Here is a 57,378-nt window from a genome sequence, read left to right on the forward strand (position 1 = left end):
CGTTCCTGGCTTTTGAAGGCCAGGACGTCGAGGTGGGCGTTGACGTTGCGAACGCTCAGGGTGTGGCGGCTGTGGTCGAAAAAAGCGCTCGGTAATACGCTGGAAGTCATCCCTTTCACTCCTGGACGCGAAAGCCCGGAGAGTAAAGATTTGTTATCTGTGATTAATGTCGGAAAATTCGACTTTACGAGACAGGCGCTTCCTGAATGTGTTTTCGCGTCTCCGAACCATCAATATTCCGTTAGTCCATCTGCACGTCGGCCGCCAAAACCATTCCCATAAGTGTCCAAAACGGCGCGCCGATGAAATCGCTGACGCTGTTGAGCAAAATGTACGATCTGGGCATTACCACGTCCCGTGGAAGGCCGCGCGTAAGCAACGACAACGCCTACTCGGAGTCGCTGTTTAGAACGCTGAAATACTGCCCGCGCGGCGTGGGTGAGGGATTTTATGCGCTGGTACAACAACGAACATCGGCACAGGCGAATTCGCTTCGTCACACCCTCTGAGCGGCACCGCAAACTGGGTCATCAGATCCTGGCGCGGCGGAACGAACTGTACGAGCAAGCGCGAAAGACGAGCCCGGAACGCTGGTCAGGACAAACGCGAAACCGGAAGCCAGTAGGAACGGTGCTGCTAAATCCGGGTCGAGAGCAGCACCTGGAGAAAAGAGCGGCGTGGTTAGACGGTTGACGCGACAACTACCTTGAAAAACGCCGAAGGCGGAGCGAGCCTTATGATACTTTGCTCCTGAAAGAAATCGGAAGTACAGCATCAACCGTTAGCTATCACCGGTAGGGACTGAAAGCGTTATGCCAGGAGCTTGGAGTGTCCCTAGAAAGCGTGGGCCGAATCAAGCTTCCTGTTTTTTTAAATGGGCTTTTTGTCCACCTAATAGTAACGTTGTGCTTACACCAAGCAAACCAGCAAAACAGGAAGCTGCAACGATAATCAAAGTCAACGAGAAGCCATAGGCATCCAATAGTCCGCCGAAAACAGTATAGGAGATACCGATAATGACTGAATTAATTAGATTCGCAACAGAGAGGCAAGATGCTCGGATGCGTGACTCAACGTTTTCATGAATGTAGGTTTCATATGAGGTCTCATATATAGCAGGGAGTGACATGATTAGAAGGAAGCTTGCAATTGAGGTTATTATTCCTATATTTAATGCCAGGATAGCAATAAGAAAGGTTGTAATAAGGGTAGTGATAAAGGCAATTGCACCGAGAGAAAACCTAGCGCAAATAAAACCTGCGGCCATGAACATCACCGCTGATATGGCTTCTACTGCGGCATAGATTCCAGCAATTATAGGTACCTCCAAGCCCTGCATGAAAAAAAATGGCTGCCCATAGATAAACAAAGGGATCGTTGAAAGCTCGAATAAAGCATATCCAATAAATAAAGGAATAAGGAAGGCGCCTTTTTTAGAACGAAAAAATCTAATTAGCGAATTTAAAAGGCTTTCTGTTTTTTCATTCGTTATGCCCCTTTTTTTATTTGAGTTTAGTGGCTTTGGCGGGAGCTTTTTCTCGGAAATTAATGTGACAACAAGCGCACCAATAATCTTTGATATTGCGAAAAAAATATAAACACTGTCCCAGGACCATGTATCTTGTAATGCGCCACCAAGCAGCATAGATAAGCCTAATGAAATAGCACCAATAGCGCGGGCGCGTGATACTATTTTAGGGTACTCATCAGCTCGATGTTCAGCCAGTAAATTATCATACAATAATGCTCTGTCTGAACCGGAATTCATGGCAATGCTGGCGCCGAACAGGCAGAATATAATTGCAAAAGGAATAAAGGAAGAAAATAATAAAAATCCAATACCGCTTATAGATAACCCCGAAAAGCCGATTATAAGAGACGTTTTACGACCATATCGATCTGCAAGTAAACCAGATGGGATTTCTAAAGCTACGCAAGAAAAAAATAGAAAAGATTGAAGGATGCCTATCTCTCCTTGTGTGATACCCAGTTGCAGTAAGTAAAGTACAAATAGGCTTCTCTGAACGTCCATGCTCATAAATATTGATAGGGAGTAATATAAGTTGTCGTTCTTTTTATTTATGAAATTCAATGCGCTCATTTTTTTCTGAATTCCTGTTTTTTTGTAAGTTCAAAAGACTTGAAGTTAAAATTTAAGATGCATGCATCTACCTTCGAAGGACCAATTTTTGCCAGATACTGAAAAGCTTCCCAAGCTATGAGGTCAGCAATAATAGAATTTGTTATTCCGTTGGACGGAAAGCGGGCAGGAATAATTATTTTTTTGCAAACGCTGTGTACCTTTCTAAGCCAGCGTAGATAGATCTGAAGTGAAGATCTATCTTTGAGAAGCGGACCAATTATACCGCTGTTAATACCAACGGCACCGAACAGTGCTGACGTGCCTGCTTTTACTGCTGCGTTAGCAACGTAACTCTGAATCGCTCCTTTAGGTTCATCAGCACAACAGATTATTAAATCTGCTCCCTTGGCTAATTTCGCTAGCTGCCTGCTGGAGGTGATCTCGGATATGATGGGTCTGGCCTCTACCTTTTGGTTCTCCATTAATCGCTGGGCAAGTATGTCGGACTTGTATTGGCCGATATCTTGAGCGCTAAAAACAAATTGGCGATTAAGGTTGTTCATGCTGACTTTGTCGAAATCAATTAAAACAAAGGACCCCACACCTGAGCCTGCAAGGCTTTGTGCAACTAAAGATCCGGTGCCTCCACATCCAACAACTACTATTGATGAGCTTTTTAGCTGTTGACTCACTTCTTGGTGTGGTGCAATAGCTTCATTCCACGACCACTGTATCGTCTGTAAAGGAGTCATCCCGCAAGGAGGAGCAGTATGAATTAGATTTGCATCTTTCAGCCTTCGAAGAAGACTACCTTCTGGCTCATTGTCGAATTCCAGTACTACTCCTGTTGTACTAAGTAGATGAAGTAGCTCGGTTGTTCTGGAATTAAGTTTCTTGATGATTTTTGTGCCGTTTTCTGCAAACAATTTAAGTTGATTTCCGTCATCAAGTATGACAACGTCGCCACGTAATACCCATTGGTTTTCTTTTTTAAGCAAGGGAGAAATCCTCTGAGATGTTTTTATCACTTATGTTTTTAACAAACATAGCCATCGGCCTATAAACCGTTTCAGCCAACAGCATGGGCAAAATGGCACTGCTAGATTTAGAGTATAGCTTTAGAAAAATTGACTTAATGAAGTTGATGGATTCAGCAGAAGTGTCCAAGCCAGATATTTTTCTTTGAAAGAGAGTTAGGCGCAAACTTTTTTCACTTGCGGCATTTACAATCAGTGTCTTCAATGTCGCTTTTTCTTCATTTGTGAGTTCTTGCCAGAGTTGAGTGCACTCCATGATGAGGTGAAGTGATTTTTCTTTATTTTTTTGTAGTGGCTCAACAAAATTTTGAAGCAAGGTCTCTGCGTGACTCATTATTTCAAACGGGCTATTTAAACGCTGATAATTTGCAAGAATGGGGAAAGAGTAATGCGAAGAAAATGCGGACCATGATAATAGTATTTTTGTATCTGGGTTTGGGATTATGTCTATTGCTTTAGTTAGTCCGATGCCGCGATATTGTGGATGCACAATGACCCGAAAAGATTGCAATATATGTTTATTGATTTCTGAAAACTCAGGGAATATCTCAAATGCTTTTGGCCATGGACGAATACATAAATTAACACCAATCACCTCGCCTTTAGAGTAAGCAGTGACAACATGATCAACTAGAGGTGCTAACATATCAATATCATTCGGATTGTCGTTTTCATAATGATAGCGGGAAAGCTCTTTATAGTCGTCTATAGTGCCTTTCTTAATTTGTATTTCTAGGCTTTCTAATATGCTGGTGCTTTTTGCTTTTTTATTAAGAACGCGGTGTTTTCCATTGGCGTGAAGCTCGATGTGAATATCCGGCTTTAAAAAATCGACAATGTCATTATGGCAACTAGCAATAAAAGCACCTTGTTTATTAAAGCGAAGGATTTTTCCTAAATTTATAGCGACAATCTGGGCGGTACGCCTGTCCAATCTTGTAGTGAACTCGTCAAGGATAAGTGGCCCTATTCCTTGGAGTAAAGCTAAAGCAATAAGGAAACGTTCTTTTTGCCCATCAGATAGCTGAGAAAAAGGACCAATCAGAATGCGTGGTTCTCCCAACCCAAATTTTGAAAGATATCGGATGACTTTTCCTGCATCTTCACAGGAAATAATTTCTGCAATAGATTTGTTTTCATCAATTTTATTTGGTGTGTTTCTTGTGGCTAGAAAGTGCCGGGCAATATTTCTTAATAACAAGCTTTTTCCTACGCCACTTGCCCCTGTTATTAGAATGATCCCCTCTGCAGGAATGTCTAAGCTGGATAGCTGCTCCATCCACCCTTCTTCAGATAAGCCGAAAGTTTTAATTATATCTCGGCAAACTTTGCTTGAGCTATTTAGCGGAGGAATATGTAGGTCTACTTTTGTGTGTATTATATTCATAACATCGCTCACGTTAGCTTGGGAGGCTCAGTAGGCATATCAATTTTAAAGTTAATATTGCTCAAGCAGATGCTTGGAATGGCACCAATTATCACGCTTGGACATAAATCGTCTAATAATTCATCAAGTAAATGTCTATGCGCACTATCGAATATGGATGATTTTAATATGGATATATATAGCCTTTGGGCTTTGGATTCACTTCTCCAGGCGGGGCATAATGCTAATGACGCGTACCTACCCCAAGCATCATCGGTTGGGCCTGAAACAATCATTAGTCGCATGGCAGCTTTAACTTTCGGATTTGAATAACTGTCAGAAATAGGAGTGCAAGGTATACCATTTCTATGAAGTGTCGTTGCAATAGACCAAGCTACCGTGGCATTAGGAAAATAATCGGGAAATGCTAGAATAAGACCACTTCTTGATGCTATAGGTGACCAATCTAGAGTTGTTAAATCTATTAGCGGTGCGGGATCATCAGATGGTGTTGATGCCATTGCCCAACCTACGTGCTCTCCGCAGTTGGTGTTTTTTAAAATTTCTTTAATTTCTACGCGAAGTGATTTTTTGCCATCTCCAACAAGCTCGCCTGAAAATACAAGAATGCATCTAAGAGATGTTTTCTTAATGATGCGCTGTCCATTTATCGATGGGGTCGAGTTGAATGGGGTCGCTGTGTCTGCAGTTTGGTTGATGATTCCTTTTTCGTAAAGAGTGATGTTTTCTTCGGGGTTACGAACAACTTCTATTATGATAGAGGGGACTCTATTATATGGGCAAAAAGCTTCCCAGCGATTAGGGGAAATTTCGCAGATTTGTCGTGCCCCCGGCCATTTATCACTACGGAACGGTATCCAAGCAGGGGATGATAGCAACCCTTCAAAAGCTGGAGCCTTTTCCTGAAATCTGATAATGGTACTGCCATCTTGTGTTAAACCCAATTTTGCTTTACTCATGATTAGATCGCGAACGATAACATCATGACTAGCCAGATAATTAAGCCCGTTTAAATAATCTGCACCTGAAATACTATCCAGTTTTCGGCTATTATTGGCTTTGGGGGAAAGAATGTATGTATGCCCCTCATCCTCAATAGTTATATCGCAGCCGCCTTCTATACTCACATTTGGGAGTGGCGTAGACAATGGTGCTCGTGGAGGTAACGCTCCCAAACTCGCTAATTGTAGCGCTCCATAGTTACGAGGAGATCTTAATGATCCAGGGGGAGCGTCCACAGCAATTCTAATTAAATTATTTTTCTCCTCCATAGAGCCCCCTTCGTTTCTTGCGGCAGTTCGCCAAGAGTAATTGATTGTAATTTTTGCGTTGAGTTGGTTTGTGTTGGTGTTTTGTAGTCGTGGGAAGTCAATGTCAGGCTGATACGTCGTTAATTTAGATTTCGCTAATGCGTTGCTCTTTAATTGCTAGAATTCAGTAAGTAATAACTGCTCAGATAATCTTCAGATTTTTGTATTGATTTTTTAAGAAACGCTATATAGTTTTTCTCGTGCTCAATAAAATCCCCAGCCTGATGAGATAAAGGCGCGGGTAGTGCTTGTTCTGCTTTAAATAATTCTTCTCTGGCATCCCTTCCTAAATCTTCGATTTTATTTAATATGGGTAAAACGAAACCCCGCATTTGTTGTTCGAAAAGTGGAAATCTGTAAGTGTCTACGTGTAAATTTTGAACAGCAATAGTGAACCCACAGTTGATTACGTTATGCCACCACCCAGGGGGGATATAAAATGCATCGCCTGCCGATATTGCACCTTCAAAAATATCTGCACCTTGCTCAAGTACCTGATTAGCAATTTCAGAATTGAATAAATCTTGTCCGTTCGAAACTGCAAATGTATGGAGTGGAGACACCATGCGTGCTTTTTTTTCACCCGCAATCATAGTTAATACAGAGTTAACGAAAAAAGAATCTGTATGAAGCGGGCTTGAGACATGTTGATATCCTATGAGTAAGTTTGTTGGTGGTATTGAGATGGAAGACGGTAGTTTGTAAAGCCAATTGTCAGGAAAACAAGGCAGTGTCATGTCTATATCATCAAGAAGCTCAGGGAACTCTTTGTGATAGATCCACCCGCCCAAATATGGTCGCTCGGAGTCAATGTCGAAATGGTCGTCCTGTTCTGCTAAAAATATATATTCACTTAGAGGCATTTTGACTTGGTTTTTATATCGCTCATGCTGTTTTGTCTTGTAGTAACAGACAGGGACTTCAACATGCCCATAGGTGCTTTTAAAAAAAGCTGCAGACCAACGCCTAATGGCAGGCCAGTCCTTGCCCATTCCTTTTAGAATGACTGGCTTTTCATTCATGAGATAGTTTTTTTGGAATGCTACTGAATCTCTAGCATCAATGCTCTCAAGAAGAATTATATTTTTATTTGACAAGAGCGTAATCCTTGCATGATGGGTTGCTGTCGGCTCTTTAAAAGGTCACTCATAATGAATGACCTTTTTTCATAGTGCGAACTATTAACAACGGCTAAAAACAGCCTGAAGCATCAACTCATCATCTGCCGTGTCCATGAAGATGGAGACATCTTCATTTTCATTGGTTGTGGAAAAAGTACTGTCTGGTTCTAAGGTGTGTTCAAGCATTTCTTCATTTTTCATTTTATATTCTCACTGGTTTATCGATAGGGTAGTACCGGTTTTAGGTTGAGCGGTCGCTGATTATTACTGCTCGTTCTAGGACAACACCGGAGAACCGAATTTGTCGGTGAGGATCCGCGTAATCTATGAACTGGTCAGCGACTGCTAGAGTAAAGATCACGTTGCCGGTATTACGCAAATGTACACTTTTCCATTTTTTGTATCCGTGCGTCCGTAATGGGAGAAATGGCTTCTGCGATAAAAAACATGCAAGCCTGATCTTCAAGCGCAGCGCAGTATTAGGAAATTACTTACGAAGGACTTCGTGTTTCGCTTACAGAAGTAACTTTCAACATTTTAGGACGCTCCAAACAAAAAAAGCCCCATGACCAAACAGGCCACAGGGCTAAAAATTGGCTGGATGCGACCAACCAAAGGAGCTCTTTACATCACTTCGCCGTTGCTACAACGGTGTCCGGCTTCCAGCCACCCCCCAGCGCCTTGTAGATCGCCACGATTCCGCGATACAGGTCCACTTCGGCCTGGGCCTGGGAGTCTTCGGCGGCGAGGCGTTCGCGTTGGGCGTCCAGCAGCACGAGGAAGTCCACGGTGCCTTCGCGGTAGCGGATGGCGGCGAGGTCGGCGGCGGCGCGGCTGGATTCGCTTTGACGGATCAGCGAGATCAGGCGTTGTTGGCGCTTGCCGTAGTCACTGAAGGCGTTCTCGGATTCTTCCAGGGCGAGCAACACTTGCTGTTCGTAGGTTGCCAGGGCGCCATCGGCTTCGGCGTCGGCGCCACGCAGTCGAGCGCGCACGCTGCCCAGGTCGAACGCGGCCCAGGTGATGCTCGGGCCAAGGGCCCAGGCATTCGCTGCCGAGGAGCCGATCTGCGAACCGCGCCCGGCGGTAAAGCCGAGGAAGCCGCTGAGGCTGACCCGTGGGAACAGGTCGGCCTTGGCCACGCCGATGCGCGCGGTGGCGGCGGCCAGTTTGCGTTCGGCGCTGAGGATGTCTGGGCGACGTTGCAGCAGTTCGCCTGGGTCGCCGATGGGCAGTGCCTTGGCAATCGCCGGCAAGTCTTTGAGGCTCAGGTCCACGCTGAGTTTGTCCGGACGCTGGCCGAGGAGGGTGGCGATGCGGTTACGCTCGCGCACTTGTTCGGCCTGCAGTTGCGGCACGCTGGCTTCAACGGCGGCGAGGCGTGCGTCGGCACGTTCCACGTCGAGTTGGTCACCCACACCGGCATCACGCAGGCTGACGGTGATGGTGCGCGATTCCTGCTGGTTCTTCAGGTTGTCCAGGGCGATCTTTTCACGCAGCTGGGCGCCGCGCAGTTGACCGTAGGCGTCCACCAGTTCGGCAATCATGCTGACTTGCAGCTGGTACAGATCGGCTTCGGCGGCCTGCTGGTCGGCGTCGGTCGCTTCCAGGTTGCGCTGGATGCGGCCGAACAGGTCCAGTTCCCAGGCCATGTCCAGGCCGAGGTCGTAACGCTCGGTCTCGACGCGGCGAGTGGTCTGGCCGGGGATCTGGCCCTTGCCCTGGTCACTGCTGACGCGGCTGGTGATGGTCGGCATGGCGTCATTGCTGGCGTCATCGCGGATCGCCCGAGCCGCACGCAGGCGGGCAAAGGCGACGCGCAGATCACGGTTGCCTTGCAGCGACTGCGTGACCAACTGGTTAAGCGTCGGGTCCTCGAACTGCTGCCACCAGATGCCTTCGAACTTGGCATGGTCATACTGCTTGGCGTCCGCGGCGGCGGTGATGTTCGCCGCCTCCGGGGTCTGGGTTTTATAGTCCGGGCCGACGGCACAGGCGCTCAGCGCCAGTACCAGCAAGCTCGGCAGGAATACTTTCACACTCATTGCTGTGTCTCCAGCTTCAAGGCCTTGGCCGCTTTGCGCGCTTCGCTGCGTTCCACATAGCGACGGATCAGTACGTAGAACACTGGCGTCAGCAACAGACCGAAGAAGGTCACCCCGATCATCCCCGAGAACACCGCCACGCCCATGGCATGACGCATCTCGGCACCGGCACCGCTGGACAACACCAGCGGCACCACACCCATGATGAAGGCGAACGAGGTCATCAGGATCGGCCGCAGACGCAGGCGGCAGGCTTCCAGTACGGCAGCGAGCGGGTCGAGTCCTTCCTGTTGTTTATCCTTGGCGAACTCGACGATCAGAATCGCGTTCTTGCACGCCAGGCCCACCAGTACGATCAGGCCGATCTGGGTGAAGATGTTGTTGTCGCCGCCCGAGATGATCACCCCGGTAATGGCCGACAGCAGTGTCATCGGTACGATCAGGATCACCGCCAGTGGCAGGCTCCAGCTCTCGTATTGAGCAGCCAGTACCAGGAACGCCAGCAGCACGCACAGCGGGAACACGAACAGTGCGGTGTTGCCCGAGAGGATCTGCTGATAGGTCAGGTCGGTCCACTCGTAGGTCATGCCGTTGGGCAGTTCATCCTTCAACAGTTTTTCAATCGCGGCCTGGGCCTGGCCGGAGCTGTAGCCCGGTGCGGCGTTGCCGTTGATTTCAGCGGTGATAAAACCGTTGTAGTGCATCACGCGGTCCGGGCCCGAGGTGTCGCTGACCTTGATAAAGGTCGCCAGCGGGATCATCTCGCCCTTGTTGTTACGCACTTTCAGCTGGCCGATCTGGTCGGAGTCCTGGCGGAACTGTTGTTCAGCCTGCACGTTGACCTGATAGGTGCGCCCGAAGCGGTTGAAGTCGTTGGCATACAACGAACCCAGGTAGACCTGCAGGGTGTCGAAGATGTCGCTGATCGCCACGCCGTGGGTCTTGGCCTTTTCGCGGTCGATGGCGGCATCGACTTGCGGCACATTGACGGTGTAGCTGGTGAACAGACCAAACAGCTCCGGTACGCCGTGGCTCTTGGTGATCACGTTCTGCACTTCTTTGTACAACTCGTCATAGCCCAGGTTGCCCCGGTCTTCGATCTGCAGGCGGAACCCGCCGATCGTGCCCAGGCCCTGTACCGGCGGCGGTGGGAAGATCGCCATGTAGGCTTCTTCGATGTTGGCGTACTGGCCATTCAGCGCGCCGGCAATCGCTCCGGCGGACATGCTCGGGTCTTTGCGTTCATCGAACGGCTTCAAGGTCACGAACACGATGCCGCTGTTCGGGCTGTTGGTGAAGCCGTTGATGGACAGGCCAGGGAAAGCAATCGCAGCTTCCACGCCAGGCTGCTTCAGGGCGATCTCCGACATGCGCTTCATCACGTTTTCGGTACGGTCCAGGCTCGCGGCGTCGGGCAGTTGGGCGAAGGCCACCAGGTATTGCTTGTCCTGGGCCGGCACGAAACCGGTCGGCGTGTGGGCAAACCCGAAGAAGGTCAGCACCATCAGGCCGGCGTACACGAACAGCGCGATACCACTGCCGCGAATCACCCGGCGTACGGTACCCACATAGCCATGGCTGGCCTTTTCGAAAAAGCGGTTGAATGGACGGAACAGCCAGCCGCCGAACAGCTTGTCGAGGAACTTCGAGAAGCGATCCTTCGGTGCGTCGTGACCGCGCAGCAACACGGCGGCCAGGGCTGGGGACAGGGTCAGCGAGTTGAACGCCGAGATCACCGTCGAGATTGCAATGGTCAAGGCGAACTGTTTGTAGAACTGCCCGGTCAAGCCACTGATGAACGCGGCGGGAATGAACACCGCGCACAGCACCAACGCTGTAGCGATGATCGGGCCGGTCACTTCACTCATGGCTTTTTCAGTCGCAGGGAACGGCTCCAGGCCCAGCTCGATATTACGTTCGACGTTCTCTACCACCACGATGGCGTCATCCACCACGATGCCGATGGCCAAGACCAAGCCGAACAACGACAGCGCGTTGAGCGAGAACCCGAACAGGTGCATCACCGCAAAGGTACCGATCAACGATACCGGCACCGCCACCAACGGAATGATCGAGGCGCGCCAGGTCTGCAGGAACAGGATCACCACCAGCACCACGAGGATCAGCGCTTCGAACAGGGTATGCACGACCGCTTCGATGGAACCACGTACAAAGATCGTCGGGTCATAGGCGATGCGGTAGTCCATGCCCGCCGGGAAGCTCTTTTTCAGCTCGGCCATCTTGGCGCGCACATCGTTGGAGATGTCGATGGCATTGGAGCCGGGGCGCTGGAAGATCGGAATCGCCACGGCAGGCTGGTTATCGATCAGCGAGCGCAGCGCGTATTGGCTGGACCCCAGTTCAACCCGGGCGATGTCCTTGAGGCGCGTGATTTCACCGTTGGCGCCGGCGCGAATCACAATGTTCTCGAACTCTTCCTCGGTCACCAGACGGCCTTGGGTATTGACCGACAACTGGAAGCTGGTGTCGCTCGGCGCAGGCTGCGCGCCCAGGGCACCGGCCGCCACTTGGCGGTTCTGCTCACGGATCGCGGTCACCACGTCGGTGGCGGTCAGGTTGCGTGAGGCGGTCTTGTTCGGGTCGAGCCAGACGCGCAGGGAGTAATCGCCCATGCCGAACAGTTGCACGTCGCCCACGCCGCCCAAGCGGGCCAGCTCATCCTTGATGTTGAGGATGGCGTAGTTGGACAGGTACAGCATGTCGTAGCGCTGATCCGGGGAGGTCAAGTGCACCACCATGGTCAGGTCGGGAGAGGCCTTGTCCACGGTGATACCGATGCGTGTCACTTCCTCGGGCAGTTTTGGCTGAGTCCGCGTCACACGGTTTTGCACCTGCACCTGCGCGTTGTCCAGGTCGGTGCCCAGGGCGAAGGTGATGGTCAGGGTCAGTTTGCCGTCAGCGGTGGATTGCGAGGACATGTACAGCATGTTCTCGACGCCAGTGATGGCCTGCTCCAGCGGCGCGGCCACGGTTTCGCCGATGACCTTGGGGTTGGCGCCGGGGAAGTTGGCCCGTACCACCACAGTCGGCGGCACCACTTCCGGGTATTCGCTGATCGGCAGTTGGAACAGCGAAATCGCGCCGGCGATCAGGATCAACAGCGACAGCACTGCTGCGAAGATCGGCCGCGAAATGAAGAACTTGGAAAAATTCATCTTGAGTCGTATCCCTTAACCGCGTGGAGTCGCGACGCTGGCCAGTTTGGGCGCGGCTTTATCCGGCGCCACTTGTTCCAGGTTGCTGGCTTCAAGCGCTTGTCGTTGTTGGGCCAAGGCGGCGAGGGTTTCCTGGCTGGCCATCGGAATGGTTTCCGGCGCGACTGGCGAGCCTGGACGCACGCGCTGCAAGCCCTTGACGATAATCGTGTCGTCCTTATTCAGGCCGCTGCGCACAATGCGCAAGCCTTCGATCTTCGGCCCCAGTTCCACGGCGCGATAGGCCGGTTTGTCGCCGTCCATCACCAGCACGAACTTCTTGCCCAGGTCGGTGCCCACGGCTTCATCGTTGATCAGCACGGCGGAGTAGGTGCCGCTGCCCACCAGCTTCAGGCGTGCGTACAGGCCCGGGGTGTATTCGCCCTTGCTGTTGTCGAACACGGCGCGACCACGGATGGTGCCGGTGGCCGGGTTGACCTGGTTGTCGACGAAGTTCATCTGGCCCAGGTGCGGGTTGCCGGTTTCATTCGACAGGCCCAGGTACACCGGGGTGGTTGCGCCACGGCGGCCCTGGCGCGCCAGCTCGGTGTACTTGAGGTACACGCGCTCATCGGCGTCGAAGTAGGCGTAGACCTTGTCGGTGGACACCACGCTGGTCAGCGCGGTGGCATCGGCGGTCACCAGGTTGCCGGCGGTGATCTCGGCACGGCTGACGCGGCCGCTGATCGGCGAGGTCACGCGGGTAAAACTCAGGTTCAGCTTGGCCAGATCCAACTGCGCCTGGATGCCGGCGACAGCGGCGCGGGCTTCCTGGGCGGCAGTGGTGCGCGAGTCGGCCAGTTCGGCGGAGATTGCATTGCTCTGGCGCAGGCGCTCGCCGCGTTGGGCTTCATTGTCGCTGCGAGTGGCAGCGGCGCGGGTCTGTTGCAACTGGGCTTCAAGGCGGCGCACTTCAGCCTGGAACGGACGCGGGTCGATCTGGAACAGCAGGTCGCCTTTCTTGACCAAAGCGCCTTCGGTGAAAGCGACTTGGTCAATCTGGCCAGAAACCCGAGGACGGATCTGCACCGTTTCCGGCGCTTCCAGACGGCCGGTGAACTCATCCCACTCGTTGACCGGCTGTTCCAGCACCTTGGCCACGCTGACTTTTGCCGCAGGCATGGCGGCCGCTTGGTCCGGGGTCTTGCCGCACGCGCTCATCACTGCCACGGCCAGAATCGCCAGGGGCAAGCGCAAATGTTTGAGTGACTGTTCCATGAGGTGCATCCGCCAATGTATTTGAGATGGGCGGATCATGCGCGGCGAGGGGGTATGTCACGAATCGAATGAAGCGAAGGTAACTATCATTGCGAATGATATAAGCGCGATATCAGCCCTCTAGCATAGGGGTTTCGTTAGGGGGCTATCAATGGCGATGATGACAAAGGACTGTTGCGGGTGTGCAAGCAATGTCGACTTCGGCATCCGTATGGTTACTATTGCGCATGCAGATCGTTCGACCAGGAAGTCATTCATGACCATGCTCCAAACGTCGCCCCGTAAAGATGTCAGGGTCCAGAGCAACACCTTTTCCCTTGCGCTCAGCCAGACCCTGTCGGTGTTGTCCGAGCGAATCAGCCAGGCTCAAGCCAGCATTGCCGCTATCGACCGCCTGAGTTTACGCAGCGCCGAAAGGGAGCGCACCGAAGCCCTGGCTCCGAGCCAGGCGCGCGTGCACAAGTGTCAACAGCAGTTCGATCGGCAGAAAGGTGAAGGGCGCGGCTTCGGTTGGCTGCTCAGTCCGCTGGCTACGCATCAGGCGTCCGTTGAACTCAAGGCCGCGCGGCTCCAGCATGAGCAAGCGATCCTGGCTTTCGATGAGCCGGCCATCACGGCACAACGCGACCGCGACATCGACGAGCACAACCGGTACGTCGCTGGCCAGCACGAGGAACGGCTCAAACTCAAGGAACTATTGGCGAAGCTTCTCAGATCCCAGCGCCAGTTGAAGGACTTCGAGTTGGCCGCGACAGAGGCGTTGGCAGCTGCGAAAGGCAACGGATGGCTGGCGCCTGATTTCGCCGTAACCTTGGCTCGGGTGATGGACCTGGTGCGCGAGATGAAAATGCCACAAGCCCACGACTGCCTGGGGCAGTTGGTCTTTCAGAAAACGCCGGACGTGGCAGCCTATGCCAAGTGGCGCAAGCGCGCCGAAGGCATTCGCGAACGCGCCAATCGGGATCACTTCGGCGTCGCGGTGACGGGCGGCTTTCCCAATATTGTCGCGGCCAGCGCCAGGCTGGCTGCGGCAAACATGCAACGCGACCCCGCCCGTCAGCTGTTGCAATGTGGCCACACTGCCGATCAGTGGCAACTGCTGAGCCAATTGGCGACTTCACCCACCCACCTGTCCATCGATGTGCTCTGGGCGATCTACTGGGCGATGTTTCAGTGCCAACAGGAAATGGCCAGGTTTCTCAACAGCGCAGCGGCCATTGAGGACCTGTTGAACGGCCGGTTCAGTGCCTACGTCGAACACTGGTTTGGGAACTGGGCGTCCAAACAGGTTCCAAAATTCGGCTACCCCATGTCCCAGTCTTTCCTTGGCACGCTGCAACTGGCGGGCAAGCCGGAAGAAAGCCGTTTAGGGGCCGACCTTGGCGTCATTATCTCGTTGAATATCGGTGGCCTGATCTGTCGCAAAGCCGTGCTTTTGCAGGCCAAGCGGGCCAAGGACTGGGTCGCCGATGTGGGCAGCAAAAAAGGCCAGCTACCCAAGCTGTCCAAGTTGCCGCGGGGCGGTTACTACCTGTTCTACCATGAGTCTGCGAACCTGCAATTGGCCACTGCGGTTCCAACGGTCAGCTCTGCTCAAGCGTTGGAGCAGCTGTTGCTCACGGCGGGCAAAAAACCGGATGGCACCTACCTGCCCGTCGACGTGCGCGAGACGGGTTGGGATTGGGCGAGCTTTATCAGTTTTGGCCTGTGTGACGCCAATTCGCAGATCGGTGAGCCGTTCGACACCATTGATGACGCGCTGCGGATCCTGGGCAGTGGCGAGACCGGCGCGCTGCCCCTTCGGCTGTTCGTGGTCGCTATCGAGGATGAACCCTATGTGCTTGAGATGGCGCAGCGTGTGCGCGAGCGCTATGTAGACCTGCAAGAGCCGCTGACCAAGCAAGAAAAGAAACAGCTGGACGGGGATGAACGTGACCATAGCTACAGAATATGAAGCGTCAAGGACCTGCATGCCGAGTGCCTGAGGGCACCAGGGCTGCGAGCTGAGCACGCTCGCAGCCCTGGTTTTTTACGCGGTACCGAACCCGACCAGCACCGTCAGCCCCCCCTGGTTATCCCCCAGCCCAATCCCATACCGCCCCTCCAGGTCATCGTTGATGCACAGCTGCAATTCCCCGGTCTGCCCCGGCGGAATCTCGGCCAGATCCCCCACCAGAAATGGCGCGCCACTGTTGCCCACACGCCCAATCAGCGCCCCTTCATTGGCACCGGACAGGGTGTAGCCCGCCTTGGCGATCAACCCCGGACTGCCATTGCCATCGACCATGCCGCCGACCGGGCTGGCCAGCCATTGGCCGCTGACATAGCGCACCAGGCGCGGGCTTGGGCCGTTGATCTGCACGCCAGTGCCTTGCCATGGTTGGTTCGCTTGCACCTGCACGGTGACGGCCTTGAGGTCGTTGCACAGCGTGTCGCCGGCCTGGATCGACAGCGCGGCGATGGTCAGGCTCGGGTTGGAGGTGCCGGTGGTGGGGAACACGCCGTCGCCCACCAGGAACAGGTTGTTGTGGTCCCAACTGCGCTGGTACTTGTCGACCACCGAGGTGGCCGGGTCCGCGCCCATGCGGTAGGTGCCCATCAAGTGGCCGGCGCCCTGGAAAGAGTACGACTCGCCCTGGTAGTCAAACAGCCCCGGCTTGATGTCGGCCGTCAGTTCGGTGGCGCCGAGCAGTTCGGTGATGACATGGCTGGCGAGAATCCGCGCCTGCTTGAAGCCTTCCTTGGTGTAGTCCGACAGGTCGTAGTGGATTTCCGGGCGCGGGATGCCCAGGCGGTCCTGGTACTGGCTGGACGGCACGATGTAGCAGTTGGCGTTGTTCGGATCGTCCTCGACTTGTTCCACCAAAAAGCCCACGCGAAATTGCCGGGTGAGCAAGTTGTTCAACTGCTGCACCAGCGCCGTGCCGAACAGCACCTGGGGCGCGCCCGTGGCGTTTGGCAACGGGTTGGTGCGGCTGACGTTGGTGCCGTCGATCAGGTCGGCGACGGTGGTGTAGGGGTCGCCGATCGGCCAGTTGAAACCCTCGTTGCCGATCTCGATCCGCCACGCTGCACGCTGGCTGCGAAAGGCACCGTCGCGCAGGCTTTCGATGCCGGAGGTGGCCACCGGGCCACGGTACGGGAACACCGTCTTGCCTTCGGGCATCAAGCCCCACGCCAGGTAGATCGGGTGGTCCGCCAGGCTGCGACCGACCTGGCCGCTGCTGTTGGCCACGCCCTTGGGCCAGGCGCTGTTGGTGGAGTTGAGCAGCAGTTTGGGCGTCTCGATGGCATGGGCGGCGATCACATAACGCTGGCCGACCGCGACGCCCGTGCCAGTGGCCGGTCCATCACCCAACTGGTACTGGATAAACTCGATGCCACTGACCGTCTTGTCCGCTGCCACCGTGACCTTGCTCGCCACGGTTTTGTACAGCACCCGTACATTGCCGGTGTTGAGTGCATTGTTCAGGGTCACCGTGGCGTCGTACTTGGCCTGGATCGGGCAGATCGGCGTGCAGTTGGTATTGCCCGCGCACACCCGGCGCCCGGCATACGGCTGTGAGTTGCGCCCGGCCGGCGTCGGGCTGACCACCAGCGGCAAGCCCTGGAATGACTGGCCCTGCACCGCGCTGACGAAGCTGCCATCGACCAGTGACAACGGAATGCTGGTCATCGGGTATTCATAGTTCGTCGGGAAGGTGATGCCCAGGTAAGCCTGGTCGGCGACGTTGGCCGCCACGCCGATTTCCGCTTCGGCGCGGCAATAGGCGCTTTGCAGGTCGTTATAGCCGATGGGCCAGTCCACGCCCACGCCGTACAGCGACTTCATCCGGAAATCATTGGGCAACATGCGCAGGCACGTGGCGACCCAATGCCAGGTGGTGCCGCCGCCGACCCGTTCATACGTGCTGGTAAATGGCAGCGGGCCTTTCTGCACCAGGTAACTGACCTCGGGGTTGTCCCAGCCCAGGATCAGGTCGGCAATCGTCGCCCGTGGCGCGTTCTGTTCGGCCGGGTTGCGTGCCGGGCTCAGCGTGCTGACCGGCGGGTAGGGCGATTCGGGGGTCTTCAGCGTGGCGGTGTAGAACCGCTGCAGGTACTGGTTACGGTTGGCCGGGACTTCCGGGCCGGACTCCAGCACCAGCACCTTCACCCCCGCCAGGCCGAGTTGGTATGCAATGATGCTGCCCGCGAGGCCCGCACCGACGATCACGACATCTGCTTGTTCGCTGCTCATGACGATGCTCCTGGCTGTGGGCTGGCGGTGACCCCGGTGAAGTCTTCCAGGCTCGGTGGCGGGCTGTTCCAGTAGCCGAAGAAAAACTCGCTGTAGCCCATCGGGTGAGCCTGCGCGATGCTCCACGCCCAGCTCTGGGTGTAGGCCTCATCACTGACCACGGTTTGCTCGTTCACCGGGAACGCGCCTTGGGTATACGGCTGATACCACACGCCGAGCATCCACAACTTCATGATTGCCCGCGCTGCCTGGGCGGTTTGTGTCGCGGCGGGTTGGCCGTTCTGCATCAGGATGGCCGTGCCGATTTGCTGCGGCGTCTGTTGCTCACTTACCAGCTCGGCGTATTGGGCGAGCAGGGCGCTGAGCACGGTTTGCCCCAGGCGTGGGCCGATGAAATCGAGAAAGGTGCTTGGCAGGCCGATGGGGTCGACCGATGGCGCCAACAGTTCCTGATTGATGCCGGTGAGCACCACGCTCAGGCCGGTGAAATTGTCCAGGTCGGTACTCATGGCTGACTCCTTGTCACACCGGTGGATTGGGCGCGTTCGAGCAGGTAGGTGAAGTCGGCGAAACTGGTGCGCGGTGATTGCGTCACGTGGGTGGCCGCATTGCCGTGACACGCAATGCAGCTCGACGACGCCTGGGGCACGGTGCCCTGGATATAGGTCTCCAGCGTGGCATTGGCGAGGAATGACGGCGCCGGGTTGCCCAACGGCTTGGTGGCCGAGATCTGGCACGGGGGCTGGCCGCTGAGGGTCGGCCACTGGGTGCTGATCAACTGGTAATTGGCCCATACGCTATTGGGATTAACCGTGCGCAGCAGGTTCTGGTAGGTGGTGTTGAGGGCCTTGGTTTCGTCGGTCAAAGGGATTTCACGCACGATCTGTGATGGCGTGGCCTTTACCGCCGGGTTCCACGGCCGGGGCGGCGGCTGGTTGACCTCGGCATGGCTGCTGGCGTTGTAGAACAAATACGGGCCTTTGCGCTCGGCGGGCGGCGTGGTTTTCTCCGGGACATTGTCGACGTGCTCGAAGGTCGACCACACCCACTGCGGCGCGCTGGTGGTCTTGTGCACGATATGCAATCCCACCAGCCCCACCGGCTCGGCAACGCAGGACTCGGCCACCACCGGCCCCTTGCTCGGGTCGCTGTTGCCCGGCGTATACACCAGGGCATCGACGGTATGGAAACTGCCAGGCTGGTCGTTGCCGTCCAGCACCTTCCACGACGCCTTGACCATCAGCGAACCTACGTCACTGGTGGCCGGGTCGCCACAACTGAACGCCACCGCATTGGTCGGGCTGGCGGCAAAAAACGCCTGCTGGCCCTGGATGCTGTACAGGCCATTGTTGACGATGCCGTCGAACATCGATTGGTTGACCACGATTTCATTGCGTGTGTACACGCCGCTCTGGTCCACCAGCGGGCCACTTTGAAACGGTTGGATAAACTCGTCCAGCACATCCGGCACCTTGCCCATTTGCTGCAACAAGCGTCCCGAGCCTTTGCCCTCACAGGCTGCCGGCACGTTGGCGGGCGCCTGCCAGGCCGCCGGTTTCTGCCCTTGGGGCAGGAAAATCTGATAGCTCTCTTTGTAGCTCTCCCACACCGTGGCCGCGTCCTGCTGGCCGATCTGCACACCGGTATTGGGCTTGCCATCGGCCAGCACCGGCCAGTTCAGCGCAATAAACGTCTGCCATGACATCTCGTCGAAGTTGGCTTGCAGGCTGGTGAGGGAAAACGGCGGCGTCGCCGTGACATCGAAGGGTATTTGCGTAGACAGCGTGGGGGCCGCGACGACCAGGGGGCTCAGCAACGCGCCAAATAGCGCACAGCCGAACCCAGGCCGGGGGCGATGGGTTTCCATTCTCATCGTTATCTCCTAGGCATCAGGCGCCAGGAGACAGTGGGTCCGTCATGGACTCTTCAATGCGCCTCCTGGCACGGGCTAGAGCGTAGATAAGGTTGAGAACGCAGGTGTACGCAGCGCTAGATTGATTCGTGATAAAAACAATAGCTCAGCGGCGGTTCAGGCACGGTCTGCGCGAATATACGTGCGAAACACATGGTCCCACAGCGGCGAAGACACGCCGAAGTTCTTCTCGATGCCTTTGCGATGATGCAGATCGTGATTGGCCACCAACCCTGGAATAAACCCATAGGCCCAATGCGCTGGCCGGTGCATCACGTAGTGCACCGAGATGTAATAGAAGTAGCCCGTGACCGCTCCGACAAACGCCGAGGTCAGGCCGGTGTACCAGGCCAGCAGCAGTAACGCCGCAAAGGTGGAACTGGTTTTCCAGCTCGATACACCGATATAGGCCAGCACATCCACATGGTGGGTCCAGTGCTCGTGGCGATACAGCGAATGGAACAGAAAGCGATGCGCCGAATACTCCACCAGTGTCCAGGCCAGCAGGCCCGCGAGCAGTTGCAGCGGCTCAAGCGGCGCCAGGCAGAGCGCCAGGCCGACAAACAGGGGGACGGTGAAAAAATCCAGGTAATACGCGACTGACGACATCAGCCATTTGTTTGAAGCCGCCATGTGCGGATCGTCCTTGAAGTGCATGAACCGAGGGGAAGTCAAGCCGGGTTGTCCCCGGCGGCGGGCAGAGTGCCCGTTGCCTGGCGCCTTTGCAACAACTCGATGTGCTCGGCGGGCACCAGGGTGCGCAGGGTCTTGTAGAGCACTCGGGTTTCCAGCAGGTTCCACACCCGCAGCATGGTTTCCAGCGCGTCCAGCGGTTTGCTGATGAAGTCCCGGGCGCCCAGGGCCAGGGCGCGCAGGCGCGTATCGCGGGTGGCGTCGGCGGTAAGGACCAGGATCGGCAGGTATTCACCCTGGGGGATGCGCCGGTTGAGTTGTTCGAGCACCGCGAAGCCGTCGAATTGCGGCATGTGCAGGTCAAGAATCACCAGGTCCGGTTCGAAGCTGTTGAACAGCTCCAGCGTGCGCAGCGGCTGGGTGCTGCTCAGCACGTTGGTCAGCCCTTCGCGGGCGAGCAGTTGCTCTACCAGGTCCAGGTTCGGGCGTTGGTCGTCGATGATCAGAATGCGCAGGTCGAGGTTCACATGGGCTCCATAAAAGACTGGTCGAGGTGGGCGAGAAACGCGGGCACGTTGATCGGCTTGTTCAACACGGCGGTTGCGCCTGCCGCCTGCAAGGCCTGGCGGGTAAGGTCGCTGGCGTCGGCGGTGATCATCAGCACCGGGGTGTCACGGGTGATCGGCGATTGACGCAAGCGTTGCAGCACCTTCACGCCGTCGAGGTCCGGCAGGCACACATCCAGCAGAATCAACTGCGGCGCGTGCTGCGCGGCCAGGTCCAGGCCCAGTTGGCCTTGCATGCTCGACAGCAGTTTTATCCCCGGTCGGCGTTGCAGCAGGGTTTCGATCAGCGCCAGGCTGGAGAGGTTGTCTTCGATGCACAAGACCTTGCCCAGGTGCGCGCAGGCCGTGGGGGCAGGGCGCGGCGCCTGCGTGTCGATGACGGGCGTGGCGATGCGCTGCAATGGCGCCACGCGCGTGAACGGCAGTTCCAAGGTGAAGCGTGAGCCAATGCCGGCCTGGCTCTGCACGTTGAGGTGGCCGTCCATGTTTTCCAGCAGGCTTTTACTCAGGGCCAGGCCCAGGCCGCTGCCTTCCACATTCGGGTCGGCGCCCAGGCGCTCGAACGGTTTGAACAGTTGCCCCATATGGTCCGCTGCAATGCCGTGGCCGGTATCACACACCGACACGCCGATACGCGGGCCATCAACGACGACTTCGATGCTGACCTCGCCATCGCGCGGGTTGTATTTGATTGCATTGGACAGCAGGTTCAGCAGCACCTGTGTGAGGCGTTGGCGGTCGGCCACGATGCCCACGTCCGCCGCCAAGTCCGGTAATGGCTGCAATCGAATGCCGGCGTCGGCAGCCATCGGCGAGACCAGCGACAGTGCCTCTTGCAAGACCTCCGCCAGCGGGATCGGCGCGATATTCAACGCCAGGCTTCCTGACTCGATCTTGGCGATGTCCAGCACTTCGTTGATCAGCGTCAGCAGATGCTGGCCGGCGCGCAGGATATGCCCGACGTCGGCCTTTTGCGCCTTGGGCGCGTCCATGTCCAGCAACTGCGCGAAGCCCAGGATCGAGTTGAGTGGGGTGCGCAGTTCGTGGCTCATGCGCGACAGAAACTCGCTTTTGGCGCGGCTGGCGCGCTCGGCTTCCTCACGGGCCTTGCGCAGGGCGATTTCCGCAGCGCGGCGGTCAGTGATGTCGCGGGTGATCTTCGAAAAGCCGCGCAAGGCGCCGGTGCCGTCGTACTGGGCGGTGATCACCACGCTGGCCCAGAACCGCGTGCCGTCCTGGCGGCAGCGCCAGCCTTCCTCGGTGTAATCGCCATTAAGGGTGGCTTCGCGCAGCGCCATGTCCGGGTGCTGCGGGCATTCCTCGGGCAAGTAGAACACCGAGAAATGCTGCCCGATGATTTCCTGCTCGGTATAGCCCTTGATCCGCTCGGCGCCGTTGTTCCAACTGGTGACATGGCCCGCCGTGTCGAGGGCGAAGATCCCGTAGTCCTTGACCCCGTCGATGATCAGCCGCAGGCGTTCTTCGTTGTCACGCAAGGCGCGCTCGCGTTCGGCCAGCAGCAACCCGGCTTCCACCAGGCTGGTGCCCAACTGGCCGATTTCATCGTGTTCCGGCGGTTGCGGCAGCAGGGGCGAGCCCAACGCCAGGCGCTGGGCATTGCGCTGTACATTCTGCACCCGCGCCACAATGCCCTTGGACAGGAACAGCACCGCAACAATCGCCCCAAACAGCCCGCAGATCGCCGCCAGCCAGGTGGACAGCAGCAACCGTTGACGGGTTTCGGCCGCCGCAGCGCTGCGCTCGGCCAGCAACGATTCCTCCAGGGTGAGCATGGTGCTGATGTGTTGGCGCAAGGCATCGAGGATGTGCTTGTTGCTGATCAGGATGGTACTGATCGATTGCGGTGTGGCGTCGCGGTCCTTGAGCATCTCTTCCAGGCCGTCGACCTTGCCTTCGATCAGCGGCTTGATGGCGCTCAGTTGCTCACGCACCCGTGGATCACGCACGTTGCGGTCGAGCCGGCGCAGGGCGGATTCGATCTGTGGCCCGGCGTTGAGGTAGCTGGGCAGGAAGTCTTCACGGTGCGTGAGCAGGTAGCCGCGCACACTGGCGGCGGCTTCTGCGAGCAGGGTGTGCACGGCCTGGATATCGCCTTGCACGCGCAGCACCCGGCGCACGTCTTCTTCGGCGCGGGCGGTCTGGCGTTCGGTGGTGTAGATCAGCACCAGGGACAGCAACAGCACCACCAGCGGCAGCGAGATCACCACCAGCGCCTTGCCCCGCAGCGGCAGGTCAGCCCAACGCCGCTTCATGGTGACGTCACCAGGCCCAGGGCGATGCCGCGCACGGCAGCCTGGGTCCGATCAGCCGCGCCGAGCTTGCCGATCACGCGCTCCACATGGGCCTTGGCGGTGCCGGTGGTGATCCCCAACTGTTCGCCGATGGCGCGGTTGCTCATGCCGTTGGCCACCAGGCCCAGTACCTGGCGCTCGCGGGGGGTGAGGTTTTCGCTGGGGGCTGCGCCGCTGGCCTGGCGTTCGGTCATGCGGCGCAACAGCCGCGCGCTGACCGCCGTGTTGAGCGCTTCGCCGCCGGCGCCCACGTGTTGCAGGGCGTCGATCACCTCGGCCCGGCTGGCGTCCTTGAGCAAGTAGCCGACGGCGCCGGCATTCATCGCCGCTTCCAGGTATTCGGGGCTGTCGTCCATGGTGAACATCACCACCTTCACCGCCGGCAGGCGCTCTTGCAGCAAACGCGCGGCGCCCAAGCCGTTGAGCCCGGGCATGCGGATGTCGAGGATGACGATGTCCGGCAGCAGCTGTTCGCACAGCTCAACCGCCTGCAGCCCATCGCTGGCTTGACCGACTACCTCGAACTGCGCAAGGCCGGCCAGCAGCGAGACAAAACCGGTGCGCGTGACTTCATGATCGTCTGCCAGCACGAGACGCAGGACGTGGGTCATTGAGGGGTTCCAGGCAAATGGGCCGGCACGCGGGCGTGCAGTTGGGTACCGCTGTGGGCTGCGCTGACGCAGGTGAAACTACCGCCCAGCAGGCTGGCGCGCTCCTGCATGGTCGCGAGGCCCAGGTGCTGGGCGTCATCGCGCAATGGCGCGCAAGTGAAGCCTTTGCCATTGTCGTCCACGCGCAGGGATGCCTGGCTGTCGTGCAACGCCAGGGTCAAGTGCACCCGGCTGGCGTGGGCATGCTTGAGGACATTGTTGATGGCTTCCTGGCCGATCCGGAACAGCGCGATCTCCACCTGGCTGGCCAGGCGCGTTTCACACTGCGCCTGCCACACCACGCTGATGCCCGCGTCGCGCAGGCGGTCGGCTTCCTTGTCGAGGGCTTTGAACAGGCCGAAATCATCCAGCACCGTTGGGCGCAGGCCGGCGATCAATTGCCGGCCTTCACCGACGCAGTGCTGCGCCAGGGTGAGGATCGCCTGCAAATCGGCGGCGAGTGCGTCAGGCAGTGCGGGGCAGCGGCCGGCAAAGCCTTGCAGTCGCTGGTGCAAACCCGCGAGCGTCTGTGCCAGTCCATCGTGCAGGTCGTAGGCCACGCGTTTGCGCTCGTCCTCCTGGGCGCGGAACAGGCGGTTGACCAGGTCCGACAGGGTCTTGTCGCGGGTTTTGAGGGTGGTCAACAGCCGATCGTTTTCCAGGTGCGCAGCCAGCAGGGTGGCGAGCAGTTGCAGGGATTCGCTGTCTTCGTGCTCCGGCGCCCGCAGGCTGACGCTGTTGCCCAGCACCAGCAGGCCAAAAGCCTGGCCGTCACTGCCACACAATGGCACTTGCAGCACGCTGTGCGGCTGTTCCTGCCAGCGTGGTGCGCGCAGGTCGCGGTCGGCGAGGGCCGCCAGGCCGTTCAGGCGCGCCGGGCTGCCATGGCTTGCCGTGGTATGGACGGCCCCTTCGGCGTCCCATTCCTGCAGCAGGCCGTGGTCCATCGCAAGAAACGCGCAGGCGCGCACGAGCACGCGTTCGCGCATGGCGTCGGGGGCCAGTTGGCTCAGCTCCTGTCCGGTATCCACCAACAGCCGCAGCCGCGCCGTGCGGCTTTGCGATTGGCGCAAATGCGCGCGCATGGCCAAGGCGCTGCCGGGGTCATGGGGCAGGTTATGCATGGGTGATGCTCCAGCGATGCAGGGAGGGCGGGGCGTCTATTAAACATGGTTAAACGCCTTGGCGGCTATCTGCCAAATGGCATAGGTAAATGACTCCGATTGGCCGATGGCGCGCCATGCTCGGTTTGGCAAAGTGGGCTCAACGAACACCACTGGAGTCTCCCCATGCAATTCAAGCCCGCAGCAATCGCCCTGATGTTTGCCTTGAGCGTTCCGTTTGTTCAGGCCGCTGAAACGTCACCGTATGTCTACCGCGAGGTGGCCCAGGCGCCCGCCAATGTGAAGGACCGGGAGATTGCCGGTTTGTTCGACCGCTGGAACAGCGCCCTGCAGACCGGCAACGTCACGTCGGTGGTCGACCTCTATGCGCCGGGCGCGGTGTTGCAGCCGACCGTGTCCAACCAGGTGCGCACCACGCCGGACCAGATCAAGGACTACTTCGATCACTTCCTGGCGCTCAAGCCGGTCGGCCAGATCAACTACCGTGAAATCCGCCAACTGGGCACTAACGTGGCCATGGACAGCGGGGTCTACACCTTCACCCTGACTGACGCGAAGGGTAAGGTCAGCCAGGTGCAGGCGCGGTACACCTTCGTTTATGAGCAGGTGGGCGGCCAGTGGAAGATTCTGAATCATCACTCTTCGGCGATGCCCGAGGTGCAGGTCAAGCACGCCAAGCAGTGAGCCGCTGATTACGCCGCCGTTGCGCTGAGCAGCTGGCCAGGGATGGCCGCAATCAGTTCGCGGGTGTACGCGGTGGCCGGGCGGTTGAAGATCTGCTCCACCGAACCCTGTTCCACCACGCGGCCATTACGCAGCACCAGCACCTCATGGGCGAAGTTGGCGACCACCGACAGGTCATGGGACACCAGCACATAGGCAATGCCCATGTCCCGTTGCAGTTCCTGCAGCAGGTCGAGAATGTGTGCCTGCACCGACACATCCAGTGCGCTGACCGGTTCGTCCAGCAGCAGCAGGTCGGGTTTCAACGCCAGGGCGCGGGCGATGGCCACACGTTGGCACTGGCCGCCGGACAGCTCGCGGGGCAAGCGGTCGAGGAAATTCACCGGCAAGTGCACGCGGCTGATCAACGCCCGCGCGGCCTGCTCCAGCGCCGCGCCCTTGAGCAAACCGAACGACACCAGTGGTTCGACAATGCTGTCGAACACCGTAAAGCGCGGGTCGAGGGCGGCGAAGGGGTTTTGCTGCACCAATTGCAGGCGCTGGCGCAATGGGCGGAAGTCGCGCCAACTGAGGTCAGTGACGTCTTGCTGTTCGAACCTCACCCGGCCCTGGCTTGGCTTCTCCAGGCCGAGGGCGATGCGCAGCGCGGTGCTCTTGCCCGAGCCGGACTCGCCGACGATAGCCAGGGTCTGGCCGGGGTAGACCTCCAGGTTGAGACCCTCCAGGGCCAGGAAGGTCGACGCCTCGCCCTTGACCTTGGGCAGGGCGAACGTCTTGCCGACGTTGTGCAGGCTCAGGATCGGCTGGCGCCCCAAGTCGAGATTGATCAACGGTTCGCGGCGCCTGGCGAAGGCGGGCGCGGCGGCGATCAGGGCGTGGGTGTAGTCGTGGCTGGGCTGGGCCAGGATCTGCTTTGGCGGGCCTTGTTCCACCACCTCGCCGTGCTGCATCACCAGGATGCGGTCGGCGCGGTCAGTGGCTACGCCGAGGTCGTGGGTGATGATCAGCAGCGAAATGCCGCGCTCGCTGACCAGTCGTTGCAGGTGATCGAGGATCTTGCGCTGCACGGTCACGTCGAGGGCGCTGGTGGGTTCGTCGGCGATGATCAGGCGCGGGTTACCGGCCAGGGCGATGGCGATCAGCACGCGCTGGCGCATGCCGCCGGAGAGTTCATGGGGATACTGACGCGCACGCAGTACCGGTTTGTCGATCCCCACCTGTTGCAGCAACTCGACAATATCCGCATCGACGCCGGGGTAGCGCTTGCCCTTGGCCAGGATCAACGCCTCGGCAATCTGCTGGCCGACGCGCAGGGTGGGGTTGAGGCTGACCATCGGGTCCTGTGGCACCAGGCCGATGGTGCGGCCGCGCAGGCTGCGTTTCTGGCGTTCGCTGGCGTGGGTCAGGTTATGGCCGTCGACCCACAGTTGCCCGGCGCTGATCTGCGCGTTGTCCGGCAGCAGGCCCAGAATGGCGTTGGCCAGGGTGGATTTGCCCGAGCCGGACTCGCCGACAATCGCCACGGTTTCGCCCTGCGCCAGGGAAAACGACAGCGAACGCACCGCCGGATTGACCTGGCCGCTGGCGCGGTAATCGACACTGAGTTGGCGTACATCGATCAAAAGCGCGCTCATCGCTGGATCTCCTCAAAGGTGCGGGCGATATGGTTGAGGCTGAACACCACCGCCACCAGGAACAGCCCGGGCAGCAAGGACACCCACGGTGCGGTGATCAGGAAGTGCCGGCCGTTGGCGATCAGGGTGCCCCATTCCGCCGCCGGTGGCGCGGCGCCGAAACCGAGGAAACTCAAGCCTGCGGTGGCGAGGATTGCCGCGCCGAAATCCAGGGTAGCCAGTACCGCCACCGGGCCCCAGGCATTCGGCAGGATGTGTCGCAGCAAGGTGCGGCCCCAACTGGCACCGCCCAGGCGTGCGGCTTCTACATAGGGCAGGGTTTTCACCCGCAGTACTTCGGCGCGGGTGGTGCGGGCAAAGCCCGGAATAATGCCGATGCCCACCGCGATGGCCACCGGCACGGTGCCAAAACCGATGGCCGTGACGATCGCCAGGGCCAGCAGCAGGCCGGGCAGGGCGAGCAGCACATCGACCACGCGCATGATCACCGCATCGAGACGGCCACCGGCAAACCCGGACAAGATGCCCAGCCCGAGTCCGCCCACCAGTGCGATCCCCACCGCCATCGAGGCTGCCAGCACCGACAGGCTCGCGCCGTAGACCACGCGGGTAAACAGGTCGCGGCCCAGTTCATCGGTGCCGAACCAGTGGTTCAGGTTAGGCGCGGTGAGCTTGGCTGCGGGGGCGGTGGCGTAAGGGTCGAAGCTGCTCAGCAGGTGCGGTGCCACGGCGGCGACCAGCGAGAACAGCACCACCAGCACCGCCAGGCTGAACCCCGGCCGGCGCAACAAGGGCAGCAGGGTCGCCGCGGCGCGTTGCCAGGGGCTGCGGCGGCGCCAGAGGGTTTCACTGCGCACGCGTTTGTGGGTAAGCGTCGTCATGGTCTAGGACACCTTGGGCGTGTGGGAGATGCGCGGGTCGAGCCACGGGTAAAGCAGGTCCACCAGCAGGTTCACCAGGACAAAGGCCGCCGCCGACACGGCAACGATGGCCAGCACCACTGGAATGTCCTGGCGCAGCACGGCTTCCTGGGCCAGGCGGCCGATGCCGGAGCGGGCGAAGATGGTTTCCACCAGCACGGCGCCGGACACGGTATTGCCCACCTGCAAACCGATCAGCGTAAGGATGGGCAGCGCAGCATTCCTGAACCCATGGCGGGCCTGCACCTGGCCTCGGCTCAGGCCTTTGGCGTAGGCGGTGACGATATAGGCTTCTTTCCACACGCCCTGAAAACTGCGTTGCAGCACCTGGGCGTATACCGCCGCACTGGGGATCGCCAGGGTGATCGCCGGCAGTACCAGGCTTTCGAAGCCCCGGCTGCCGGTGGCGGGAAACCAACCCAGGCCAAACGCAAACACCTGGATCAGCAGCAAGCCCATCCAGAACACCGGCACCGAAAAGCCCAGGGACGGCAAGCGCGCCAGCGCCTTTTTCAACGGTTGCCAGCGGATATACGCGGTGAGGTACGCCAGGCCAATGCCGCCCAGCAGCGACAGCACAATCGCCAGCCCCGCCAGGGACAGCGTCTGTGGCAGGCGCTCGGCGAGCAACTCGGCCACCGGGCGGTTGAGCGACAATGACTGGCCGAAGTCACCGTGCAACGCGCCCAGCAGCAGGTCGATATATTGCTCAAACAGGCCTTTATCCAGCCCGTAATAGGCCCGCGCCTTGGCCAGGTCTTCCACCGACAGCGCGTCGGCCTCCATGCCGGACGCACTGAGCATGATCGACAAGGTATCGCCCGGCAGCAAATAGAGGATGAAGTAAGTGATGCTGTAGGCACCCCAAAGCACCAGCAGCGCCTGGCCGACCCGGCCGATCAGGTAGCGGCTCATGGTGCATCGACCTCGATATCACCCAACAGCGCAAAGCCCTCGGCGGTCCAGCGGAAGTTTTTCACTTTGGACGAGGTCGCCGCCTGCCACACGCGCTCGTAGACCGGGAACGCCGAGCCTTCATCCACCAACAGGTCTTGCAGGGCGCCGTAGGCGGCTGCACGTTGCTGGCTTTGGGTGGCGGTGATGCCGGCGTCGAACAGGCCCTTGGCGGTGTCCAGTACCGCCGGTTCGTAGAGGTTGGTGGCCAGGGTTGAGCTGTTGGCGGTGCGCGGATCGAGGATGGTCTGCAGGATGATCGGGTCGGCGCGGGTCATGTAGTTGATGGTCAGGTCATAGTTACCGGCGGAGTTGTTGGCGACCCACTCGGCGCGGGTGACCACGCTGAGCTTCAACTCGATGCCGACCTTGCGCAGTTGATCCTGGATCAGCACGTCGCCTGCGGTTTCAGCCGGGCTGATGTTGTAGCTCAGGCTCAGGCGCTTGCCGTTTTTGCTGCGGTAACCGTCGGCGCCCTTGGCCCAGCCTGCCTGATCCAACAGGCGCTCCGCGCCCGCCGGGTCATACACCAGCTTGGCCCCCTGGCTCTTGAAGTAAGGCGTGGTCACGTCATAGATGCCGTCCACCACCGGGAATTCAGCGTTGTACACGGTGCTGGCGTAGCTCTTGCGGTCGATGGCTTTTTGCAGGGCCAGGCGTACCTGCTTGTCGCCCAGGGCACGGCCGTCACGGGTGTTGGGATACAGGTTCAACGCCGGTCCCGGCAGCGAGCGGCTTTGGATGGTCGCGCCCTTGGACTGGAACAGCTTCAGGTCGACCTCGGAGAACGGGTTGCGCGGCCACAGGATGTCGGCCTTGCCTTGCAGGAACAGGCCGTTGCGCACGCTTTCCTCGGGGATGTAGGTGACGTCCACCGCATCCAGGTGCGCTTCGCCCTGGTTTTTCATATTCGCCGAGGCCCAGGCGTAACCTTTGCGTTTGGTCAGGTGCGCGCCGACTTCCGGGGTGTAGCTGGCCAGCACGAACGGCCCGGTGCCGATGATCTTGCCCAGCGAGCGTTCCTTGGCGCTGAGCGCATAAGAGGCGGGCGCCAGGATCGACAGGTTGGTGGTCGACGTGGCTTGCAGGAACCCGGCGTTGGGTTTGGCCAGCACCAGTTTGACGGTCAGGTCATCCACCACTTCGGCGTGATCGAAGCCCGCCAGGTAGGTGGCGCCGAAGGTGGCCGGCAACTCGGCGGCCAGCGCCTTGTTGCTGTCGAAGGCGGTTTTGACCGCCACGGCATTGAAGCGCTCGCCATTGCTGAAGGTGACGTTATCGCGCAGGTGGAAGGTATAGGTGAGCGCGTCGTCACTGACTTCCCAGCTGTTGGCCAGCCAGGGAATGATCTTGCCGGTTTGCGGGTCCTGGTCGGTCAGCGACTCGGCGACATTGCGCAGCAACACCCGGTGTTCCAGCCAATAGACCTGGAATGGGTCGACGCTGACCAGCGTGGTGTTGTCGCCAAAGAAGGCGATATTCAGGGTCTTGCCGACCTGGCTGTCACTGCCCGAAGGCGAGCAGGCGGCCAGGCTCAATGCCAGGGCGCAAGGGGCCAATAGACGGCTCATCAAGTTGGAGGTGTTCAATGGGATGCCCTCGTATGGCGATTGGCTTAGAAGTCGTAGGCCAGCTTGGTGTACCAGTAGCCGCCGCCGGGGTAGAACGGCGGGTTGCCGTAGGGCGCCAGGCCCAGGTTGCTGTAGACGGCGTGCCGGTCGGGGCGCACGTCGAAGATGTTGGTGCCGCCGATGCTCACGGTGATCTGGTCGACGAAGGTGTAGCTGACGTCCAGGTCGGTGATCCATTTGGCGCCGAAGCTGCGGTCGCCCGTGGGGTTGACCGCCAGCGTCTTGACCGCGCCGTAGCGGCTGGTTTGCAGGTTGACTGCGAGGTCCTCGACCTTCCAGTTGGCGCCCAGGATCCATTTGGTCTTGGGCGACGCTTCGGTCAGGTCGCCTTCGCGGTCGCGGCCCACCAGGGTCACGCCGGAATTGGCCAGCGCATTCGGTGTGTCGCGGGTGCCTTCGATGGTGGTCTTGTTCCAGTTGAAACCCAGGCTCCAGCGCACTTCGCCCCAGGTATCCAGCGGTGTGGTGTGGTCGGCGACCACGTCCAGGCCACGGGTGCGGGTATCGAAGGCGTTGGTGTAATAGTTGACCCAGGTGCCTGAGGGCACGCCTTGGCCGGTGAGGATGCCGTTGATCACGCCGTTGCCCTGGTCGTAGATATTGCTGGTCAGGGCGATGCGGTCGTCGATGTCGATCAGGTAGGCATCGGCAGTGATGCTGGTGCGCGGTGCCGGTTGCCAGGTGAGGCCCAGCCCGAGGTTGCGCGATTTTTCCGGCTTGAGGTCATCACCGCCCAACGCCTTGGCCAGGTTGCTGCCCGACGGGGTCAGGCGGGTGACGGCGGGTACTACGTTGCCGTTCACGTCGGTGGACACGCGGTTGTCGGCCACGGTGTAGCCGATCTGGGTCAGGGACGGCGCACGGAAACCGGTGCCGACAGTGCCGCGTACGGCCAGGCTGTCGGTGAGTTCGTAGCGCGAGTTCACTTTCAGGCCGAAGGTGTTGCCTGAGTCGTCATCGTAATGTTCGACCCGCCCGGCGACGTCGAGAAACCAGCGTTCGGTCAGGTCGAAGCCCAGGTCCAGGTAGCCGGCGTAGTTGTTGCGGATCAGGCTGACTTCGTCTTCCGGACGAATCGTCACCGCCGCCTGGGCACCCGATGCCGCCGGGTACGAACCGGTGATATAGGCCTCGGGGTCGCCGGCGAAGGTGCTGAAGTGCTCCCAGCGATGTTCCAGTCCGGCCGACACCTGCACCGGCGAAGTCAGGTTGAACAGGCTGTCGTAGCGGCGGGTGAAATCCAGGTTGTTGACCCACTGCTCGAAGCGGAAGGTCGCCAGGTTGTCGAATTTGGTCGGTGATGCGGTGCCCAGGGACGGGTTGATGTTGAGGTCGCTGGAGTGGTGCACATTGTTGCGCCCGTAGGTGGTGCTCAGGTCCCAGTTCCATTCGGCTGCCTGGCCCTTGCCGCCGAACAGCAGTTGATAATCGCGGTCCTTGATGTTGTTCAACGGGTAGTAACCGTCGGGGAACACCTCGGGCACGGCGGCCCGGCCGGTCGGCAGGCGGAAGTAGTTGGCGGCCTCGGCGTCTCGCTCGCCGTAGGTGGAGAATGAGTACAGGGTCAGGTCTTCCAGGGGCAGTTCGGCGTTATAGGCCAGGTTGAAGGCCTTGAGGTCGGGGTCGCCGTTCTTGATCGCTACGCGGTCCCAGGCGGCTTCCTTGGCCGGATCGTTGAAGGCCCTGACGCTGCCGTCGGCCTTGTCGTTCCACGACGCTTCGCCACGTTTGCGTGCATCCGCCGACAGGTGGAAAAAGCCGCCATCGCCCAGTGTGAAGCCCTGGTCGCCGGCCACCTTGATGGTCTCGCCCTGGCCGGAGAACAACTGGCCGTAACTGGTTTCCAGGTGACCGCCGCTGCTGCCGGTCTTGAGGATGATGTTGATCACACCCGCCACCGCATCGGACCCGTACTGGGCCGCTGCGCTGTCTTTGAGCACTTCGATATGGTCCACCGAGCTGACCGGGATCAAGTCGATGTCCACCGCATTCGCACCGCTGTTGTCGATGGACCCGCGCTGGCCGGTGGCGCCGTTGTGGCGACGTTTGCCGTTGACCAGCACCAGCGTGTAGGCGGGGCCGAGGCTGCGGTTGCTCAGCGGGCGGGTCACCGAGTTGTAGCCGGCGATGTTGGTGCCGAAGTTGAAGGACGGCAGCAATTTGGCAATCGCTTCGGACAGCTCGGCGCGGCCGGTCTTGAGCAGTTGCTCGCTGTTGATCACATCAATCGGCGCCGGGCTGTCGGCCACGGTGCGCGCCTGACCACGCAGGCCGGTGGAGATCACGGTGACGGTACCGAGCCTGGCGTCTTGCGTAGCGGTTTCGGCGAAGGAGGGCGCCGCAGCCAGCAGCAGCGAACTGGTCAGCAGTGACAGGTGGAAGTGCTTGAGGGGCAGCGGGGCGGCGAGGTCTTGCATGTCGAGATCGGTCCATTTAGCCTTTTACAGGCTCCTGGTGGTCGGGGGTACGTCCTCCGCCAGGTATGGGGTCGGTCTGTGAAGTGAAGATATTCCTATAAAAAACCCGAGGGAAAGTCTTTTTTGGAATAAGCTAATTATTAGATATTGTTATTATGTGATTTATTAAGATCATCTATTTTTATGATGTTTTGCGCTGGTGCGGGCCGTCACGCTCAACGAGACCAATCCGCTTGCGCCATGTAGCCACCCGCGAAAAAAGACAACAGAACGCAGATGTTTGCGCTCAGTTAATATATGACCCACGGCCACGAGCAATGGCTTCAATCGCGGCCAAGCCTTTCCTGAATCCCCCCTGAGAAACAGTATGAACACCGAATTGACGGAAGAAGAGATGCGACAGGCGCTATTCGGCGTATCTGTGCCCGCAGTGTCGACGGAAGCTGACCCTCAGCCAGAACCCGTTCCGGCAGTCGTGATACCGCCAAAGGCAACGCCCAAAAAGCAACAGAAAACCTCAAAAGGCTTTACCCCGAGGCTCAGGGTCACACTGCGCGTGGGCAATGAGTTCGAAGGGCAGATGCACGAGATCATTCATGAGGCTGATACGCTCAGCACCCTTGTAGCCGAGCAAGAAGCTACCAAGGCAGCCAGGAAGAAGTTTCGTTTTGTCGAAGTGGTCTCGGTCAAGTCAATGTAGTGGCGATAGCCATTTCTCCAAGGTGTCGCAGCGGTTTCGCACAGCGCACATTTCTTTGAACTCAACCGGCCACCCACTTTCCGGCATCCCCTGGGCCGCTTCCGGGGCGACTGGAAAATGTGGTGGTACATGCTGACCGGCCGACTACCGTTCTGAAGCACGGCTGCCGTGAAGATTGAGGAATGGACCTTCACGGCACCAGTTCATTTTTGGACAGGCCGTATTCCCCCAACGAATAGAGCAAGGTTCCATACCCCAGTTGGTCGTAGCCGCCGCTGTTGGGGCCATAATCCCCGCCACCGCCTTCCACCTCGACTTTGTGCGCGAAGGCTTTCACGTTCGGCGCGCTGAGGCCTTTGAGCACCACGTAATGGTTGTAGAGCAGTTCCCAGATCGGGCGGATGTCGCCACGGTGATCGGGCGAGATGACGGTCTGCTTGAACGCGCTGTTGATGAAGGTCGTGAACGGCACGTCATTGCCCAGGTTGTACTTGGCCACATACTCGGCGCCTTGCAGCACCCGGTTGTTCTGGTAACCGAACAGGTCGTCGCCCTGGCTCCAGGCCATTTGGCAGAAGCTGCCGAGCAAGGCGATATCGAGCATCGTGTGCGCTTGGTCACGCCCGCTTTCCTGGACCTGGCCGAGACCATTGCCGTAGAGCTTCCACACCACGTGTTCAATGGCACCGTTGCCGGCGCCGTGTTTGAAATAGTTGACCGCTTCATCGTAGATGTCGCGGCGGTCGGTCAGCACGCCGATGGCCAGCATCGCGTTCATGTTGGCCAAGTCCCAGTTCGCCCAATAGTGGTCGACCGGCGCGTTATTGTGATGCACCAGAAAATCATGATTCATCGGGTAGAAGACCGTGAGCATCATGCTTTGGAACTGATGAAAGTCCGCCGCCTTCCACTTTGAATAACCGCGCAGTAACTCTGCGGCGTTGGCCAGTTGATAACCGTACAAGCCGGATGCCAGGAAGCGGTCCGAGGTGCCTGCAATCGATGTAAGGGTGCTGGACCATTGGTTCAACATCGCTACGGCTTTGTCGGCATACGCGGGATCACCCGAAAGCTGCCAGCGCAGGGCCAGTGCGTACGCTGCTGCAGCGTCATTGAATAAGCGGGCGTAGTTTTCCGGATGTTGGCCATCCGCGCCCCGATACACCACTGCGACCGGGCTCGGGTTCCAGGCCAGTGAAGCGTGCCGGTTGGCGATCAGCTTCTGCCACCCGGCCAGCCACGGCTGGTTATGGTTGGCCAGTTTTTCGCGGATGCGCAGGAAGTCCTGTTCGGTCTGCAACAGGCCTGGATGGACGAATGCGTCGGGATGTGGGGTTGCGGCGTGACTGGCAATACTGATCGACAGTGCGCTGAGCAGCATTGCCCCTTTGGATAGGCGTTTGACGGTGCGCGTCGCCTTGAGCAAAAAAGTCATGGTGTGTTCACCGTGATGTGTGGAGTTTTACGCTGCGTAAACAGCAATACATACAGGACCGGGATCAACCCCAGCGTTACCAACGTTCCCAGTGCAAGACCGCCCATCATGCTGATTGCCATGCCTTTCCACAGTGGCCCGGCAAACAGCATCAACGGGATCAGCCCGAGGATGCAGGTCAGTTTGGTCATGACGATCGGGCGCAGGCGTTTGACGGCGGCATTTACGACGGCCTCGTACACGGGCAGGCCGTCGTGGAGTTCCGCTTCAATACGCTCCAGCAACAGCACCGCGTTATTGACGATGATCCCTGCCAGTGACAGCAGACCGAACGTGGCCATGAAGCCAAACGGGTAACCGGTGACCAGCAACGCGACTGAAACGCCGATCAGTACAAAGGGAATTGCGCAAACCACAATCAGCACCTTGCGAAACGAATTGAACTGCCACACAAACAACAACAGCATGGCGATCAGCGCGTGGGGCAGGTATTGCAGCAGCGCCTGGTTGGCATCTGCCGAGTCTTCGATTTCACCGCCCAGTTCAATCCGGTAGCCCGGCGGCAAGCGCAGTGCCGCGACCTGCGGCGCCAGTTGCTCGACGATGGACGTCGCCGTCAGCGACGGGTTGTGGCCCACTACGGTGATGGCCCGTTCCTGATTGCGGCGCATCAGCGTGGACGGTTCGCTGGAGGCGACAATGCGGGCAATGGCCGACAGCGGCACGGGCGTCGAGCCGTCGGCCGGGTAGACCTGGATACCGCGCAGATCGGGCGATACGGTGTTTGTCGTCGCAGGTTCGCGTACCACCAGCGGTACGCGGGTCTGATTGTCCTGCAGGGACGAAACCTGGAGGCCGCCGAAGTGCAATTGCAAGGCCTGGGCTATGGCCTGAGTGTCCACCCCGGCGCGGCGTGCACTGTGCTGGTCGACCTCGACGGTATAGCGCGCCAGGCGCGTGCTCCAGTCATTGCGCACATCGAGTGTGCCCGGCATGTTGCGCAAAGCGTTCTCGATCTGGCCGGCCAATAGGCGTAATACGTTCTCGTCCGGGCCAATCACGCGATAGATCGCGACCCCGGCTTCTGTGGTGCCCAGGGAAAACCGTTTGGGCTCGGCGCGCAGCTCGGGGTGTTGTTTGAGCAGATAGCGACGCATATTGGCAATGACCGCATCGATATCCGTGCCCGCCATGACGCTGACGGTGAAGTAAGCGGTTTCCGGTGCTGGCTGCGGCGGGTTGAGGCCCAGCACGATGCGCGGTCCGCCATCGCCCACGTAGCCGATGCTGTCGACTACCTGGGGTTCCTTGCCTAACCACAGGCTGATCTCGCGCACGCTTTGCAAGGTCTTGCGCGAACCGCTGCCGGGCTCCAGGGTGATGGGCACCTGAAACTGCAGCCGGTCCGACTGGGGTAAAAAGTCATAGGGCACGCGCATCAGTTCAAAAATGGCGGCGGCCAGCAACACCAACATGGCCATCAGAAACAGCACCTTGTGCTGCAGCACGCGGCAGATGACGGCCCGATAGCCTTGGTAAAAGCGGCTGTTGTAGCTGTCCTCTGACGCCTTATGACGTGGGGGCTTGGCAAAATACAGGCACAGCAGCGGCGTGACGGTGATGCTCAACAGCCACGAGCCGAGCAGGGTCAGGGCAAGAACAATGGCCAATGACCGCAGGTATTCATTGGTGCTGGTCTGGCCGAGGAAGAACGGCGAGAAGGCCAGCACAATCACCAGGGAGGAGGTCAATAGCGGAATCGCCAGGGTACGCCCCGCATCCTCGCAGGCCTGGCGGCGTTCCTCACCGGCATGCAGCCGGCGCTCGATGTCCTCGGCGATGACAATGCCGTTGTCCACCAGCAAGCCGAGCGCGAGGATAATCGCGGCAATCGATACGGTCTGCAGCTCGACCCCCAGCATGCGCATGGCGATCAACGTGCCGAGAATGGTCAGCGGCACAATGGCGCCGACCACCAGGCCGGTGCGCCAGCCGAGGAACAGCATCACCACCGCCATGACGATGACCACGGTTTCGATCATCACATGCTTCATCTTGGACATCTGCTGATCGACTACATCGGCCTGGAACGTCACCACATGGGCGGTAAAGCCCAGCGGGAGTTGCTGCTCCAACTGCGCCAGTCGTTCGCGCAGGGCTGCGCCGAATTGATTAATGTTTTGCCCTGGCGCCATGGACACGGCCAGCACCACGGCGTCCTGGCCCTGGTACACCGCGGCGGTCTGGGGCGGGTCGGCAGCCATCACGGCAATCTGCGCAAGGGCGCTCAACGGCACCGATTGCACACTGCCGTCGGCGCCGGGCAGTTGAATCGGCACCTGGCGCAGCTGTTCCACACCGAGCAATTCGCCGGTCACGGTGAGGGTGGTGATCTGCCCGCCAATGTCGGCGATACCGCCAGGCGCCAGCACATTCTGTTGCTGCAGTTGCTGGAACAATTGCTGCGGGGACAAACCCAGCCCGGCCAGGCGTTGCGGGTTGAAATCAATTGAAAGCTGTTGATCCTGCAAACCATGCAAGGTGACCTGGCCGATGCCGGGCAACCCGCCCAACTGGTCGCGCAGGCGCTTCAACGGCCCGCGCATCTCGCTCATGCTGTAGCCGGGTGCTGTGACGGCGATGGAGGCCACGGCGACGCGCCCGAAATTATCGTCGACAAACGGCCCTTGGGTGCCGGGTGGAAAGCCCGCGCCGGCTTCGGCGACCTTATTGCGCACCTGCTGCCACAGCACGCCGAGGTCCTTGGTTTCATCACGGGCCGTCACTTGGATAACCACGCTGCCGGGATGAATCGTGGTCACGATATTTTTGATTTGCGACAGTTCGCGCAGTTTTTCTTCGGTGGGCCGCGCCAGCAATTCTTCGGCGCGCTCGCTGGGCAGTCCGGGGAACTGGATGCTCACCAGCGCATCGCGGATGGTCACCGAGGGCTCTTCCTGGGTGGGGAAGCTGAGAAACGTCGCCACACCTGCGATCAGGATCAACAGCGCGGTGAAGAGCGTCAGGCGGCTTGCGCCCAAGGCGTGTCGGGTCAGGTTGATCATTCGGTTGTGCTCAAGCGGCTGGAGGGCGCAAGCAGGTTGACGGGCTGGCCGTCACTGAGAAACGCGACGCCCGTGACGACCACTTGCTCGCCATCCTTGAGGCCGTTGTCGACAGTGACGCGGCCCTGGTCGATCAGGCCGATCTTGATGTCACGCTGGGCGACCTTGCCCGCGGTGGGGTCATAGACAAACACTTGCACCTGGCTGGCGTCACCCCCGATGCGCAGGGCCTGGGTTGGAATGGACAGCGGGAGCGGAGCAGGGGACGCGAACCTCACATTGAGATTCACGCCGCTGGGCAGCACGAGGTTGTTGGCGGTCAGGCGAAAGCGCGCGCTTTGCAACAAACCGTTCTGTGCGCGCATCGACAGGCCTTCCAACACCAGCGGCAGGCTAGAACCCGGCGCGGTCGGGTCGGCGGCTACGGCGTGGTCCCCAGGCTTGAGGCTGGCGGCCTGTTCCACCGGGATTTGCACCAGCACCTGCAAAGCGCCCGAGGCCTCCAGCTCCATCACGACCTGGCCGGGCGATAGCTCGCTGTACAGCTGCGCAGGCCGAGCCACGACGCGGCCGTTGAAAGGTGCAATCAGTTGCCCTTGGCGCTGATCGCGGCGCACCAGGTCCAGCGCCGCTTCATCGGCGGTCTGCTGCGCGACGGCCGCTTGCCACGCCGCTTCGGCTTGCTCCACAGCGCTGGTCGCGACGCTACCCTGGGTAAACAGCTGTTGCTGGCGGACTTTGTTGCGCTTGCGCTCGCTTGTCTGTGCCACGCTGGCAAACAAGGTGGCCTGGGCCTGTTTCAGGCGCAGCCGGACTGCGGCCGCGTCCAGACTCGCCAGTACCTGACCTTGTTTAACCGAATCGCCTACATCAACGTTCAAGGCGACCAGACGACCTGCGCCCTCGAAGGCCAGCGTTGCACGTTGGCGTTGGCGCACGACGCCGGTCAACGGCGCAGCGTCCACCTGCGCGGCGCGCACTGCGGTGACTTTTACCGACCTTACGGCGGGCTCCGGCACGGGTGACTCGCGCGAACAGGCCGCCGTTGTCAGGCAGGCGAGGCCGAGGAGGAGACGGGCCCAGGGACGAAACAGCTGAGGAAAACCATGCATGCCTGGGGCCTCGTTATCAGAAGGTGTAGTTGATGGCGAACAGGCCAAGGCCGGCGCTTTCACGCAGGACCAGCGGGCTGTTGCGGGCCTGGTCGGCGTACTGGGTCAGCGTCAGGCTGACCAGCGTCGACCAGTGTGCATCCAGGCTGTGCTGCCAGTTCAAGGCGGCGGAGTAGGCATAGATGCCTGCATCGGCGCTGTATTTTCCATAGAGCGAACGCTGGCTCTGCGCCTGGGTGACGCCGAAGTAGGTCTGGTTGTAGCGGCCATCGCCGGCGTGCGCATCGAGGTCCAGGGCCAGGGTGTCGCTGTCGGTATGAAACAGAATGCCTTCGAGGCCAAAGCGGTAGCGGTTGCCCCGGTGCTCGCCGGCCATGCGCAGCTCGGCTTCGCCGCTGACCGACAGCCAGTCAAGCAGTTGCTGGCTGAGGGTGAAGTCGGCGACGGTGGCGCCGTTGACATCGCCCATGCCGTTCAGCTCGCGGCCGCCGGGGCGGCTGGTGCTGTCCTTTTCCTTGCGGCCCAGGTCGTAGTTGATCGCCGCGCTCGCAGCAAAGCCGCTGTCGGATTGAAACTGCACACCCAGGCCACGGGTGCTGTCGGCAAACAACACACCGCGCTGGATGCTGAACATCGGCAGTACGAGCGCCCGGTAGCGGTCTGCGCCCATGAAGCGCGGTGTGACGCCCATGCCGAGGCCCAGGGTGGCAGTGGTGGTGTCGGCCGCCTGTGCCTGAGGCGCCAGCGTGCAAGACATCAACGCGGCGGCGCCCCAAAGCGCGGCACGGGTAGGAGGCGTGATCAAACTCATGATGGAACCCTTTCTGCGGAGGAAAATAACGGTGCGCCAGACAGCGCGCGATACAGCGCCAGGCGGTTGAACAACAACTGGTAGGTGGCCTTGCGTAATTCGATGGCGGCTTCAGCCAGGCGAATTGAAGCGCCGGTGTGCTCTGAACGGGCAGCCGCACCCACGGCTATCTGTTGGTCGAGACGCTTGGCCTTCAAGGCGGTCAACGCCGCCAGATCAATTTGTGTGGTGGCGTTGGCCAATGCTTGCTGGCGCTGAGTCAACAGGTCGGCGATTTCGCGGAAGGCGTCTTGCACGGTTTTTTCGTATTGGGCGACTGCCGACTGTTGGCGAGCGGTGGCCAGGTCCAGGTTGGCCTGGTTGCGGCCACCGTCGAACAACGGCAGGTTCAGTTGCGGGGTGAACAGCCAGGCGCCGCTGCCGGACGAAAACAAGTTGCTCAAGCGCGGGCTGGCGATGCCGACACCCGTGCTCAAGGTGATCGAGGGGAAAAACGCTGCACGGGCGGCACCGATGTTGGCATTCGCCGCGCGCAGGGCTTCCTCGCATTGGCGCACATCGAAGCGCTGCAGCAGGCGCTGTGACGGCATCTCGACCAGCCATGGCGGGGGACTGAGGTCGATGACGGCGCTGTCTGCCGCCGCTGTAGAAAGGGCAGCCTGATAGCCGGTGACCCACGCCAGCGCCTGTTGTGCACGCGAGTAGTCGGCGCTTGCATCCTGCAATTGCAGAGTGGCGCGACGCACCTCCATGCGCTGGGTGTCGACCGTGTCCGGGGCTACCAGGCCTTCCTTTTGCTGACCGTCGAGTACGCTCAGCAGCCGTTTCTGGTCGTCGAGAATGGATTGCGTGTCGGCCTGCACGCCCGCCTGCAAGCGCTCCTGCAAATACAGGCGCGCCACTTCGACGATCAGCGCCTTGCGCGCCGCCAAAGCTCCGTAGCGCGTGGCGAGGTAGTTATGTTGCGCCGCTTCGGACAGGCTGCGCACCCGGCCGAAAAAATCCAGCTCGAAGTCCGATACACCCACGGACGCGACCGCGATGTCCTGCCCGTAACGTTCGTCGGCGGCCTTGTCGTGCAAGTGCTGGCGGTTGCGTTGCAGCCCCAGGGCAACGGTGGGTAAGCGATCGGCGCGATAAATGCCGTACTCGGCGCGGGCTTGCTCGACTCGCAGCAACGCCAGGCGCAGGTCACGGTTGTAGTCCAGGGCTTGTTCAACCAGAGCCGGCAACTGCGCCGATGAGTCCAGGCCGGCCAACAGGTGTTTTTCCTCTTCGGACAGCGCTTCCACGCTGTTGATCATGGAGGAGGGCACGTCCGTTAACCGTGTGCCTTGCAGGGTTTCCGGCACTGGCAACGCGGGCGTCTGGTACATCGGCGCCAATGAGCAGCCGTTCAACATGCCCACCAGTAGCAAAACCGCGCCGAGGCGTTCAGGCAGCTTGATAGGCTTGGACAGCGGTGCAGTGGTCGGCATAGGATCGGTTCGCGAAAGTCGGGCGTAGGCCAATACTGGCAGCGGACTTTCAATAAACCGTTCGTGAATTATCAAGGTTTCATCAAGAGGCTTCTTTGTGTCAGGAAAACGTATCCTCATTGTCGAAGACGACGCCGACAGCGCCAATATTCTCGAAGCCTATCTGCGCCGGGACGGCTTTGAGGTGGCCTTGGCCGAAGACGGCCAGCGTGGCCTGGACCTGCACAAAAGCTGGCAGCCCGACCTGATCCTGCTGGACGTGATGCTGCCCCGCTTGAGCGGCACGGAAGTGTTGTCCGCCGTGCGCCGCAGCAGCGACACGCCGGTGATCATGGTCACGGCCATGGGCGATGAGCCGGAAAAACTCGGCGCCTTGCGTTATGGCGCGGATGACTATGTGGTCAAGCCCTACAGCCCGCGTGAGGTGGTGGCGCGGGTGCATGCGGTGTTGCGACGTACCCTGGGCAGCCAACCGGTTGAACAGCTGCTGCGCCATGAAAACCTGCGTGTTGATCTCACCGCCTTCACGGCCAGCCTTGAGCACCGCGATGCGCCGCCGCAGGTGCTCGACCTGACGCCGACGGAGTTCAAGCTGCTGGTGACGTTGCTCAAGACACCATCCAAGGCGTTCACCCGTGATGAGCTGCTGGAAATCTGCCTGCCGGAAAGCGAAGCCCTGGCACGGGTCGTTGATGCCCACGTACACAACCTGCGACGCAAACTGGAAACCCATGGCATCGCCGGGGTATTGGTGACCGTACGCTCCATCGGCTATCGGTTCAGGTAAGCCGCATGTTCAAGAAATCTCGGGTCAACGACAAACCGCTGTGGCGCTGGGTCGGTATGCGCATGAGCCTGTTGGCGATCGGCGCCGTTGTGGTGATTGCGCTGTGCATGTGGGTCAACTTCAAACTGTCGGACTGGTATTTCTTGCAGCGCCTGCCGCCGCAAGCGCGTGAGGAGTTGCTGCACCTGCGCGCCGAGCCGCAACTCAACGAAACACGCTTGCGCCAACTGGTTGCCGAATACTACCCGGTGGAATTCTTCCAGCCGGATATCGCCAATCGCGACTGGCTGATCCTGGCCTGCCTGGTGCTGGCTGCCATCCCGATCATCATCATCTGTGGCTTGTGGTTTTCACGCCCCTTGTCCAGCCAGTTCTCGGCAATAGCCCAAGGGGCACGGCGAGTTGCCGGCGGAGATTTCTTCACGCGCCTGCCCATTCACCGGCACACCCCCGACGAGCTGCAACGCCTGATCAGCGACTTCAACAGCATGACCACGCAACTGGAGCGTTACGAGCGGGATGTGCGCGAGTCCAGCGCGGTCATCGCCCACGAATTGCGCACGCCACTGAATGCCGCCATGGGGCGCGTGCAGGGCATGCTCGATGAGGTGTTCCCCAGCGATGCCGCACAGTTGGGCATGGTCAAGCGTCAGCTCGATCAGCTCAGGAAACTGGTGGATGACTTGCACCTCTTGTCGATGGCCAGGGCGGGTCGACTGGTGCTGGAGCGCAGCGACTTTTCCCTGGCGGCCCTGGTGAGCGAACGGCTGGCCTGGTTCCAGCCGCAATTGGATGACTTCGGTGTGCAGACGTACATCACTATCACCGACGGTTTTCGTATCAATGCCGATCGCGATCGCCTGGGCCAGGTGCTGAATATCCTGATCGATAACCTGCTGCGCTATGCGGCAGGGGGCGGTGAATTGAGCATCATGGCGCGGCAGGTCGAAGGGCGGGTAGTGATTGAGATCGGAGACCTTGGCCCTGGTATCGAGGCGCAACACCTGGACAGTGTCTTTGACCGCTTCTGGCGTGCAGAGCGTTCCAGGGCGCGTTACTCGGGCGGCAGCGGGTTAGGCCTGTCCATCGCCCGGGCGATTTGCCAGGCCCATGGCGGCGCCATTACCGCCAGCAATCGTAGCCAGGGCGGCACTCTGATCAGGGCGGAATTTCCGTTGTAGTGTTTGCGTTAATATCTATGGCTAGATAGCTATTAATATATAGGTAATAATCGCCCCGACGGCGTTAATTCGAGCGCCTGGCGCAGTATTGACGGGGCACGGCCATGGCGAACGGACAACATCGGTTCAAACGAATTCTGCTTACCAATGACGATGGCATCGATGCCCCAGGGCTCAAGGTACTGGAGCGCATCGCTTGCCAATTGGCGAGTGAGGTCTGGGTCGTCGCACCGCTGCTCGACCAGAGCGGCACCTCCCATTCCTTGAGCCTGCATGCCCCCCTGCGCATGAGCTACCACGGCACACGCCGGTTTGCGGTCACGGGTACGCCAGGCGATTGCATCGCAGTGGCGCTCGGGCATCTGCTGAGTCACGACAAGCCGGACCTGATTTTATCCGGCGTGAATCGCGGGGCGAATCTGGGAACGGAAACGGTGTTTTCGGGCACCGTCGGCGCCGCGATGACAGGGTTGCTGTTCGGTATCCCATCCATTGCGTTGAGCCAGGCGTTTACCGACCGTACCGCAGTGCCTTGGGGAAACGCACTTGACCACGGGGTACGGGTTATTGAGCAACTCATGGCGATGGATTGGCCGCATGACGTGTGCCTGAACGTCAATTTTCCGAGTTGTGCCCCCGGTGCCGTGCTGCCTCTGAAGATAACGCGCCAGGGCAGTGGGCGCTTGGAGAGGGTCTCCGTACGCTCGGAAAATGACCCGCGCGGCCTGGAATACCATTGGCTTCAGTTGGAGCGGCATCAGAGGGCTGATGAGCCAGGGACCGAAACGGCGGAAAATCTTGCGGGGCACATCACCGCGACGCCTTTGCAGTTCGAACGCACGCACGCAATGGCGGGCGTTGTCTCTGAAAATGGCTTCAGCGTTCCTCGTCGCGGCCATAGTGGCTGAGCTTGTCCATCAGCAGCCCGGCCGCTTCCAGTTGCTTGCGTTCACTGGCGGTGAGGCAGGCGTCTGCCGCCTCCGCCAGCCACTCATCCCGGCGCTGACGGCTTGCTTGCAGGACGCTCTGGCCTTGTTCCGACAGCCCGATCCAGGTGCGTCTGCGGTCTTGCGTATCTGGCGTGCGGGTAATCAGGTCTCGTGCTTCCAAGTCCTTCAACAGCGAGGCAAGGTTGGATGAGCGGATGTTTTCCGCTTCGGCGATTTTTGAAGGCGTTGCCATGCCGTCCATTTGGTCGATGGCGCTCAGCACCAGCATCTGCGACCAGGTCTCGGGATGATTCTGCGCCTCTTGGCGCAGGCGCTTGTTCAAGCGCGTGAAGCGCCCGCGAAATAATGAGATGTCCATGCTGCAGTACCGTGGAAAAAACCTATGGGATTGTAACTAAATCGGGCGGGATGTGCTGTGGTTGCCTTTGTGCCGGATTGGCTGTGTCGAGCGCGCTTATTAAAAGCTCAAATGCTCTCATTTAATCAATGATTGCAACGTGCCATGAACTTGGGTGGCGAAGGTTATATGTTGAGTAGTGGCATATAACTACTTAAATAATTTTTCATCCTGTGCATTTAGAGTTCCATGTTAAACCTTGTTTCGCACTATGGAGCTGGTCGAGATCGAAGTGTGCTGTGCACTTTAAAATCGGCTTGTCATATAAGCGTTAGTAAAAGGACATCAACATGAAACATGCGAATCACACACCTACTCGCTGGACTCGGGCTGATGCGCTGAAAGTCAATGAAAGTGACCCCACTACCACGCAACCGTTAGTGCCGGCTGATTTCCCCGTGATGAGTGACACGGTATTCATCTGGGACACCATGCCCCTGCGCGACCTCGACGGGGCGGTGGTTTCCGTTAATGGCTGGTCAGTAATTTTCACGTTGACCGCCGACCGGCGCCCCCATGATCCGCAGTTTATTGATGCCAACGGGCGTTATGACATCAAGCGCGATTGGGAGGATCGACACGGCCATGCGCGTATCTGCTTTTGGTACTCACGCACCGGCAAGGACTGGATTTTCGGCGGTCGTGTCATGGCCCCAGGCGTGTCGCCCACCACGCGGGAATGGGCAGGAACGCCGATCCTGGTCAACAATAACGGTGACATCGACTTGTATTACACCTGCGTTACACCCGGCGCGACTATTTCCAAAGTCAAAGGCCAGATAGTGACAACCGAGGAGGGCGTTGAACTCGTCAACTTCAATAAGGTGCACGCATTATTTGAGGCGGACGGGGTTTATTATCAGACCGAGTCGCAAAATGCGACGTGGAACTTTCGCGATCCAAGTCCTTTTATTGATCCGAAAGATGGCAAGTTATATATGGTGTTTGAAGGCAATGTCGCGGGTGAACGCGGCACCCATGTGGTCGGTCCCGACGAGATCGGCCTGGTCCCGCCAGGCCACGAAGAGGTGGGTGGCGCTCGCTATCAGGTGGGGTGTATTGGCCTTGCCGTGGCCAAAGACTTGAGAGGCGATGAATGGGAAATATTACCGCCGTTGGTGACGGCCGTTGGCGTTAATGATCAGACCGAGCGCCCGCATTACGTCTTCCAGGACAACAAGTACTACCTGTTCACCATCAGCCATAAGTTCACCTATGCCGACGGTGTGACCGGCCCCGATGGCGTTTACGGGTTTGTCAGCGAACACCTGTTCGGCCCTTACCGGCCAATGAATGCCTCTGGCCTGGTATTGGGAAACCCACCCGAGCAGCCCTTCCAGACCTATTCACATTGTGTGATGCCAAATGGTTTGGTGACTTCGTTCATCGACAGCGTACCCACCCGCGACGGCGATTTCCGCATCGGCGGCACTGAAGCACCCACGGTCAGGATCCTGCTGCAGGGCGATCGCTCGTTTGTACGGGAGGCATATGACTACGGTTATATCCCGCCGATGCGGGATATCGTGCTGGATTGAGGGTGTTGCGCCGGTAAAGCCTGCCCGTTATCACGCCTGTGCGTGTCCCGTCCCAAGAAACCAAAAGCCACTCAGTCGAGTGGCTTTTGCGCGCGGAGAAAAATCTCGGTATCCCGATTAGACCTCAGACAAACCACGCGGCACGTTGAAGGCGCAGTTATATAAACGACCGGCCAGCCCGTGCGCAGACCAAGCTTACGCGCCAACGTGCTTTTGCCTGAGCCAGGTTGACCAACAATCATCACCCGTTGCATCGAGGCTCCTTTTCGCTTTGCACCTGATTTTTTGGGGACAAGATTCTACTTGAGCCACCCGCGTCGCAGTGAGGGACGGCAGGAGCCTCGCTAAAGGCTCCTGTGGTTGTCACTTCGCGTCACCGGCGTGAGCCTCTGACAGCGTTTTGGCATGCTCCAGATGCGATTTCAATTTGGGCAATGTTTCGGTGGCAAACGCTTTAACCTCAGCGTCCTTGCCTTCAGAAATCTCCTTTTCAAAGATTTCAATCGTGGCCTCATGCGCCTTAACCTGATTGTTGGCATAAGCTTGATCGAAGGATTTTGCGCCGCGAAGTTCCAGAATCATCGCTTTGGCCTTGTCCATGAGCTCCGCACTGTCGGAAACTTTCAGATTTTTGGCGTCTGCAATTGTTTTAAGCTTTGCGTTCGCCGCGGTGTGATCCTTGATCATCATGTCTGCAAAGGCCTTAACATCGGCGGCACTGCCTTTTTCCTGGGCGAGCTTGCCAGCTTCGACTTCGGCTACTCCCTTGGCGGAAGCGTCCTCAACAAAAGCGTCGTCTTGTGCTGCGAAAGCCCCTTGGGCCGCCAGGCTGACGAGCAAGGTAAGTGCGCAAGTTCTTAGTGCGTTTGGCATATCGATTTCCTCTTCATGTCTAATGAGCAATAGCGCCCATAAACTTGTGAGCGGTAGCCACGCATTACGTTCAAGGTTTCTTTAAAGCGACAGACTATCGGGCATAGAAGCCTGCGCCTACACGGTTCGGCGTGCATGGGCTCGCGCGGTTTCATGGCCGAAAATACAATGGCACTTCTTCGTGTTTTTGTGAGCCATCCCCAAAAAACATTTTGACTAGGCTCTAGATCGGTATTTACAGCCTGAAAAAAACAAATTTTGCCCCCAGTTTTGCCCCCAATTGCACAGGGTGGGCGAGCGATCGCGAATGGCTATTTCTGACCCGGAGCGGGGTGGCCGTGACTGGCATTCAGTGCGCCTTTGTGTACTGGATGACCAACCCGAATCTGGAAAATTCTTGGTCGTTAGATGAGTCGATATCCTTAATCGGAGTTGTCCGGGCCGCCTTTCAGCACCTGTCCTGAAATTGGCAGCGTGAAATGCTCATGCTCTGCGAGATGTTGCAATGGCGCCGGTCGCCAGAGAGATCGATCCGCGTGTCCATCGACAACCGGAGCGTAATGCCAGGCGCCTGGCCACGGAAAGCGCTTAAGAAGCGGTTGTTCGGTATTGAAAGTGGCAGGCAACGTTGCGCATCGTGCTTCTGGTGGTGGGTCTCGATAATCCGGTCGGGCCCATAACTTCCCGCTTCAATTGGCCACTGAGTCGGCGGGCAGCGAAGGCGCTCAGGTTGCATGTTGAGGCGGGCGCCTTACCTTCGCTGTTCATGGACAGCTAAGCCTTTGGGCCAGGATCAGTCATTAGGCAAGTGCAATTGCACTTCCATGGCGTCATGAAGGAGTCGGACGACCTCGATCACGTCGTCGCTTGCGACACGATAAAACACGATATGGCGTGGGCTTTTGACCGCCCCATGGGGCTGTTTGGCCTGCTGGCGTGAATAGATGAGGTGATAGCTGCGAAGGCCCGGTGCCAGCTCACCGCGTTCGTAGCTGCCAATGCGATAAGGCGTGTCGGCAATCGCTTGCAGCGCGGCGAGGATTAGCGCCTGATACCGCTGGCGTGCTTGATCGCCGAACTGCGTCTGGGAGAGCCTGAGGATGTCGACAATGTCGGCGCGCGCCGCGTTGGAAATCCGATACTGCGACATGCTCAGTGTTTCTCGCGCGCGGGTAGGGTTGCCTCCAGGCTCAAGCCCTCGAGGTAGTGCTCCAGATCCCCTTCGTTCAACTTAGTAAAGCGCCCTTGCTCAAGGTCCATGATGCCGATAGAGGTCGCCTGACGCAGGGCCTCAATTTTGGCGGTGTCTTCGGCGACGCGCTGTTCCAATAGCCGCAAACCTTCTCGCATCACTTCGCTGGCATTCTGATAACGGCCGGACTGCACCAGGTCATGGATAACCTGTTCCTGGTGAGGGGTGAGTACAACGTTTCGCGTCGCCATGATTAGCTCCAGCTCTGGACATACAGGTCCTTTCGACTATTGGCATATTATGCCATTTTACCTGCCAGCACATAGTTTGGGACTTGTATCTGACGAACTGTGTCGTGCGGGGTCATCCTTCGCGCCGAACAGCGCGTGCTGGCTCCGGACTGCATGCGCACAGAGTTCAAAGGATGTAGCAGGCGGGGCGTTGAGGGCCGTTTGATTCGTGTGGGCCTTGAGGCCCCAGCCTGGACAAGCTCTGCTTGATGTGTCCGGCGTTCTCACCGATCGTTTGAACGCGCCGCGGACGTTTGTCCTATGCCGCGTTTCCGTACAGGCCTCAAGATGGAAGAAGCATTCCGCAGGAGGCACAAAGTATAGGCAGCTCAGTACTTTGCAAGGCGAACGCTGTCTTATGAGGTGTGACTAATTTATGATGTCTAGATGATAAATTTGGATACACGATCATGAGTACACGTTCAGACCTTTTGACCAGCGCCGAGGTTCTGCTGCGCACGAAAGGCTATGCGGCCTTCAGCTATGCCGACCTTGCGGACGACATCGGCATTAAAAAAGCGAGTATTCACCATCACTTCCCGACCAAGGAAGGCTTGGCAATTGCCATCGTCGAGAGCTACCTGTTCCGGTTTAAAAAGCAGCTGGACGCTATCAATGATGAACACGTCAGTGTTGTCGACCGGCTGAATGCGTTCGCCTTGATGTTCGCACACAGCAGTCTAAACGGGATGCTCCCACTCTGTGGAGCCCTCGCCGCAGAGCTTCTGGCCCTGCCTGAAAGCCTCAAAGAAATGACAAAGGATTTCTTTGAGATCCATCTCACTTGGCTCCAAGCAAACATTAAGCAGGGTCAAGATCGAGGAGAGCTTAAAGCCGACCTGGATGTAATCAGAGTTTCAAGGTTCATATTGAATACTTTGGAAGGTGCGAGCTTTGTTTCTTGGGCGATGAGCGATGATTACGAGAAATCTTCGGGATTTGATTTGATTTTATCTACCCTTCGTCACTGAAAACTCTAGCAAGCACACTTATCGACTCTATCGCTGCATTCCCTTTCCAGGGGGCATCTTTCATCGCTGTATCTTTAGTACATCTTTCAAAAGCTTCTCGATTTGGTCGCCTGCCAAGAGCAGGCGGCCTTGAGTTATTTGATTCAGGGCCGCGTGCCGATCTACGCTTGTATCAATTAGTGCAGACTAAAATCCACCGAATAGATCACTCGGTATTATCTGGTGTGCGGTAGATTTGCAGCCAATGACGCGAAGGCTTGCTTGTAGGCGGCGCTTTTTCGTGATCGCGAATTGTACAGTACCGTCCATGCTTAGCGACGACCGCGCTCTTGGCTGCGTTCAAAGTGACTTCTTGAAACGAACCTCCATCTCGCCCCAACACGTGCCCTGGTGCATAAGCAGCCATAAAACCTCCCTGATTTTTATCCATGTGGTGACGGCCTTATGCCATCAATTCGTACGATCACACAAATTTCACCCGATGCATAGAGGTGTGAAAGATCGTTTCATGGCGTCGCTTTCGAAGTGACTCTGTTGGTCACGACACTCACTGTGTTGTCATCAATATTCCCAATTCCTCTATGCAGCCTAGCTTTTCAAAACTATTGGTATCGTCACCTCTCTTGTAAACCAACCTACTACTTGGTAGGCTTGTTTCTCTTCCGGTCTAATCGTCCGGCTTATCTGAAGAGGAACGTCCACATGAGCAGCAACCTGAATGGTATCGATGTCGCCGCACTCCAGAATTTCGCCGAAGGCGTTGCTGGTGATGCGACCAAGCGCCACGCAAGCTTCAACGTTAAAACCGCTTGGAAGGGTCAGACCCGTTCTGTAGCCAAAGTCAGCCGTTACAGCTTGGCCGGTGAGACCTATTCCCGCGATTTTGAAATTGCAGCCGATGAGCCGAATGAATTGCTGGGCGAGAACACCGCGCCCAACCCTCAGGAGCTGCTGATGGCTGCTCTAAACGCCTGCATGTCGGTCGGCTATGCCGCCAATGCCGCAATGATGGGCATCAAGATTCACAGCCTGGAAATTGAGACCGACGGCACTCTCGACCTGCGTGGCTTCCTGGGGATCGACGAAAGCGTTAACCCAGGCTACGACGAGGTGAGTGTCGTGATTCGCCTGCACACAGATGCTTCGCGTGAGCGTGTTGAGGAGCTGCACAACGTGGTGCTCAAGACTTCGGTCAACTACGCCAACTTCTCTAAAGCCATCCGCATGCTCCCTAAGCTCGAAGTCATCGAAGGCTAACTGTCCTGGTCACAGGTCAGCACGGCACCTGGCCGCTGACCACCTCTCACTTATCTGATACCGGAGTCTGTAATGGACGATTTTTTTAAAGGCAAAAAACTGTTGGTCGTCGGCGGCACGAGCGGCATGGGTCTGGAAACAGCGCGCCAGTTTTTAAAGGCGGGTGGCAGCGTGGTTCTCACCGGCAGTAAACAGGATAAAGCCGATGCTGTGCGCGCCGAGCTGAGTCCGCTGGGGAACGTATCAGTGATCGTTGCCAACCTCATGACCGAGGAAGGGATGAATCATGTACGCAGCGAAATCAATGCCAACCACAGTGACATCGGCTTTATGGTGAATTCTGCAGGCATATTCATTCCGAAGCCTTTCATCGAGCACGATGAGGCTGACTACGACATGTACCTGGATCTGAACCGCGCCACATTCTTTATCACGCAGGCAGTGGTCAAAAATATGCTTGCTGCCAAGCGCGAAGGCTCCATTGTCAACGTCGGTTCGATTGGCGCGCAAGCTGCGCTGGCCGGCTCTCCAGCAACTGCTTATTCGATGGCCAAGGCGGGCCTGCACGCAGTCACTCGAAACCTGGCAATTGAATTGGCTCACTCAGGTATCCGAGTCAATGCCGTTTCGCCTGGCATCGTTCACACCTCGATCTATGAAGGCTTCATGGACAAGGAAGCGATCCCGGATGCGATGAAGTCGCTAAACGATTTCCACCCACTGGGTCGAGTCGGTGTTCCTGAAGACGTCGCCAATACCATCCTCTTCTTACTATCCGATAAAACCTCCTGGGTGACCGGTGCTATCTGGGATGTTGATGCAGGGGTGATGGCGGTACGTGCCTAAACACCGAGGCAAGCGCTGCGTGAAGCGCCTCTCATTGGGGCGCGTTCCAGCAGTTGCTTCGGTGACAAGGGTGCTGGCTGTAGGAGTTTCAAATGTCTATCACGACAAAAGCCGCGCTGCTGAGCTACGCGGAAACCCAGATGCGCTCAAAGGGTTACTCAGCGTTCAGTTACGCGGATCTCGCAGCGAAAGTCGGTATTAGAAAAGCCAGTATTCACCATCACTTTCCTACCAAGGAGTGCTTAGGCGCGGAGCTTATCAACGACTACATCGCTCGGTTCAACGAGACGTTGGTGTCAATCGAGATCATGCATCCCGAGCCACAGCAGCGCTTACAGGCTTTTTCCCGACTTTTCGTGATAAGCGCGAATGAGGGGCTGCTGCCGTTATGCGGCGCCTTGGCGGCAGAAATGGCTGCGTTGCCTTTGTCGCTCCAAGGCCTCACAAGGGACTTCTTCAATTCGCAGCTCACCTGGCTCCAAAGCACCCTCAATGACGCAGTCCGGCAGCACAGCTGGTTGCTGGGAACATCTGTTGAGCACTTCGCTTTCATGCTGCTGAGCATGCTGGAGGGAGCAAGCCTCATTGATTGGACACTGGGTCGCTCAGCCGACCCGTTGGCTGGCTTTAACCATCTGCTTGAAATAGCCGCAATGCAATCTTCACTTCTCCGTGCAGGATAAATTATGCAAACCCCTTCGAAAAAATATGTAGTCGATATCTGGTCTGATTATGTGTGTCCTTGGTGCTGGATTGCCAAGCGTCGTTTTGAAAAAGCGCTCGAAAACTTCCCGCAGAAAGACGATGTACAGGTCAACGTTCGGGCCTATCGACTGGCTGCAAATCACGCCCCTGAACCGATGGTCGCAGCACTGAAACGTAAGCTCGGCAACCCAGATTCCGCAGCAGCGATGATGAACACTGTGAGTAAATATGGCCAGGCCGACGGGCTGGATTACCGCTTCGACACTATGATGTTCGGCGATACTGCTGATGCTCATGTCTTGGTGAAAGCGGTTGAAGACGGGGCAGTGAAAAAGCGCCTTGTGGAAGCGCTGTACGAAAAAAGCACCAGCCACGGTAAGTCACTTTTTGATCGCGCCAGCTTGGCGGTGATTGCGAAAGATGCAGGTGTGTCGGATGCGGCAATTCAATTGGCGTGGTCATCTGTAGAACTGCGCGTAGAGATGGAAGCGGATGAGCATTTCGCCGCCCAGTTGGGTTCTGGCGTGCCTCTCTTTGTCTTCAACGAAGAATTCTCTGTTTCCGGTGCACAACCTGAAGCTGCTTTTCTTGACGCGCTCAATCAAATGGTAGAAAGCGCGAAAGTCGACGATAGCTCATTGATAGGCCAAGTCTGCGGCGTCGATGGCTGCAAAGTTTGATCGGCAACGGAACGTGGCACTCACAAGGTGCCCCCTTTTCCTTAACACAACACGTGAGACCCAAATGAGCCGTATCGTTGAGTTGAGCGCTCCCCAATTTGCCCGCTTTGTTGCCAAAGGCAGCAGTGTCGTACTGTTCTCAGCATCTTGGTGCAAACCTTGTAAAGAGATGAAGCCAGTCTTCGTGGACTTGGAAGCAAAGCTCCATGCTCTGGCAGTGTTTGGAAAAATTGATATTGCGGTATCACCGACGATTGCGCAGATGTATGGCATTCGTACTGTGCCGTCCTTGGCAGTGTTCCACGAAGGCCGATTGTTGAAAGTCTTCGCCGGGTCTAAATCAGTTTCAGCCTTGAAAAAAGCAATCGTCACTGAGCTGGAGGACGCTAGCTAAACAAGCATCCTCCTCGACCGGTAAGTCAGTCAGCTATCTGACTCGCTGCGTGGAAGGCTCACCTTTCCTGGGCCTGCGTCAATTGGATGAGCGCGATCTTCATTGAATATTTCCGTTAGTAAAGCGTTGGCTCGTTTGTAAGCGTCGTACTTGAATTCGGTATCGTCCTCGGGCTGAGCGGCCATCTCTTCTAGCATTTCCAAGTTAAGGCGACGGAATCGATCCGCACGCTCACGAGCTTCGTAGCGTCCTATCCCGAGTTGCTCCAAAGCCCTGCGCCCCAGGGACAATGCGCTTTCAAATGTCTCTCGCTCGACTTCTTCCACACCCATCTGACGTAGGGTAATGATGTGCCCCATATCTCGAGCGCGCACCACCAGTTTTAGGGATGGAAAATGCTCCTGGGCCAACTTGGTCAGTGCCAGGTTATCGTCTTGATTATCGATGGCGTTGATCAGCACCACGGCTTGGGCAGCACCCGCAGCGTGCAGTAAATCGAGGCGGGTGGCATCCCCATAGAACACCTTGACCCCGAACTTACGCAGCGTCTCGATATGGTCTGGATCATGATCCAAGACCACTACCTCAAAACCACAGGACATCAACAGACGCCCAGCGATCTGACCGAATCGACCGAAGCCAGCAATGATGACCCGAGGATTGCTCTGATCAATGGTGTCAGCTTCATTACTGCCCTGTTTGCTCGACGACTCCAGGTGATTGAGTAAAAGGATCAACAAAGGCGTCACGCACATGGACAACGCCACCGCTAGCGTCAGGCTCTTACCCCAAGGGTCGACCAGGATGCCGGCGACGGTCGCTGCGCCAAATACTACAAAGGCAAACTCACTGCCTTGGCCAAGGAACACCGCCTGCCATGAACGCTGGTCACTTGGGACATTCAGGAAGCGACCCAGGAGCTTGATCACGAGCAGCTTGATCAGGATGAAGCCCAAGGTCAAGGTGATGACTTTCAGCGGCGAATCGATCAGCGTGCCGAAGTCAATCGACATCCCTACACCGATAAAGAACAGACCCAACAACAGGCCTTTGAAGGGTTCTATATCGCTTTCCAGAGCATGGCGATACTCCGAGCTGGCCAAGAGAACGCCGGCTAAGAACGCGCCCATGGCCATGGATAAGCCGGCCTCTTCCAACAAGAGGCCGAACCCAAACACCAGGAACAGTGCGACGGCACTAAAGATTTCTCTCAGGCCTGAGCGCGCTACAAAGCGAAGGACTGGCCGAGAGACGTACTGACCCAAGAGAATCACTGCGACAATTGCACCCACGATTTTGGCAATGGACAGGGCCAGCTCTGCACCTGAGGGCGTACCACCGTTTGCGGCCAGCAGTGGGATCATGGCAACTAGGGGAATCGCCGCGATGTCTTGGAAAAGCAACACGGCGAAGCTACTGCGACCCACGGCGGTGGAGTTCATGTTTCGCTCGCTCATGGCCTGCATGGCGATAGCCGTCGAGGACAGGCTCAACGTCAGCCCTACCAACAACGCAGCCGTCCAATTCAAGCCAAGTACAGCGCAGAAAATTGCGATGGCCGCGCCGCATGCCAGCATCTGCAACGCGCCGCCGCCGAAGACCATGCGGCGCATTGCCCAAAGGCGCTTGGGATCGAGTTCGAGACCAATGATGAACAGCATCAACACCACGCCAATTTCAGCAAAGTGCAGGATGGACTCCACGTCGGTCACAATCTTCAAACCCCATGGGCCGATCAGGCAGCCGGCTGTCAGGTAGCCTAAAACCGGGCCAAGCCCTAACCGGACGGCAATTGGGACTATCAAGGCAGCGGAGCCCAGGTAGATAAGCATTTCAATCAAACTGTGAGTGTCCATTCAATCTTCCCTCCATGACGTCAGGCGCTCGCCATAATTCTGGATCTGTTTAAGCAATGCGGTTTGATCTGCTCTGTAAGCACCATGGACTGCGACTGGACTCAACCAACGCATCCCGCAGTAATTCGCCGTCGCCTGAATGGGCTGGGACAGCACCGCAAAACCTGGGTGGTCGCCGCCTTCAAAATGATCATGCTCACCGCCAGTAGTCACGGCCCACAGCATTTTTTTGTTTTTCAAGGCAGTAGCGCCCGCGCCGTAGGCCCAGCCCTGTGTGAAAACCTTATCGATCCACAGCTTCAAGAGAGGTGGGTAGCTATACCAGTACAGAGGGTGTTGCAGAACGAGGAGATCTGCCTGTTCCACCGCCCTCTGCTCAGCTTCAACGTCGATATTGAAATCGGGGTACATGTCGTACAGCGAACGGATTGCGACATCGGGATTGTTGGCTGCCAGCTTGAGCATCAACATGTTGACGTTAGATTTATCAGGGTAAGGATGGGCGTAGATGATCAGAATCACGGAGTAGTTCCCACAAACCTGGCGTTCTTTAAGAACGGAAAAAGCTCCCTGTTCGTTGAGCATAACCGCACTCAACGAACAGGGAGCTAATGACCTGAAGGAGAAGCCTTACTGACCGGCTTGCAGCTTCAATACTTCCTGCGCGGTCACAGGTTTGCCACCAATACCCCAGTCTCCACTTTTCACCTCTTCGAAGATGACCCACGTGAGGGCGCGCATGTTTTCGCCTTCAACCGACACCATAGCGTCAGTCACTTTGCGAATCACTTCAGCCTTTTGTTCGTCGGAAAAAACGCCTTCAATCCCTTTGATAGTTACGAGTGGCATGGTGTTCTCCTAAATGTTTGTGAAGGAATATCAGGCTTTGGCGGCTGCGTATTCCGGATAGTCGGTGTAGCCCTTATCAATCGAACCGCTTACGCCGTAGTAGGTCGCGCGATCACCTTCGGCCAATGGCCAATCGTTCTGCATACGCTCTACCAGATCAGGGTTGGCAATGTAGGCTGTGCCAAAAGCAATCAGATCTAGCTCGCCTTTAACCAGCTCAGACTCTGCGATCTCTTTGGTGAAGCCGCCCGCAGCCATCAAGGTGCCCTTGTACGCTTCACGGAATGCAGCGCCGAAACCTGGTGGCGTTTGCGCGGCGAGGATGGTCGGTTGGTAGTTCAGGTGAACAAATGCCAGCTCTCTTTCGTTGAGGGCAGCTGCCATGCTCATCCAGGTTTCTTCTTCGCCTTCGTACACACCGAAGTCGTAGAGGCGACCAAAAGGAGAGAAGCGCACACCGATCTTCGATCCGCCGATTTCAGCAGCAATCGCATCAATGGTTTCCAGAAGGAAGCGCTGACGGTTGGCAATGGAGCCACCGTACTGATCAGTACGAGTGTTCAGGGCGCTGCTCAGGAATTGGTCGAACAGAAAGCCGTTGGCTGCCATGATTTCGATACCGTCAAAGCCGGCGTCCATGGCCATTCGTGCAGACTTCACGAAGTCAGCGATGACGCGTTTCACTTCTTCAGTTTCCAGTGCACGTGGAGAGCTTGGCTGTACAGGGCCAGATTTGCCGGGCTCGATCCAGGCATACACCGTGGTATCTACCGCAGGCACCGTGCCCGAGGAGACTGGCGCCATGCCGTGTACCGAGGTGTGGGACATACGGCCTACGTGCCAGAGCTGCGCAAAAATCTTCCCGCCCTTGGCGTGCACCGCGTCAGTCACTTTGCGCCAGCCTGGTAAGTGCACATC

49 protein-coding genes and 2 pseudogenes (1 of these 51 only partly in view) are annotated in these 57,378 nt (G+C 58.1%); 15 read left to right on the plus strand and 36 right to left on the minus strand.

Annotation, left to right across the window (positions count from 1 at the left end):
* Window positions 1–290 precede the first annotated feature (290 nt).
* Window positions 291–693: pseudogene (locus AOA60_RS09740) on the plus strand (IS3 family transposase); the annotation flags it as partial.
* 160 nt (window positions 694–853) lie between these two features.
* Here AOA60_RS09740 and AOA60_RS09745 read toward each other — a convergent pair.
* The 9 genes from AOA60_RS09745 to mexE form a co-directional block, all read right to left on the minus strand.
* Window positions 854–2,101 carry an MFS transporter gene (locus AOA60_RS09745; protein WP_256592821.1) on the minus strand — a complete coding sequence of 416 codons (1,248 nt, stop codon included), beginning with the start codon at window positions 2,099–2,101 and terminating at the stop codon, window positions 854–856.
* Complete coding sequence (locus AOA60_RS09750; protein WP_143522414.1) at window positions 2,098–3,081, minus strand: ThiF family adenylyltransferase; 984 nt, start codon at window positions 3,079–3,081, stop codon at window positions 2,098–2,100. Before AOA60_RS09750 ends, AOA60_RS09745 begins: the two co-directional genes overlap by 4 nt.
* Window positions 3,074–4,399: a hypothetical protein gene (locus tag AOA60_RS32225; protein ID WP_143522415.1), complete on the minus strand. Its 1,326-nt coding sequence runs from the start codon at window positions 4,397–4,399 to the stop codon at window positions 3,074–3,076. The genes AOA60_RS09750 and AOA60_RS32225 overlap by 8 nt, the downstream gene beginning before the upstream one ends.
* Before the next feature lie 116 nt (window positions 4,400–4,515).
* Window positions 4,516–5,778, minus strand: a complete 1,263-nt coding sequence (locus AOA60_RS32230; protein WP_143522416.1) for a hypothetical protein — start codon at window positions 5,776–5,778, stop codon at window positions 4,516–4,518.
* 149 nt (window positions 5,779–5,927) lie between these two features.
* Entirely contained in the window at window positions 5,928–6,914 is a 987-nt protein-coding gene (locus tag AOA60_RS09760; protein WP_099584250.1) for a cupin-like domain-containing protein, read from the minus strand.
* 84 nt (window positions 6,915–6,998) lie between these two features.
* The gene (locus AOA60_RS32635) at window positions 6,999–7,139 is read right to left on the minus strand and encodes a hypothetical protein (RefSeq protein WP_158235027.1); all 141 of its coding nucleotides are present in this window, start codon (window positions 7,137–7,139) and stop codon (window positions 6,999–7,001) included.
* 428 nt (window positions 7,140–7,567) lie between these two features.
* Entirely contained in the window at window positions 7,568–8,983 is a 1,416-nt protein-coding gene (locus tag AOA60_RS09765; protein ID WP_099584251.1) for an efflux transporter outer membrane subunit, read from the minus strand.
* Window positions 8,980–12,159: an efflux RND transporter permease subunit gene (locus AOA60_RS09770; protein ID WP_099584252.1), complete on the minus strand. Its 3,180-nt coding sequence runs from the start codon at window positions 12,157–12,159 to the stop codon at window positions 8,980–8,982. The genes AOA60_RS09765 and AOA60_RS09770 overlap by 4 nt, the downstream gene beginning before the upstream one ends.
* Window positions 12,160–12,174: 15 nt before the next feature.
* The gene (mexE, locus tag AOA60_RS09775) at window positions 12,175–13,416 is read right to left on the minus strand and encodes a multidrug efflux RND transporter periplasmic adaptor subunit MexE (RefSeq protein WP_099584292.1); all 1,242 of its coding nucleotides are present in this window, start codon (window positions 13,414–13,416) and stop codon (window positions 12,175–12,177) included.
* Window positions 13,417–13,672: 256 nt separating this feature from the next.
* Between mexE and AOA60_RS09780 the strand changes: the two genes are divergently transcribed.
* A complete protein-coding gene (locus AOA60_RS09780) occupies window positions 13,673–15,370 on the plus strand; it encodes a hypothetical protein (RefSeq protein WP_099584253.1) in 1,698 nt (565 codons plus the stop codon).
* A 75-nt stretch (window positions 15,371–15,445) separates the two neighbouring features.
* Here AOA60_RS09780 and AOA60_RS09785 read toward each other — a convergent pair whose 3' ends face one another.
* The 8 genes from AOA60_RS09785 to AOA60_RS09820 all read right to left on the minus strand — a co-directional run bounded on the left by AOA60_RS09785 (window position 15,446) and on the right by AOA60_RS09820 (window position 24,853).
* Window positions 15,446–17,656: a GMC family oxidoreductase gene (locus tag AOA60_RS09785; protein ID WP_099584254.1), complete on the minus strand. Its 2,211-nt coding sequence runs from the start codon at window positions 17,654–17,656 to the stop codon at window positions 15,446–15,448.
* Window positions 17,653–18,165: a sorbitol dehydrogenase gene (locus AOA60_RS09790; RefSeq protein ID WP_099584255.1), complete on the minus strand. Its 513-nt coding sequence runs from the start codon at window positions 18,163–18,165 to the stop codon at window positions 17,653–17,655. The genes AOA60_RS09785 and AOA60_RS09790 overlap by 4 nt, the downstream gene beginning before the upstream one ends.
* Window positions 18,162–19,529, minus strand: coding sequence for a cytochrome C (locus AOA60_RS09795; RefSeq protein ID WP_099584256.1), 1,368 nt, complete (start codon window positions 19,527–19,529; stop codon window positions 18,162–18,164). The genes AOA60_RS09790 and AOA60_RS09795 overlap by 4 nt, the downstream gene beginning before the upstream one ends.
* Before the next feature lie 156 nt (window positions 19,530–19,685).
* Window positions 19,686–20,201 (minus strand): sterol desaturase family protein, encoded by a 516-nt coding sequence (locus AOA60_RS09800; protein ID WP_099584257.1) that lies wholly within the window; start codon window positions 20,199–20,201, stop codon window positions 19,686–19,688.
* A 38-nt stretch (window positions 20,202–20,239) separates the two neighbouring features.
* Window positions 20,240–20,728, minus strand: coding sequence for a response regulator (locus AOA60_RS09805; RefSeq protein ID WP_099584258.1), 489 nt, complete (start codon window positions 20,726–20,728; stop codon window positions 20,240–20,242).
* Complete coding sequence (locus tag AOA60_RS09810; protein ID WP_099584259.1) at window positions 20,725–23,040, minus strand: ATP-binding protein; 2,316 nt, start codon at window positions 23,038–23,040, stop codon at window positions 20,725–20,727. Before AOA60_RS09810 ends, AOA60_RS09805 begins: the two co-directional genes overlap by 4 nt.
* Window positions 23,037–23,690: a response regulator transcription factor gene (locus AOA60_RS09815; protein ID WP_099584260.1), complete on the minus strand. Its 654-nt coding sequence runs from the start codon at window positions 23,688–23,690 to the stop codon at window positions 23,037–23,039. Before AOA60_RS09815 ends, AOA60_RS09810 begins: the two co-directional genes overlap by 4 nt.
* Window positions 23,687–24,853, minus strand: a complete 1,167-nt coding sequence (locus AOA60_RS09820; RefSeq protein WP_099584261.1) for a sensor histidine kinase — start codon at window positions 24,851–24,853, stop codon at window positions 23,687–23,689. The genes AOA60_RS09815 and AOA60_RS09820 overlap by 4 nt, the downstream gene beginning before the upstream one ends.
* A gap of 165 nt (window positions 24,854–25,018) precedes the next feature.
* Here AOA60_RS09820 and AOA60_RS09825 point away from each other — a divergent pair, with 165 nt between their 5' ends.
* Complete coding sequence (locus tag AOA60_RS09825; RefSeq protein ID WP_099584262.1) at window positions 25,019–25,537, plus strand: SgcJ/EcaC family oxidoreductase; 519 nt, start codon at window positions 25,019–25,021, stop codon at window positions 25,535–25,537.
* An 8-nt stretch (window positions 25,538–25,545) separates the two neighbouring features.
* Here the strand turns inward: AOA60_RS09825 and AOA60_RS09830 are convergent, their stop codons facing one another.
* From AOA60_RS09830 to AOA60_RS09850, 5 genes are read right to left on the minus strand one after another with little or no spacing between them, the layout of a single operon-like run.
* The gene (locus AOA60_RS09830; RefSeq protein WP_099584263.1) at window positions 25,546–27,171 is read right to left on the minus strand and encodes an ABC transporter ATP-binding protein; all 1,626 of its coding nucleotides are present in this window, start codon (window positions 27,169–27,171) and stop codon (window positions 25,546–25,548) included.
* Entirely contained in the window at window positions 27,168–28,052 is an 885-nt protein-coding gene (locus tag AOA60_RS09835) for an ABC transporter permease (RefSeq protein WP_099584264.1), read from the minus strand. Before AOA60_RS09835 ends, AOA60_RS09830 begins: the two co-directional genes overlap by 4 nt.
* A 3-nt stretch (window positions 28,053–28,055) precedes the next feature.
* Complete coding sequence (locus tag AOA60_RS09840; protein WP_099584265.1) at window positions 28,056–29,006, minus strand: ABC transporter permease; 951 nt, start codon at window positions 29,004–29,006, stop codon at window positions 28,056–28,058.
* Complete coding sequence (locus AOA60_RS09845; RefSeq protein WP_178075345.1) at window positions 29,003–30,616, minus strand: ABC transporter substrate-binding protein; 1,614 nt, start codon at window positions 30,614–30,616, stop codon at window positions 29,003–29,005. Before AOA60_RS09845 ends, AOA60_RS09840 begins: the two co-directional genes overlap by 4 nt.
* A 44-nt stretch (window positions 30,617–30,660) precedes the next feature.
* A complete protein-coding gene (locus tag AOA60_RS09850; protein ID WP_099584267.1) occupies window positions 30,661–33,093 on the minus strand; it encodes a TonB-dependent siderophore receptor in 2,433 nt (810 codons plus the stop codon).
* Window positions 33,094–33,460: 367 nt separating this feature from the next.
* On the opposite strand from AOA60_RS09850, the gene AOA60_RS09855 reads away from it, so the two are divergent.
* Together AOA60_RS09855 and AOA60_RS09860 are read left to right on the plus strand one after the other, a co-directional pair.
* Window positions 33,461–33,793 (plus strand): hypothetical protein, encoded by a 333-nt coding sequence (locus AOA60_RS09855; protein WP_099584268.1) that lies wholly within the window; start codon window positions 33,461–33,463, stop codon window positions 33,791–33,793.
* Between the two features lie 54 nt (window positions 33,794–33,847).
* Window positions 33,848–33,949, plus strand: a pseudogene (locus AOA60_RS09860) (Mpo1-like protein); the annotation flags it as partial.
* A 34-nt stretch (window positions 33,950–33,983) separates the two neighbouring features.
* Here AOA60_RS09860 and AOA60_RS09865 read toward each other — a convergent pair.
* The 5 genes from AOA60_RS09865 to AOA60_RS09885 are packed head-to-tail and all read right to left on the minus strand — an operon-like array spanning window position 33,984 to window position 41,694.
* Window positions 33,984–35,228, minus strand: a complete 1,245-nt coding sequence (locus AOA60_RS09865; protein ID WP_099584269.1) for an alginate lyase family protein — start codon at window positions 35,226–35,228, stop codon at window positions 33,984–33,986.
* Window positions 35,225–38,293: an efflux RND transporter permease subunit gene (locus AOA60_RS09870; RefSeq protein WP_099584270.1), complete on the minus strand. Its 3,069-nt coding sequence runs from the start codon at window positions 38,291–38,293 to the stop codon at window positions 35,225–35,227. The genes AOA60_RS09865 and AOA60_RS09870 overlap by 4 nt, the downstream gene beginning before the upstream one ends.
* Entirely contained in the window at window positions 38,290–39,405 is a 1,116-nt protein-coding gene (locus AOA60_RS09875) for an efflux RND transporter periplasmic adaptor subunit (protein ID WP_099584271.1), read from the minus strand. The genes AOA60_RS09870 and AOA60_RS09875 overlap by 4 nt, the downstream gene beginning before the upstream one ends.
* A gap of 16 nt (window positions 39,406–39,421) precedes the next feature.
* Window positions 39,422–40,216 carry a MipA/OmpV family protein gene (locus AOA60_RS09880; RefSeq protein WP_099584272.1) on the minus strand — a complete coding sequence of 265 codons (795 nt, stop codon included), beginning with the start codon at window positions 40,214–40,216 and terminating at the stop codon, window positions 39,422–39,424.
* Window positions 40,213–41,694 (minus strand): efflux transporter outer membrane subunit, encoded by a 1,482-nt coding sequence (locus AOA60_RS09885; RefSeq protein ID WP_099584273.1) that lies wholly within the window; start codon window positions 41,692–41,694, stop codon window positions 40,213–40,215. The genes AOA60_RS09880 and AOA60_RS09885 overlap by 4 nt, the downstream gene beginning before the upstream one ends.
* Window positions 41,695–41,791: 97 nt before the next feature.
* On the opposite strand from AOA60_RS09885, the gene AOA60_RS09890 reads away from it, so the two are divergent.
* The 3 genes from AOA60_RS09890 (at window position 41,792) to surE (ending at window position 44,570) form a co-directional block, all read left to right on the plus strand.
* Window positions 41,792–42,481, plus strand: coding sequence for a response regulator (locus AOA60_RS09890; RefSeq protein ID WP_099584274.1), 690 nt, complete (start codon window positions 41,792–41,794; stop codon window positions 42,479–42,481).
* Between the two features lie 5 nt (window positions 42,482–42,486).
* On the plus strand, window positions 42,487–43,662 hold the full coding sequence (locus tag AOA60_RS09895) for a cell wall metabolism sensor histidine kinase WalK (RefSeq protein ID WP_099584275.1): 1,176 nt from the start codon (window positions 42,487–42,489) through the stop codon (window positions 43,660–43,662).
* Window positions 43,663–43,766: 104 nt separating this feature from the next.
* Window positions 43,767–44,570, plus strand: a complete 804-nt coding sequence (gene surE / locus AOA60_RS09900) for a 5'/3'-nucleotidase SurE (protein ID WP_099584276.1) — start codon at window positions 43,767–43,769, stop codon at window positions 44,568–44,570.
* Here the strand turns inward: surE and AOA60_RS09905 are convergent.
* Window positions 44,539–44,970, minus strand: a complete 432-nt coding sequence (locus AOA60_RS09905) for a MarR family winged helix-turn-helix transcriptional regulator (protein ID WP_099584277.1) — start codon at window positions 44,968–44,970, stop codon at window positions 44,539–44,541. The genes surE and AOA60_RS09905 overlap by 32 nt on opposite strands.
* A gap of 329 nt (window positions 44,971–45,299) precedes the next feature.
* Here AOA60_RS09905 and AOA60_RS09910 point away from each other — a divergent pair, with 329 nt between their 5' ends.
* Window positions 45,300–46,547, plus strand: coding sequence for a glycoside hydrolase family 68 protein (locus AOA60_RS09910; RefSeq protein ID WP_099584278.1), 1,248 nt, complete (start codon window positions 45,300–45,302; stop codon window positions 46,545–46,547).
* 71 nt (window positions 46,548–46,618) lie between these two features.
* Here the strand turns inward: AOA60_RS09910 and AOA60_RS09915 are convergent, their stop codons facing one another.
* From AOA60_RS09915 to AOA60_RS09935, 4 genes are all read right to left on the minus strand, one after another.
* Entirely contained in the window at window positions 46,619–46,801 is a 183-nt protein-coding gene (locus AOA60_RS09915; RefSeq protein ID WP_099584279.1) for an AAA family ATPase, read from the minus strand.
* A gap of 109 nt (window positions 46,802–46,910) precedes the next feature.
* Complete coding sequence (locus tag AOA60_RS09920) at window positions 46,911–47,420, minus strand: DUF4142 domain-containing protein (protein WP_099584280.1); 510 nt, start codon at window positions 47,418–47,420, stop codon at window positions 46,911–46,913.
* Window positions 47,421–48,213: 793 nt separating this feature from the next.
* Complete coding sequence (locus AOA60_RS09930; RefSeq protein ID WP_029290773.1) at window positions 48,214–48,570, minus strand: type II toxin-antitoxin system RelE/ParE family toxin; 357 nt, start codon at window positions 48,568–48,570, stop codon at window positions 48,214–48,216.
* 2 nt (window positions 48,571–48,572) lie between these two features.
* The gene (locus tag AOA60_RS09935; RefSeq protein WP_029290775.1) at window positions 48,573–48,863 is read right to left on the minus strand and encodes a type II toxin-antitoxin system ParD family antitoxin; all 291 of its coding nucleotides are present in this window, start codon (window positions 48,861–48,863) and stop codon (window positions 48,573–48,575) included.
* Window positions 48,864–49,312: 449 nt separating this feature from the next.
* Here AOA60_RS09935 and AOA60_RS09940 point away from each other — a divergent pair, with 449 nt between their 5' ends.
* The 6 genes from AOA60_RS09940 (at window position 49,313) to AOA60_RS09970 (ending at window position 53,755) form a co-directional block, all read left to right on the plus strand.
* A complete protein-coding gene (locus AOA60_RS09940; protein WP_029290777.1) occupies window positions 49,313–49,873 on the plus strand; it encodes a TetR/AcrR family transcriptional regulator in 561 nt (186 codons plus the stop codon).
* Window positions 49,874–50,575: 702 nt separating this feature from the next.
* Window positions 50,576–51,130 carry an OsmC family protein gene (locus tag AOA60_RS09950; protein WP_029290780.1) on the plus strand — a complete coding sequence of 185 codons (555 nt, stop codon included), beginning with the start codon at window positions 50,576–50,578 and terminating at the stop codon, window positions 51,128–51,130.
* 72 nt (window positions 51,131–51,202) lie between these two features.
* Complete coding sequence (locus AOA60_RS09955) at window positions 51,203–51,976, plus strand: SDR family NAD(P)-dependent oxidoreductase (RefSeq protein ID WP_029290782.1); 774 nt, start codon at window positions 51,203–51,205, stop codon at window positions 51,974–51,976.
* Between the two features lie 92 nt (window positions 51,977–52,068).
* Window positions 52,069–52,659, plus strand: coding sequence for a TetR/AcrR family transcriptional regulator (locus tag AOA60_RS09960; protein WP_029290784.1), 591 nt, complete (start codon window positions 52,069–52,071; stop codon window positions 52,657–52,659).
* 3 nt (window positions 52,660–52,662) lie between these two features.
* Window positions 52,663–53,361, plus strand: coding sequence for a DsbA family oxidoreductase (locus AOA60_RS09965; protein WP_029290786.1), 699 nt, complete (start codon window positions 52,663–52,665; stop codon window positions 53,359–53,361).
* 64 nt (window positions 53,362–53,425) lie between these two features.
* On the plus strand, window positions 53,426–53,755 hold the full coding sequence (locus tag AOA60_RS09970) for a co-chaperone YbbN (RefSeq protein ID WP_029290787.1): 330 nt from the start codon (window positions 53,426–53,428) through the stop codon (window positions 53,753–53,755).
* A 29-nt stretch (window positions 53,756–53,784) separates the two neighbouring features.
* On the opposite strand, the gene kefC is transcribed toward AOA60_RS09970, so the two are convergent.
* The 4 genes from kefC to AOA60_RS09990 all read right to left on the minus strand — a co-directional run.
* On the minus strand, window positions 53,785–55,611 hold the full coding sequence (kefC, locus tag AOA60_RS09975; RefSeq protein ID WP_099584281.1) for a glutathione-regulated potassium-efflux system protein KefC: 1,827 nt from the start codon (window positions 55,609–55,611) through the stop codon (window positions 53,785–53,787).
* Complete coding sequence (gene kefF / locus AOA60_RS09980; RefSeq protein WP_099584293.1) at window positions 55,612–56,133, minus strand: glutathione-regulated potassium-efflux system oxidoreductase KefF; 522 nt, start codon at window positions 56,131–56,133, stop codon at window positions 55,612–55,614.
* 108 nt (window positions 56,134–56,241) lie between these two features.
* Entirely contained in the window at window positions 56,242–56,460 is a 219-nt protein-coding gene (locus AOA60_RS09985; RefSeq protein ID WP_029290791.1) for a 4-oxalocrotonate tautomerase family protein, read from the minus strand.
* Between the two features lie 30 nt (window positions 56,461–56,490).
* Window positions 56,491–57,378: the 3' portion of an alkene reductase gene (locus tag AOA60_RS09990; RefSeq protein ID WP_099584282.1), read on the minus strand. It continues 219 nt past the right edge of the window; the window shows 888 of its 1,107 coding nt (coding positions 220–1,107); its start codon lies beyond the right edge, outside the window; its stop codon occupies window positions 56,491–56,493.

The organism is Pseudomonas sp. 2822-17 (genome assembly GCF_002742485.1).
Lineage (GTDB): Bacteria > Pseudomonadota > Gammaproteobacteria > Pseudomonadales > Pseudomonadaceae > Aquipseudomonas > Aquipseudomonas cyclaminis.

What these genes read in the sequence shown, in the direction of transcription:
- mexE (WP_099584292.1), bottom strand. Translation starts at nt 13,416, where the DNA reads ATGGAACAGTCACTCAAACATTTGCGCTTGCCCCTGGCGATTCTGGCC.
- AOA60_RS09785 (WP_099584254.1), bottom strand. Translation starts at nt 17,656, where the DNA reads ATGAGCAGCGAACAAGCAGATGTCGTGATCGTCGGTGCGGGCCTCGCG.
- AOA60_RS09885 (WP_099584273.1), bottom strand. Translation starts at nt 41,694, where the DNA reads ATGCCGACCACTGCACCGCTGTCCAAGCCTATCAAGCTGCCTGAACGC.
- AOA60_RS09765 (WP_099584251.1), bottom strand. Translation starts at nt 8,983, where the DNA reads ATGAGTGTGAAAGTATTCCTGCCGAGCTTGCTGGTACTGGCGCTGAGC.
- AOA60_RS32635 (WP_158235027.1), bottom strand. Translation starts at nt 7,139, where the DNA reads ATGAAAAATGAAGAAATGCTTGAACACACCTTAGAACCAGACAGTACT.
- AOA60_RS09795 (WP_099584256.1), bottom strand. Translation starts at nt 19,529, where the DNA reads ATGAGAATGGAAACCCATCGCCCCCGGCCTGGGTTCGGCTGTGCGCTA.
- AOA60_RS09855 (WP_099584268.1), top strand. Translation starts at nt 33,461, where the DNA reads ATGAACACCGAATTGACGGAAGAAGAGATGCGACAGGCGCTATTCGGC.
- AOA60_RS09845 (WP_178075345.1), bottom strand. Translation starts at nt 30,616, where the DNA reads ATGAGCCGTCTATTGGCCCCTTGCGCCCTGGCATTGAGCCTGGCCGCC.
- AOA60_RS09835 (WP_099584264.1), bottom strand. Translation starts at nt 28,052, where the DNA reads ATGACGACGCTTACCCACAAACGCGTGCGCAGTGAAACCCTCTGGCGC.
- AOA60_RS09850 (WP_099584267.1), bottom strand. Translation starts at nt 33,093, where the DNA reads ATGCAAGACCTCGCCGCCCCGCTGCCCCTCAAGCACTTCCACCTGTCA.
- AOA60_RS09800 (WP_099584257.1), bottom strand. Translation starts at nt 20,201, where the DNA reads ATGGCGGCTTCAAACAAATGGCTGATGTCGTCAGTCGCGTATTACCTG.
- AOA60_RS09970 (WP_029290787.1), top strand. Translation starts at nt 53,426, where the DNA reads ATGAGCCGTATCGTTGAGTTGAGCGCTCCCCAATTTGCCCGCTTTGTT.
- AOA60_RS09935 (WP_029290775.1), bottom strand. Translation starts at nt 48,863, where the DNA reads ATGGCGACGCGAAACGTTGTACTCACCCCTCACCAGGAACAGGTTATC.
- AOA60_RS09790 (WP_099584255.1), bottom strand. Translation starts at nt 18,165, where the DNA reads ATGAGTACCGACCTGGACAATTTCACCGGCCTGAGCGTGGTGCTCACC.
- AOA60_RS32230 (WP_143522416.1), bottom strand. Translation starts at nt 5,778, where the DNA reads ATGGAGGAGAAAAATAATTTAATTAGAATTGCTGTGGACGCTCCCCCT.
- surE (WP_099584276.1), top strand. Translation starts at nt 43,767, where the DNA reads ATGGCGAACGGACAACATCGGTTCAAACGAATTCTGCTTACCAATGAC.
- AOA60_RS09820 (WP_099584261.1), bottom strand. Translation starts at nt 24,853, where the DNA reads ATGCATAACCTGCCCCATGACCCCGGCAGCGCCTTGGCCATGCGCGCG.
- AOA60_RS09840 (WP_099584265.1), bottom strand. Translation starts at nt 29,006, where the DNA reads ATGAGCCGCTACCTGATCGGCCGGGTCGGCCAGGCGCTGCTGGTGCTT.
- AOA60_RS09825 (WP_099584262.1), top strand. Translation starts at nt 25,019, where the DNA reads ATGCAATTCAAGCCCGCAGCAATCGCCCTGATGTTTGCCTTGAGCGTT.
- AOA60_RS09930 (WP_029290773.1), bottom strand. Translation starts at nt 48,570, where the DNA reads ATGTCGCAGTATCGGATTTCCAACGCGGCGCGCGCCGACATTGTCGAC.
- AOA60_RS09895 (WP_099584275.1), top strand. Translation starts at nt 42,487, where the DNA reads ATGTTCAAGAAATCTCGGGTCAACGACAAACCGCTGTGGCGCTGGGTC.
- AOA60_RS09770 (WP_099584252.1), bottom strand. Translation starts at nt 12,159, where the DNA reads ATGAATTTTTCCAAGTTCTTCATTTCGCGGCCGATCTTCGCAGCAGTG.
- AOA60_RS09880 (WP_099584272.1), bottom strand. Translation starts at nt 40,216, where the DNA reads ATGAGTTTGATCACGCCTCCTACCCGTGCCGCGCTTTGGGGCGCCGCC.
- AOA60_RS09780 (WP_099584253.1), top strand. Translation starts at nt 13,673, where the DNA reads ATGACCATGCTCCAAACGTCGCCCCGTAAAGATGTCAGGGTCCAGAGC.
- AOA60_RS09940 (WP_029290777.1), top strand. Translation starts at nt 49,313, where the DNA reads ATGAGTACACGTTCAGACCTTTTGACCAGCGCCGAGGTTCTGCTGCGC.
- AOA60_RS09915 (WP_099584279.1), bottom strand. Translation starts at nt 46,801, where the DNA reads ATGCAACGGGTGATGATTGTTGGTCAACCTGGCTCAGGCAAAAGCACG.
- AOA60_RS09910 (WP_099584278.1), top strand. Translation starts at nt 45,300, where the DNA reads ATGAAACATGCGAATCACACACCTACTCGCTGGACTCGGGCTGATGCG.
- kefC (WP_099584281.1), bottom strand. Translation starts at nt 55,611, where the DNA reads ATGGACACTCACAGTTTGATTGAAATGCTTATCTACCTGGGCTCCGCT.
- AOA60_RS09815 (WP_099584260.1), bottom strand. Translation starts at nt 23,690, where the DNA reads ATGACCCACGTCCTGCGTCTCGTGCTGGCAGACGATCATGAAGTCACG.
- AOA60_RS09810 (WP_099584259.1), bottom strand. Translation starts at nt 23,040, where the DNA reads ATGAAGCGGCGTTGGGCTGACCTGCCGCTGCGGGGCAAGGCGCTGGTG.
- AOA60_RS09960 (WP_029290784.1), top strand. Translation starts at nt 52,069, where the DNA reads ATGTCTATCACGACAAAAGCCGCGCTGCTGAGCTACGCGGAAACCCAG.
- AOA60_RS09985 (WP_029290791.1), bottom strand. Translation starts at nt 56,460, where the DNA reads ATGCCACTCGTAACTATCAAAGGGATTGAAGGCGTTTTTTCCGACGAA.
- AOA60_RS09920 (WP_099584280.1), bottom strand. Translation starts at nt 47,420, where the DNA reads ATGCCAAACGCACTAAGAACTTGCGCACTTACCTTGCTCGTCAGCCTG.
- AOA60_RS32225 (WP_143522415.1), bottom strand. Translation starts at nt 4,399, where the DNA reads ATGGAGCAGCTATCCAGCTTAGACATTCCTGCAGAGGGGATCATTCTA.
- AOA60_RS09745 (WP_256592821.1), bottom strand. Translation starts at nt 2,101, where the DNA reads ATGAGCGCATTGAATTTCATAAATAAAAAGAACGACAACTTATATTAC.
- AOA60_RS09865 (WP_099584269.1), bottom strand. Translation starts at nt 35,228, where the DNA reads ATGACTTTTTTGCTCAAGGCGACGCGCACCGTCAAACGCCTATCCAAA.
- AOA60_RS09950 (WP_029290780.1), top strand. Translation starts at nt 50,576, where the DNA reads ATGAGCAGCAACCTGAATGGTATCGATGTCGCCGCACTCCAGAATTTC.
- AOA60_RS09905 (WP_099584277.1), bottom strand. Translation starts at nt 44,970, where the DNA reads ATGGACATCTCATTATTTCGCGGGCGCTTCACGCGCTTGAACAAGCGC.
- AOA60_RS09870 (WP_099584270.1), bottom strand. Translation starts at nt 38,293, where the DNA reads ATGATCAACCTGACCCGACACGCCTTGGGCGCAAGCCGCCTGACGCTC.
- AOA60_RS09875 (WP_099584271.1), bottom strand. Translation starts at nt 39,405, where the DNA reads ATGCATGGTTTTCCTCAGCTGTTTCGTCCCTGGGCCCGTCTCCTCCTC.
- AOA60_RS09955 (WP_029290782.1), top strand. Translation starts at nt 51,203, where the DNA reads ATGGACGATTTTTTTAAAGGCAAAAAACTGTTGGTCGTCGGCGGCACG.
- AOA60_RS09965 (WP_029290786.1), top strand. Translation starts at nt 52,663, where the DNA reads ATGCAAACCCCTTCGAAAAAATATGTAGTCGATATCTGGTCTGATTAT.
- AOA60_RS09830 (WP_099584263.1), bottom strand. Translation starts at nt 27,171, where the DNA reads ATGAGCGCGCTTTTGATCGATGTACGCCAACTCAGTGTCGATTACCGC.